At 70.3% G+C, this 57,340-nt stretch carries 47 protein-coding genes and 4 pseudogenes (1 of these 51 cut by a window edge); 19 read left to right on the forward strand and 32 right to left on the reverse strand.

Annotated elements, in window-relative coordinates:
- Positions 1-90: 90 nt before the first annotated feature.
- Positions 91-2,808 (reverse strand): aconitate hydratase AcnA, encoded by a 2,718-nt coding sequence (gene acnA / locus ACWGI6_RS18770; protein WP_453268535.1) that lies wholly within the window; start codon positions 2,806-2,808, stop codon positions 91-93.
- Between the two features lie 520 nt (positions 2,809-3,328).
- Here acnA and ACWGI6_RS18775 point away from each other — a divergent pair.
- Together ACWGI6_RS18775 and ACWGI6_RS18780 are read left to right on the forward strand one after the other, a co-directional pair.
- Positions 3,329-3,997 (forward strand): HEAT repeat domain-containing protein, encoded by a 669-nt coding sequence (locus ACWGI6_RS18775; protein WP_453268536.1) that lies wholly within the window; start codon positions 3,329-3,331, stop codon positions 3,995-3,997.
- A gap of 6 nt (positions 3,998-4,003) precedes the next feature.
- On the forward strand, positions 4,004-5,008 hold the full coding sequence (locus ACWGI6_RS18780; RefSeq protein ID WP_453268537.1) for a HEAT repeat domain-containing protein: 1,005 nt from the start codon (positions 4,004-4,006) through the stop codon (positions 5,006-5,008).
- A gap of 292 nt (positions 5,009-5,300) precedes the next feature.
- Here ACWGI6_RS18780 and ACWGI6_RS18785 read toward each other — a convergent pair whose 3' ends face one another.
- Entirely contained in the window at positions 5,301-5,660 is a 360-nt protein-coding gene (locus ACWGI6_RS18785) for a GntR family transcriptional regulator (RefSeq protein WP_453268538.1), read from the reverse strand.
- Position 5,661: 1 nt separating this feature from the next.
- A complete protein-coding gene (locus tag ACWGI6_RS18790; RefSeq protein WP_453268539.1) occupies positions 5,662-6,651 on the reverse strand; it encodes a DUF1648 domain-containing protein in 990 nt (329 codons plus the stop codon).
- Between the two features lie 88 nt (positions 6,652-6,739).
- Here ACWGI6_RS18790 and ACWGI6_RS18795 point away from each other — a divergent pair, with 88 nt between their 5' ends.
- Positions 6,740-8,269, forward strand: coding sequence for a helix-turn-helix domain-containing protein (locus ACWGI6_RS18795; RefSeq protein WP_393903677.1), 1,530 nt, complete (start codon positions 6,740-6,742; stop codon positions 8,267-8,269).
- Positions 8,270-8,460: 191 nt separating this feature from the next.
- Here ACWGI6_RS18795 and ACWGI6_RS18800 read toward each other — a convergent pair.
- Positions 8,461-8,739 (reverse strand): annotated as a pseudogene (locus ACWGI6_RS18800) (DUF4255 domain-containing protein); the annotation flags it as partial.
- A gap of 88 nt (positions 8,740-8,827) precedes the next feature.
- Positions 8,828-8,998: pseudogene (locus tag ACWGI6_RS18805) on the reverse strand (response regulator transcription factor); the annotation flags it as partial.
- Positions 8,999-9,247: 249 nt separating this feature from the next.
- On the opposite strand from ACWGI6_RS18805, the gene ACWGI6_RS18810 reads away from it, so the two are divergent.
- The gene (locus tag ACWGI6_RS18810) at positions 9,248-9,787 is read left to right on the forward strand and encodes a CbrC family protein (protein ID WP_453268540.1); all 540 of its coding nucleotides are present in this window, start codon (positions 9,248-9,250) and stop codon (positions 9,785-9,787) included.
- Between the two features lie 72 nt (positions 9,788-9,859).
- Here ACWGI6_RS18810 and ACWGI6_RS18815 read toward each other — a convergent pair whose 3' ends face one another.
- A complete protein-coding gene (locus ACWGI6_RS18815; protein WP_453268541.1) occupies positions 9,860-10,660 on the reverse strand; it encodes a VOC family protein in 801 nt (266 codons plus the stop codon).
- Between the two features lie 221 nt (positions 10,661-10,881).
- Between ACWGI6_RS18815 and ACWGI6_RS18820 the strand changes: the two genes are divergently transcribed.
- On the forward strand, positions 10,882-11,409 hold the full coding sequence (locus ACWGI6_RS18820; protein ID WP_453268542.1) for a hypothetical protein: 528 nt from the start codon (positions 10,882-10,884) through the stop codon (positions 11,407-11,409).
- A 31-nt stretch (positions 11,410-11,440) separates the two neighbouring features.
- Here ACWGI6_RS18820 and ACWGI6_RS18825 read toward each other — a convergent pair whose 3' ends face one another.
- Entirely contained in the window at positions 11,441-12,574 is a 1,134-nt protein-coding gene (locus ACWGI6_RS18825) for an acyl-CoA dehydrogenase family protein (RefSeq protein ID WP_453268543.1), read from the reverse strand.
- A gap of 235 nt (positions 12,575-12,809) precedes the next feature.
- Between ACWGI6_RS18825 and ACWGI6_RS18830 the strand changes: the two genes are divergently transcribed.
- Both ACWGI6_RS18830 and ACWGI6_RS18835 read left to right on the forward strand, forming a co-directional pair.
- The gene (locus ACWGI6_RS18830) at positions 12,810-14,417 is read left to right on the forward strand and encodes an AMP-binding protein (RefSeq protein WP_453268544.1); all 1,608 of its coding nucleotides are present in this window, start codon (positions 12,810-12,812) and stop codon (positions 14,415-14,417) included.
- Between the two features lie 4 nt (positions 14,418-14,421).
- Positions 14,422-15,273, forward strand: coding sequence for a PaaX family transcriptional regulator (locus tag ACWGI6_RS18835; protein ID WP_453268545.1), 852 nt, complete (start codon positions 14,422-14,424; stop codon positions 15,271-15,273).
- A 22-nt stretch (positions 15,274-15,295) separates the two neighbouring features.
- Here ACWGI6_RS18835 and ACWGI6_RS18840 read toward each other — a convergent pair whose 3' ends face one another.
- Complete coding sequence (locus ACWGI6_RS18840) at positions 15,296-16,057, reverse strand: HAD family hydrolase (protein ID WP_453268546.1); 762 nt, start codon at positions 16,055-16,057, stop codon at positions 15,296-15,298.
- A 453-nt stretch (positions 16,058-16,510) separates the two neighbouring features.
- Between ACWGI6_RS18840 and ACWGI6_RS18845 the strand changes: the two genes are divergently transcribed.
- Positions 16,511-17,146: a TetR family transcriptional regulator gene (locus ACWGI6_RS18845; RefSeq protein ID WP_393903667.1), complete on the forward strand. Its 636-nt coding sequence runs from the start codon at positions 16,511-16,513 to the stop codon at positions 17,144-17,146.
- Between the two features lie 46 nt (positions 17,147-17,192).
- Here ACWGI6_RS18845 and ACWGI6_RS18850 read toward each other — a convergent pair whose 3' ends face one another.
- On the reverse strand, positions 17,193-18,221 hold the full coding sequence (locus ACWGI6_RS18850) for an MDR family NADP-dependent oxidoreductase (RefSeq protein ID WP_453268547.1): 1,029 nt from the start codon (positions 18,219-18,221) through the stop codon (positions 17,193-17,195).
- A 203-nt stretch (positions 18,222-18,424) separates the two neighbouring features.
- Here ACWGI6_RS18850 and ACWGI6_RS18855 point away from each other — a divergent pair, with 203 nt between their 5' ends.
- Both ACWGI6_RS18855 and ACWGI6_RS18860 read left to right on the forward strand, forming a co-directional pair.
- Positions 18,425-19,042 (forward strand): ScbR family autoregulator-binding transcription factor, encoded by a 618-nt coding sequence (locus ACWGI6_RS18855; protein ID WP_393903665.1) that lies wholly within the window; start codon positions 18,425-18,427, stop codon positions 19,040-19,042.
- A 146-nt stretch (positions 19,043-19,188) separates the two neighbouring features.
- Positions 19,189-20,163 carry a ScbA/BarX family gamma-butyrolactone biosynthesis protein gene (locus ACWGI6_RS18860; protein WP_453268548.1) on the forward strand — a complete coding sequence of 325 codons (975 nt, stop codon included), beginning with the start codon at positions 19,189-19,191 and terminating at the stop codon, positions 20,161-20,163.
- Positions 20,164-20,340: 177 nt separating this feature from the next.
- Here ACWGI6_RS18860 and ACWGI6_RS18865 read toward each other — a convergent pair whose 3' ends face one another.
- Together ACWGI6_RS18865 and ACWGI6_RS18870 are read right to left on the reverse strand one after the other, a co-directional pair.
- Positions 20,341-22,668, reverse strand: a complete 2,328-nt coding sequence (locus ACWGI6_RS18865; protein ID WP_453268638.1) for a bifunctional salicylyl-CoA 5-hydroxylase/oxidoreductase — start codon at positions 22,666-22,668, stop codon at positions 20,341-20,343.
- A gap of 2 nt (positions 22,669-22,670) precedes the next feature.
- Positions 22,671-23,498: an enoyl-CoA hydratase family protein gene (locus ACWGI6_RS18870; RefSeq protein WP_393903663.1), complete on the reverse strand. Its 828-nt coding sequence runs from the start codon at positions 23,496-23,498 to the stop codon at positions 22,671-22,673.
- A 370-nt stretch (positions 23,499-23,868) separates the two neighbouring features.
- On the opposite strand from ACWGI6_RS18870, the pseudogene ACWGI6_RS18875 reads away from it, so the two are divergent.
- Positions 23,869-24,156 (forward strand): annotated as a pseudogene (locus ACWGI6_RS18875) (ATP-binding protein); the annotation flags it as partial.
- Positions 24,157-24,745: 589 nt separating this feature from the next.
- Here ACWGI6_RS18875 and ACWGI6_RS18880 read toward each other — a convergent pair.
- From ACWGI6_RS18880 to ACWGI6_RS18925, 10 genes and pseudogenes are all read right to left on the reverse strand, one after another.
- Positions 24,746-25,227: pseudogene (locus ACWGI6_RS18880) on the reverse strand (amino acid permease); the annotation flags it as partial.
- Between the two features lie 43 nt (positions 25,228-25,270).
- Positions 25,271-26,275 carry an ornithine carbamoyltransferase gene (gene argF / locus ACWGI6_RS18885; RefSeq protein WP_393903662.1) on the reverse strand — a complete coding sequence of 335 codons (1,005 nt, stop codon included), beginning with the start codon at positions 26,273-26,275 and terminating at the stop codon, positions 25,271-25,273.
- Positions 26,276-26,483: 208 nt separating this feature from the next.
- The gene (locus tag ACWGI6_RS18890) at positions 26,484-27,719 is read right to left on the reverse strand and encodes an arginine deiminase (RefSeq protein ID WP_453268549.1); all 1,236 of its coding nucleotides are present in this window, start codon (positions 27,717-27,719) and stop codon (positions 26,484-26,486) included.
- A gap of 360 nt (positions 27,720-28,079) precedes the next feature.
- Positions 28,080-31,007: a polynucleotide kinase-phosphatase gene (locus tag ACWGI6_RS18895; RefSeq protein WP_453268550.1), complete on the reverse strand. Its 2,928-nt coding sequence runs from the start codon at positions 31,005-31,007 to the stop codon at positions 28,080-28,082.
- Positions 31,004-32,521, reverse strand: coding sequence for a 3' terminal RNA ribose 2'-O-methyltransferase Hen1 (locus ACWGI6_RS18900; RefSeq protein ID WP_453268551.1), 1,518 nt, complete (start codon positions 32,519-32,521; stop codon positions 31,004-31,006). Before ACWGI6_RS18900 ends, ACWGI6_RS18895 begins: the two co-directional genes overlap by 4 nt.
- A gap of 77 nt (positions 32,522-32,598) precedes the next feature.
- Positions 32,599-33,522: an LLM class F420-dependent oxidoreductase gene (locus ACWGI6_RS18905; RefSeq protein ID WP_453268552.1), complete on the reverse strand. Its 924-nt coding sequence runs from the start codon at positions 33,520-33,522 to the stop codon at positions 32,599-32,601.
- A gap of 491 nt (positions 33,523-34,013) precedes the next feature.
- Entirely contained in the window at positions 34,014-34,469 is a 456-nt protein-coding gene (locus ACWGI6_RS18910) for a DUF6099 family protein (protein WP_393903657.1), read from the reverse strand.
- Positions 34,470-34,941: 472 nt separating this feature from the next.
- Positions 34,942-35,301: a nucleotide pyrophosphohydrolase gene (locus ACWGI6_RS18915; RefSeq protein ID WP_393903656.1), complete on the reverse strand. Its 360-nt coding sequence runs from the start codon at positions 35,299-35,301 to the stop codon at positions 34,942-34,944.
- Positions 35,298-36,776 carry a biotin transporter BioY gene (locus ACWGI6_RS18920; RefSeq protein ID WP_453268553.1) on the reverse strand — a complete coding sequence of 493 codons (1,479 nt, stop codon included), beginning with the start codon at positions 36,774-36,776 and terminating at the stop codon, positions 35,298-35,300. The genes ACWGI6_RS18915 and ACWGI6_RS18920 overlap by 4 nt, the downstream gene beginning before the upstream one ends.
- A 55-nt stretch (positions 36,777-36,831) precedes the next feature.
- The gene (locus tag ACWGI6_RS18925) at positions 36,832-37,221 is read right to left on the reverse strand and encodes a cell division protein SepF (RefSeq protein WP_453268554.1); all 390 of its coding nucleotides are present in this window, start codon (positions 37,219-37,221) and stop codon (positions 36,832-36,834) included.
- Positions 37,222-37,440: 219 nt separating this feature from the next.
- Here ACWGI6_RS18925 and ACWGI6_RS18930 point away from each other — a divergent pair, with 219 nt between their 5' ends.
- From ACWGI6_RS18930 to ACWGI6_RS18940, 3 genes are all read left to right on the forward strand, one after another.
- Positions 37,441-38,598, forward strand: a complete 1,158-nt coding sequence (locus ACWGI6_RS18930) for a magnesium and cobalt transport protein CorA (protein WP_393903653.1) — start codon at positions 37,441-37,443, stop codon at positions 38,596-38,598.
- Between the two features lie 369 nt (positions 38,599-38,967).
- Positions 38,968-40,155, forward strand: a complete 1,188-nt coding sequence (locus ACWGI6_RS18935; protein ID WP_453268555.1) for a glycosyltransferase — start codon at positions 38,968-38,970, stop codon at positions 40,153-40,155.
- A gap of 189 nt (positions 40,156-40,344) precedes the next feature.
- The gene (locus ACWGI6_RS18940) at positions 40,345-40,989 is read left to right on the forward strand and encodes a TetR/AcrR family transcriptional regulator (RefSeq protein WP_453268556.1); all 645 of its coding nucleotides are present in this window, start codon (positions 40,345-40,347) and stop codon (positions 40,987-40,989) included.
- A 244-nt stretch (positions 40,990-41,233) separates the two neighbouring features.
- Here the strand turns inward: ACWGI6_RS18940 and ACWGI6_RS18945 are convergent, their stop codons facing one another.
- The 6 genes from ACWGI6_RS18945 to ACWGI6_RS18970 all read right to left on the reverse strand — a co-directional run bounded on the left by ACWGI6_RS18945 (position 41,234) and on the right by ACWGI6_RS18970 (position 47,954).
- Positions 41,234-42,778: a DUF2079 domain-containing protein gene (locus ACWGI6_RS18945; protein WP_453268557.1), complete on the reverse strand. Its 1,545-nt coding sequence runs from the start codon at positions 42,776-42,778 to the stop codon at positions 41,234-41,236.
- Between the two features lie 233 nt (positions 42,779-43,011).
- A complete protein-coding gene (locus ACWGI6_RS18950) occupies positions 43,012-43,875 on the reverse strand; it encodes an ABC transporter permease (RefSeq protein ID WP_453268558.1) in 864 nt (287 codons plus the stop codon).
- The gene (locus ACWGI6_RS18955; RefSeq protein ID WP_453268559.1) at positions 43,835-44,932 is read right to left on the reverse strand and encodes an ABC transporter ATP-binding protein; all 1,098 of its coding nucleotides are present in this window, start codon (positions 44,930-44,932) and stop codon (positions 43,835-43,837) included. The genes ACWGI6_RS18950 and ACWGI6_RS18955 overlap by 41 nt, the downstream gene beginning before the upstream one ends.
- On the reverse strand, positions 44,929-45,165 hold the full coding sequence (locus ACWGI6_RS18960; protein ID WP_453268560.1) for a hypothetical protein: 237 nt from the start codon (positions 45,163-45,165) through the stop codon (positions 44,929-44,931). The genes ACWGI6_RS18955 and ACWGI6_RS18960 overlap by 4 nt, the downstream gene beginning before the upstream one ends.
- Before the next feature lie 129 nt (positions 45,166-45,294).
- The gene (locus ACWGI6_RS18965) at positions 45,295-46,857 is read right to left on the reverse strand and encodes a PTS ascorbate transporter subunit IIC (RefSeq protein ID WP_453268561.1); all 1,563 of its coding nucleotides are present in this window, start codon (positions 46,855-46,857) and stop codon (positions 45,295-45,297) included.
- A 266-nt stretch (positions 46,858-47,123) separates the two neighbouring features.
- Complete coding sequence (locus tag ACWGI6_RS18970; RefSeq protein WP_453268562.1) at positions 47,124-47,954, reverse strand: PTS sugar transporter subunit IIA; 831 nt, start codon at positions 47,952-47,954, stop codon at positions 47,124-47,126.
- A 178-nt stretch (positions 47,955-48,132) separates the two neighbouring features.
- Here ACWGI6_RS18970 and ACWGI6_RS18975 point away from each other — a divergent pair, with 178 nt between their 5' ends.
- Together ACWGI6_RS18975 and ACWGI6_RS18980 are read left to right on the forward strand one after the other, a co-directional pair.
- Complete coding sequence (locus ACWGI6_RS18975) at positions 48,133-49,194, forward strand: hypothetical protein (protein WP_453268563.1); 1,062 nt, start codon at positions 48,133-48,135, stop codon at positions 49,192-49,194.
- A gap of 48 nt (positions 49,195-49,242) precedes the next feature.
- Positions 49,243-49,776 carry a hypothetical protein gene (locus ACWGI6_RS18980; protein WP_453268564.1) on the forward strand — a complete coding sequence of 178 codons (534 nt, stop codon included), beginning with the start codon at positions 49,243-49,245 and terminating at the stop codon, positions 49,774-49,776.
- Positions 49,777-49,844: 68 nt separating this feature from the next.
- On the opposite strand, the gene ACWGI6_RS18985 is transcribed toward ACWGI6_RS18980, so the two are convergent.
- The 3 genes from ACWGI6_RS18985 to ACWGI6_RS18995 all read right to left on the reverse strand — a co-directional run bounded on the left by ACWGI6_RS18985 (position 49,845) and on the right by ACWGI6_RS18995 (position 52,916).
- Complete coding sequence (locus ACWGI6_RS18985) at positions 49,845-51,062, reverse strand: PP2C family protein-serine/threonine phosphatase (RefSeq protein ID WP_453268565.1); 1,218 nt, start codon at positions 51,060-51,062, stop codon at positions 49,845-49,847.
- Between the two features lie 212 nt (positions 51,063-51,274).
- On the reverse strand, positions 51,275-51,985 hold the full coding sequence (gene gntA, locus ACWGI6_RS18990) for a guanitoxin biosynthesis heme-dependent pre-guanitoxin N-hydroxylase GntA (RefSeq protein ID WP_453268566.1): 711 nt from the start codon (positions 51,983-51,985) through the stop codon (positions 51,275-51,277).
- A gap of 442 nt (positions 51,986-52,427) precedes the next feature.
- On the reverse strand, positions 52,428-52,916 hold the full coding sequence (locus ACWGI6_RS18995; RefSeq protein ID WP_453268567.1) for a class I SAM-dependent methyltransferase: 489 nt from the start codon (positions 52,914-52,916) through the stop codon (positions 52,428-52,430).
- Positions 52,917-53,837: 921 nt separating this feature from the next.
- On the opposite strand from ACWGI6_RS18995, the gene ACWGI6_RS19000 reads away from it, so the two are divergent.
- The gene (locus ACWGI6_RS19000; RefSeq protein WP_453268568.1) at positions 53,838-55,157 is read left to right on the forward strand and encodes a histidine kinase; all 1,320 of its coding nucleotides are present in this window, start codon (positions 53,838-53,840) and stop codon (positions 55,155-55,157) included.
- Positions 55,158-55,280: 123 nt separating this feature from the next.
- Here ACWGI6_RS19000 and ACWGI6_RS19005 read toward each other — a convergent pair whose 3' ends face one another.
- Entirely contained in the window at positions 55,281-56,141 is an 861-nt protein-coding gene (locus ACWGI6_RS19005; RefSeq protein ID WP_453268569.1) for an RNA polymerase sigma factor SigF, read from the reverse strand.
- Positions 56,142-56,333: 192 nt separating this feature from the next.
- Between ACWGI6_RS19005 and ACWGI6_RS19010 the strand changes: the two genes are divergently transcribed.
- Positions 56,334-56,486, forward strand: coding sequence for a hydrophobic protein (locus ACWGI6_RS19010; protein WP_453268639.1), 153 nt, complete (start codon positions 56,334-56,336; stop codon positions 56,484-56,486).
- A gap of 248 nt (positions 56,487-56,734) precedes the next feature.
- The gene (locus ACWGI6_RS19015) at positions 56,735-56,908 is read left to right on the forward strand and encodes a CsbD family protein (RefSeq protein ID WP_453268570.1); all 174 of its coding nucleotides are present in this window, start codon (positions 56,735-56,737) and stop codon (positions 56,906-56,908) included.
- A 139-nt stretch (positions 56,909-57,047) separates the two neighbouring features.
- Here ACWGI6_RS19015 and ACWGI6_RS19020 read toward each other — a convergent pair whose 3' ends face one another.
- Positions 57,048-57,340: the final stretch of a SigB/SigF/SigG family RNA polymerase sigma factor gene (locus ACWGI6_RS19020; protein WP_453268571.1), read on the reverse strand. Its footprint extends 601 nt past the window's final position; the window shows 293 of its 894 coding nt (coding positions 602-894); its start codon lies beyond the right edge, outside the window — the gene reads right to left on this strand; it ends in the stop codon at positions 57,048-57,050.

Below are 57,340 nucleotides of genomic sequence, written 5' to 3' on the forward strand. Positions count from 1 at the left end.
ACCACCCTAACGCCGAGGGGCCGCCCCCCCCCACGCCCCCGGGGGAGTGCGGCCCGTCCGGTACCGCCGGTCAGCTGCCGGCGGCCCTGCTCACTTACGGATCAGCGAGCGCAGCACGTACTGCATGATGCCGCCGTTGCGGTAGTAGTCCGCCTCGCCGGGGGTGTCGATGCGGACGACCGAGTCGAACTCGACACCGCTGTCGGTGGTGACCTTGACGGTGCGCGGCGTGGTGCCGTCGTTCAGCTCGGTCACACCGGAGAAGGAGAAGGTCTCCTCGCCGGTCAGGCCGAGCGACTCGGCGGACGCACCCTCCGGGAACTGCAGCGGCAGGACGCCCATGCCGATGAGGTTCGAGCGGTGGATGCGCTCGTAGGACTCGGCGATGACGGCCTTGACGCCGAGCAGCGCGGTGCCCTTGGCGGCCCAGTCGCGGGACGAGCCGGAGCCGTACTCCTTGCCGGCCAGGATGACCAGCGGGGTGCCGGCGGCCTGGTAGTTCTGCGAGGCGTCGTAGATGAACGAGACCGGCGCGCCATCCTGGGTGAAGTCGCGGGTGTAGCCGCCCTCCGTACCCGGCGCGATCTGGTTGCGCAGGCGGATGTTGGCGAAGGTGCCGCGGATCATGACCTCGTGGTTACCACGGCGCGAGCCGTAGGAGTTGAAGTCACGACGCTCCACGCCGTGCTCGGTGAGGTACTGGCCGGCCGGGGTGTCGGCCTTGATCGCACCGGCCGGGGAGATGTGGTCGGTGGTGACCGAGTCGCCCAGCTTCGCCAGCACCCGGGCGCCGGAGATGTCCGAGACCGGGGTGGTCTCCATCGTCATGCCCTCGAAGTACGGGGGCTTGCGCACGTAGGTGGACTGCGGGTCCCACTCGAAGGTGTTGCCGGTCGGGATCGGCAGCGCCTGCCACTGGGCGTCACCCGCGAAGACGTCCTGGTAGGACTTGTTGAACATGTCCTCGCCGATGGCGTTGGCCACGACGTCGTTGACCTCGGCCTCGGTCGGCCAGATGTCCTTCAGGTGGACCGGGTTGCCCTCGGTGTCGGTGCCGAGCGCGTCCTTGGTGATGTCCACCTTCATCGAACCGGCGAGGGCGTACGCGACGACCAGCGGCGGGGACGCCAGGTAGTTCATCTTGACGTCGGGGTTGATCCGGCCCTCGAAGTTACGGTTGCCGGAGAGCACCGAGGTGACGGCGAGGTCGTGGTCGTTGACGGCCTTGGAGACCTCCTCCGGCAGCGGGCCGGAGTTGCCGATGCAGGTGGTGCAGCCGTAGCCGACGAGGTTGAAGCCGACCTTGTCGAGGTACGGGGTGAGCCCGGCCTTGTCGAAGTAGTCGGTGACGACCTTCGAACCCGGCGCCAGGGTGGTCTTGACCCACGGCTTGCGGGTCAGGCCCCTCTCGACCGCCTTCTTCGCGACGAGCGCGGCGGCGACCATGACGTACGGGTTGGAGGTGTTGGTGCAGGAGGTGATCGCCGCGACGGTGACCGCGCCGTGGTCGATCTCGTACGTCGAGCCGTCGGGGGCGGTGACGGTGGTCGGGTTCGACGGGCCGCCGTTGGGGTGGAGCGCGGGGGCGTCGGAGGCCGGGAAGGACTCGATGCCGGCCTCGTCCACGTTGTCCACGTAGTTGCGGACGTCCTGGGAGAACTGCTGGGCGGCGTTGGCCAGGACGATGCGGTCCTGCGGGCGCTTCGGGCCGGCGATCGACGGGACGACCGTCGACAGGTCCAGCTCCAGCTTCTCGGAGAAGTCGGGCTCGGCGGCCGGGTCGAGCCAGAGGCCCTGCTCCTTGGCGTACGCCTCGACGAGCGCGACCTGCTGCTCGTCGCGGCCGGTCAGGCGCAGGTACTTCAGGGTCTCGTCGTCGATCGGGAAGATCGCGGCGGTGGAGCCGAACTCCGGCGACATGTTGCCGATGGTGGCGCGGTTGGCGAGCGAGGTGGCGGCGACGCCCTCGCCGTAGAACTCGACGAACTTGCCGACGACACCGTGCTTGCGGAGCATCTCGGTGATGGTCAGCACGAGGTCGGTGGCGGTGGTGCCCGCCTTCAGCTCACCGGTCAGCTTGAAGCCGACGACGCGCGGGATGAGCATGGAGACCGGCTGGCCGAGCATCGCGGCCTCGGCCTCGATGCCGCCGACGCCCCAGCCCAGCACACCGAGGCCGTTGACCATGGTGGTGTGCGAGTCGGTGCCGACCAGGGTGTCGGGGTAGGCCTGGCCGTTGCGGACCATGACCGTGCGCGCCAGGTGCTCGATGTTGACCTGGTGGACGATGCCGGTGCCGGGCGGGACGACCTTGAACTCGTCGAAGGCGGTCTGGCCCCAGCGCAGGAACTGGTAGCGCTCCTTGTTGCGGCCGTACTCCAGCTCGACGTTCTGGCCGAAGGCGTCCTTCGTGCCGAACTTGTCGGCGATGACGGAGTGGTCGATGACCAGCTCGGCCGGCGCCAGCGGGTTGATCTTCGCCGGGTCGCCGCCCAGCTCCTTCACGGCCTCACGCATGGTCGCGAGGTCCACGACACACGGCACACCGGTGAAGTCCTGCATGATCACGCGGGCCGGCGTGAACTGGATCTCCTGGCTGGGCTGGGCCTGCGAGTCCCAGCCGCCGAGCGCCCGGATGTGATCGGCGGTGATGTTCGCGCCGTCCTCGGTGCGGAGCAGGTTCTCCAGCAGAACCTTCAGGCTGTAGGGAAGACGCGCGGCGCCTTCGACCTTGTCCAGCCGGAAGATCTCGTACGACTCGTCGCCCACCTGCAGCGTGCTGTGGGCGTCGAAGCTGTTCGCCGACACGACAGTCTCCTTCATGCATGAATTCGCGCGTACCGCCGCAATGCTGCCGTCACAGCCTCTTGCCCCATCCGCTAAGGTAAGCCTAAGTTAGGCATGCCTTACTGGCGCGGCAGCGGTACGCCTCTCGGCAGATATCTCGATGTCGAGATAACTCTAGTACATCGTCGCGGCCAGGTCATGCCCTGACCGGTGCGGAGCGCACCCGGAGCACGTCACGACGGGCCGCTGACCACTCTCCGGGGCGGGATGCGGCCGGGGACCGGCTGACGACGCTTCCCGTGCTGTTCCGTCTGCTCCGGCTCCGAACCCGACGCGGTACCCCGACACGGCAGCCGACGTGGCAGCCCGACACGTTGCGTGATGTCGGCGTCCCGGTGTGCCTCATCACGTCACGCACGTCTCATCCGACGTGACAAGCACCGAACTCGGTGGACAGAGGTTGCCGGGTGATCTCGCTGCCTGTCCCCGCTTGACCTTGACACGGTGACAAGGCCTTCGCTGTGTCCAGGAGGTGGTCCCGATGACCATGCCGAAACAGGACACGGACACGACCCGAGCTCTCCAGGGGCTGGCGGACAGCCGCTCGTCAGTGCGGCTGCGGGCAGCGCTGGCGGCCGGCACGACCCCTGACCCGCGGTTCATCGACAAGCTCATCGAACGATGCGCGAGCGAGCCAGAATTCTATGTGCGCGAAATGCTGACGTGGGCGCTCACCCGCCACTCGGCATCCATGACGGTCCCAGAGCTTCTCCATGAAGTCAGCTCGGAGCGTGCGCAGGCACGAAGCCAGGCGTTACACACACTGTCCAAGATCGGGGATCGGCAAGCGTGGCCGGCGATCACACGGGAGCTTCTGTCCGACGCCGACGACGAGGTGGTGCGGAGCGCCTGGCGAGCAGCGGTCGTGCTCGTGCCCGAAGGTGAAGAACCCAAGTTGGCCGGAGTGTTGGCGACACAGCTCGGACGCGGCGAACGTGAGACGCAGCTGAGCCTCAGCCGGGCGCTGATCGGGCTCGGTGAGGTGATCATGCCGACCCTGCGCGCCGCGATGACGGATCTCGACCCTCGCGTGCGCAGGCACGCGATCGCCACGGAACGGCTGTTGCGCGGTCCGGATGCCGGATTCGAGTTCGCGATCGAGGAGGCGAAACGCATCATGGCCCTCGGCACGACCAGCCAGGAGGGGTGACAGGCAGTGTTGATCGGTGAGGTGGCACGACGGTCCGGGGTCAGCGCCCGCATGCTCAGGCATTACGACTCGCTCGGCCTGGTGCGGCCAACGGGTCGTACCGAGGCCGGCTACCGAGAGTACGGCGGCGAGGACATCCGGCGAATCTTCCATATCGAGAGCCTGCGGTCATTGGGGCTGTCGCTGCGTGAAGTCGGGTGCGCGCTGGATGACCCCGGCTTCACGCCCTCGGAGCTCGTCGACGACCTCATCCGCCAGACGCGAGAACGCATCGCGGCTGAGACGGCGCTGCTCACGCGACTGCGTCGGATCGGTGCCGCGGAACCCGCAGGCTGGGAGGACGTCCTCCAGATCGTGGCACTCCTCCAGGCCTTGGGATCGGACAGCGCCGGCAAGCGCCAGCGCGCTGCCCTGTCCTCGGTGGAAGAGATTCCGGTACCGGTGGAGGCTCTGGTCGAGGCAGCGTTGAGCGAGACGGACCCGAACGTCGCCGGAGCCCTTCGCTGGGCTTTGGCGCAAGGGGGCGAGGGCGGCTTGGCGCTGCTGGCGGAGGGCCTCGGCTCACCGGTGGCCGAGGTGCGGAAACGTGCCGTCCAGTCCATCGCCGAGATGCCGAACGCTGAGGCGACCGCACTGCTGCAGGACGCCCTCACGAACTCCGACCTCGTGGTCCGCAGGTGTGCCGCTCTGGCGCTCGGGGCACGGGGAGTGGCCGACGCGGTCCCGACGCTCATCGACATGATCGTCGAGGAGACGAATGACGTCGATGCAGCCGATGCACTGAGCGTGCTGGCGAGTGATCCCATGTGGGTGGATCAGATCGCCACCGGGCTCGTTGACTGCCTCGCCCACGGCACCGCTGCCTCGTCTGCCCGTCGACGGCTGACACAGGCGCTCGCGGACATCCCGGGGATCACGGCGTCACGTGCCCTCGCAGATCTGTCACATGACGAAGACCGTGCCGTGGCGCTTACCGCGACCTACATTCTCGGGATACGCCAGACGCGATAGCGGATCTTTCCCGGGGTGCTGTGTGTACCACCGGCCGCTCCCGTCATCATCGCGACGGCCCTTTCGAGGTCGGCCCGCAGCCCCGCCCACCTTGCCGGCCTTCTGCCGTCGCGTCGATCGTTCCCGTACCGGCGATGGTGCGGCCGCCGGTGAGATCGCCGCCGCTGCCGTCGCCGGCCAGCTTGTCGACGATGCCGGTGCTCCGGTGCGGGAGGGGCGCATGATCACGCCGCAAATCCAGGTGAGGGCACATGTCCGACTTCACCCGCCCCGGCCCCGCCACCCGCCCGCCTCACCGCCCCGTCAGCCCCGTACGCACCACCGTCACGATCTCCTCGTCGGAGAGTCCCAGGTTGCGGGCCTCGGCGATCAGCCGCTGGGCCGCCTCGCCGAGGCGGACGCGGGCCGGGGATGCTGCGCCGGTGACCACCGCACCGCGGCCGCGCCGGAGTTCGATCAGGCCCTCCTCCTTGAGGCGTTGATAGCCGCGCAGCACGGTATGGACGTTCACGCCGAGCGAGGCGGCGAGCGCGCGGGCGGCCGGCAGCCGCTCCCCGGCGTCCACCGTGCCGTCGGCGATCGCGCCGCGGACCGAGGCGGCGATCTGGTCGCCGAGCGGGACGGACGAGCCGGGGTCCACCCGGAAGAGCACCTCAGCCTCCTTGCCGCGCCCGTGCGCGGTCCGTGTACGTATTGAGCAGCGCAACGGCGGTCGCGGCATCGTCGACCGTCACCACGAACTCCTTGCCATTGGTCAGCCGTACCACGATGCCCTCACCCGAGCGCAGTACGAGGCCGCTGCCGCCGGCCCGGATGCGGTAGCCCCAGCCGCCGAACTCGGCGAAGCAGGAGATCCGGCGGCTGCCGGCCTCCGCGATGCGGTCCAGGGGGATGTGGCGGAAACGGAAACGACAGGGCAGCAAGGCCGGCGACAGGGCCAGCCCGCGCCGGTCGACGGTCACCCGTACCGAGGCCAGGGGGAGAACCGCGGCACCACCGAGCAGCAGTCCGGCGCCGCTGAGCCAGCCGGCGAAGAGGCCCACGACGAGCCCGGCGCCGAGCATCACGACACCCAGCACGACCAGCGGGGACGAGCTGATGGTGCGTGACCAGCCGGCCGTCGTGCCGTCGGGGAGGTCGAGCCGGGGCGTTGCGCCTCGCACCCGCCGTGGTGGCGGGGGTGCCGCCCCGGCGAGCAGCCGCCCCAGCGCCCCGGCGAGCAGCGCCACACCGAGGTCCACGGCCAGCTGCCACTGCGGTATCCGGACGGCGGCGGCGTCGGCGGCATCGACGTTGGCGAGCAGCGTCCGGCACATGGCGTAGCCGAGCGCGGCGGCGGTGGCGTAGGAACCGGCGATCAGCCACGGCACCTCAGGGGTGTGCGCCCGCAGCTGAACGAACAGGCCGCCTCCGACGCCCAGGACGAGGAGCACGGCGAGGCATCCGGCCAGAAAGCCGGGCACCGAGGAGAAGCCGTCGGCGCGGCCGCCGTCGAAATGGGAGGCGAGCGGGTCCGGCAGCCGCCCGGCCGCCCCCGCATAGAGGGCGCCAAGCGTCATGATCACGACAACGAAGGGGAGGACGGCAATCCAGGTCCGCCGATGACCGGCCGACGACGGCAGGGAACGCGGTGCACTCGTCATGACTACCTCTCAGTTGTTCGGATAGTACTAGAACAACTCCGTGGATCTCAATTGCGCATCCATCTCATATCTGAGATACGGTCACCCCATGGCAGACGACTACCTCGTACGCATCGGCAGGCTCATCCGTGACGCCCGGCAGCACCGTGGCTGGACGCAGACGCAGCTCGCCGAGGCTCTCGGCACCAGCCAGAGTGCGGTCAACCGCATCGAGCGCGGGAATCAGAACATCAGCCTTGAGATGATCGCCCGTATCGGCGAGGCACTCGACAGTGAAATCGTCTCGCTCGGCTACGCCGGGCCGATGCATCTGCGGGTGGTCGGCGGCCGCCGGCTGTCCGGCAGCATCGACGTGAAGACGAGCAAGAACGCCTGTGTGGCGCTGCTGTGCGCCACGCTCCTGAACGCGGGCCGCACAACTCTGCGCCGGGTGGCCCGTATTGAGGAGGTCTACCGCATCCTCGAAGTGCTGGGCAGCATCGGCGTGCGGACCCGGTGGATCAACGACGGCAATGACCTGGAGGTCATCCCGCCCGCGGAGCTCGACCTCGACTCGATGGACACCGAGGCGGCCCGCCGCACCCGAAGCGTCATCATGTTCCTCGGCCCGCTGCTGCACCGGATGGACCACTTCAAGCTGCCGTACGCGGGCGGTTGCGATCTCGGCACCCGGACCGTGACGCCGCACATGACGGCGCTGCGCCACTTCGGGCTGGAGATCACCGCGACCGACGGCACCTACATCGCCGAGGTGGACCGCAGTGTCGCCCCCAAGCGCGCGATCGTTCTGACCGAGCGCGGCGACACCGTCACGGAGAACGCGCTGCTGGCCGCCGCCCGGCACGACGGCGTCACCGTCATCCGCAACGCCTCGTCCAACTACATGGTCCAGGATCTCTGCTTCTTCCTGGAGGAGTTGGGCGTCCGCGTCGACGGCATCGGCACCACCACGCTCACCGTCCACGGCACCGCACACATCGAACGCGATGTGGACTTCGCACCGTCCGAGGACCCGGTCGAGGCAATGAGCCTGCTGGCGGCGGCAGTGGTCACCGAGTCGGAGCTGACCATCCGCCGCGTCCCGGTCGAGTTCCTGGAGATCGAACTGGCGGTCCTGGAGGAGATGGGCCTGGACCACGAGCGCAGCACGGAGTACGCGGCCGACAACGGCCGTACCCGGCTCATCGATCTGACGGTCCGCCCCTCCAAGCTCCAGGCCCCGCTGGACAAGATCCACCCGATGCCCTTCCCGGGCCTCAACATCGACAATGTCCCCTTCTTCGCGGCCATCGCGGCCAGCGCCCAGGGGCAGACCCTCATCCACGACTGGGTCTACGACAACCGCGCCATCTATCTGACGGACCTCAACCGCCTCGGCGCCCAGGTCAAACTGCTTGACCCGCACCGGGTCCTGGTCGACGGCACGACCCGCTGGCGCTCCGCGGAAATGATGTGCCCCCCGGCCCTGCGCCCGGCCGTCGTCATCCTGCTGGCCATGATGGCCGCCGAGGGCACCTCCGTCCTGCGCAACGTCTATGTCATCAACCGCGGTTACGAGGACCTGGCCGAGCGGCTCAACTCGATCGGTGCGCAGATCGAGATCTTCCGGGACATCTGACCCCCACGCGCCCCCGCACCCCGTTTGACCTGCACGAATGCGGATCTGGGCGGGGTGCGGCGGCAGCCGTGGGACTTCTTCGGGACGTCACGCCTGAGCGCGGGAGGCCGACCGATGGCGCGGGCCCGCCGCTATCCCGCCGACGGGCCAAAGAACTCCAGCTCGGCGATGGCCACTTGCTTGGCGTTCGTGGTGCCGTATGCGGTGTGCAGCAGGTAGGACAGCCGGAACCAGCGCGGCGGCTGATGTCTGCGCACCACCACGCCGGTCGCATCCCGCTCCGCGACCGCCCCGCGCTCGCGGCGGGCCGCGTTCTCGCGTATGTCGTAGAGACAGGCGTTGAGCGTGGGGGTGTTGCGCCGCGCCGCCCAGTCGCGGTTCGGTGCCTCGAACGCGACATCCCCCGCACCGTCCGGCAGCGCCCCTTCGCGCAGCACACGCCGCAAGGCCTCGTCGACCTCATGAATCATGCCCGCTCCCCCGTCCCGGGGCGGGGGTCGGCAACGCCTGCTTCCGTTCCTGCTCCCGTTCCTGCTCCCGCATCTGCCTCGGAGCTCATCAGATGTATCCCTCTCGTAGTGCGTAGGCGACGGCGTGCGCCCGATTGCGCAGGTGCAGCCGCGTCATCAGGGCGTGCAGAACGTTCTTGACGGTGCGTTCGGAGTAGGCGAGCTTCTCGGAAATCTGCCTGGAGTCCAGCCCCTCGGCGATGAGCCGCAGCACATCGATTCCGGCCAGGCTGAGCGGGTCAGAAGCGTGCACGGTCACCGTCACATGTTCTTCGAGCACTCGCGTTCCTCGTCTCGCCCCCGTTTTACCGACTGCCGCAGAGTGCCTAAGCCGATCAACAACCACTTACCGGACAATCAACGGACATCGTCGAGGCCGGCATGGGCCTGCGCGCCGTCAAGCCGCCCAAGCGCCTCCGCGGCGGCGGCCGGTGCCGGATCGGCGTCGAAGGAGTTACGGTCGCTGGTGATGACGGAGATGCTTCCTGAGTTCCCCTACCATCCCGACCCGGTGGCCACGGGCGTGGTGGTCCCTTCCGATGCGGTCTGCATCTGCTGTGGGCAGGAACGCGGGTACCTCTACACGGGCCCGGTCTACGCGGTCGAGGACCTCAAGGACCGGCTGTGCCCGTGGTGCATCGCCAACGGCAGTGTCGCCGAACGGTTCGACGCGCACTTCACGACGGGAACGTGTCTGGGCGACGACGTGCCGATCGAGGTCTCCTCGGCGGTCGACAGGCACACTCCGGGCTTCGTCGCATGGCAGGAAACCCAGTGGTTCTTCCACTGCGGTGACGGTGCCGCGTTCCTGGGCCGTGCCGGGGCCGCCGAACTCGCCGCTCACCCCGAGGTGCTGGAGATGCTGCGACAGGAGGCGAGCGCTGGGGGCCGGTCGCCGGAGCAGGTCGAGCACTACCTCGGCTCGCTGGACAAAGACGGCTGCCCGACGGCGTATCTCTTCCGCTGCCGGGTCTGCGCGGCTCACCTCGCGTACTCCGACTTCCCGTAGACCGTGAGACGGTTCGAAGGCCGTCCGGACGATGTCCCTCACCTGGGAGAAGCGCTCACTGTCGCCTCACGCTCACAGCGTCCCCTGTGGGGTGAGCACCACGAACTCCGCGCCGGACGGGTCCGTGCAGACGGCGAGGCGGCCGACGCCCTCGGCGGTTTCCGGGCCCATGGACAGCGTGCCGCCGTTGCCCGTCACCAGGCCGACGGTGGCATCGCAGTCCTTGGATGCGAACACCGGGTGCCAGTACGGCTTCCCGCCGGGGCCGAGCAGATCGGCCGGAACCTCCATGAGGCCGCCGAACATCCGCTCCTCGCCGCGGTCCGCGGGAGTGAGGAGGGTGTAGGTGCCGCCACCGCCGGGGAGCGGCATGTCCTGGGTGCGCCAGCCGAAGACCGTCGTGTAGAACGTCCGGGCGGTGGCCGCATCGGTGGTGTACAACTCCGTCCAGCAGAGGTTTCCCGGGCCGTCCGCGGCTTCGATGCCCGGGTATCGCACCGGCTGCCAGAGGGCGAACTCCGCGCCCTGCGGGTCCGCGAGCCGGGCGAACCGGCCGTCGTCCGCACCGACCAGGGTCGGTGCGGAGCGGACCGAGCCGCCGGCCTGCTCCACCGCCTTGACCGTGGCATCCGCGTCCGGGGTGTGGAAGTAGATCGTCCAGGCGGAGCGGGCGCCCTCCTCCGGGAGCGGGCCGACCGCGCCGACGACCTTCCCGTCGAGCCGGAAGAGCGTATATCCGCCCGCGTCCTGGTCGCCGTACGGTTCTGACCGCCAGCCGAACACGGCCCGGTAGAAGGCCGCTGCGACCTCGACATCGGGCGCACCGAGATCGAGCCAGCACGGGGAGCCGGGGACGAAGTCAGTAGTGATCATGACGATTCCCTTCGCGGATCCTCTGAATTCAGCCTGCCATCCGGCACTGACAACCGCCCGTCGGCCGGGATTCGGCGCCTGTGCCCCGGCTTGCTAGCCTGACGCGCGCTCGTCAAGCAGTGGCGGCGAGCGCATCGCCAATCGGCTGCGCGTATGGGTATGGGTGCGCGTACACAGCGGGCGTCCACGGGGGCGGCCGCCACCACGGGGGAGAAAACGCCATGAAGTTTCGCCATGTTCGCGCTGTTGCCGCCTGCGCACTGGTGGTCGTCGCGCTGACCGGCGCACGGCACTCGCACGGCGGCGGCTGCGGCAGCAGCCACAGCTCCGGCACCAGCGGCGGCGACAGCAGCTCCGGCTACAGCAGCTCCGGCAGCGGCGGCTACAGCAGCTCCGGGAGCACCACCAGCGGGAGCAGCGTCGGTTCGCCGACCGCCGGGTCCACCACGTCGCCCGAGTCGGACATCCGCATCACCGACTGCCAGGTCGACAGCGCGGCCGGCACGCTGAGCGCCAAGCTGAGCGTGACCAACGGCAACTCCCAGAGCGCGGCGACCTACAACGGCACCGTGCAGTTCACCGACGAGACCGGCGCCGCCTTCGGTTCCGCGCAGATTTCCGTCGCCGCGGTGGCGGCCGGCTCCACCCGGCCCGCCTCGGTGTCCGGCACCTTCCTCAAGAGCCCCGACGGGCAGGGTCCGAGGTCGGGCAAGTGCAAGCTGGGCCAGGTCCGGAAGGCCAACAGCTGAGACCGACAGCGGCCCTGCCCCGCAAGGGAGTTCAGGGCCGCTCCCGGTACAGCTCCTTGGCGATGATCGAGCGCTGCACCTCCGTGGCGCCCTCGTAGATACGCGGCGCACGGACCTCTCGGTAGAGGTGTTCCAGAAGGTGGCCGCGGCGCAGTGCGCGGGCGCCGTGGATCTGGACGGCGGCGTCAACGACGTACTGGGCGGTCTCGGTCGCCAGCAGCTTGGCCATGGCCGAGCGGCGGGCGATGTCCGGGGCCCCGGTGTCGTAGGCGGAGGCGGCCGCGTACACCAGGAGGCGGGCGGACTCGACCCGGGTGGCCATCTCGGCGAGCTGGTGGCCGACCGACTGCAGATCCTTGAGGGGGCCGCCGAACGCGGTGCGCGCGCCCGCGTGCGTCAGTGCCGCGTCCAGCGCGGCCTGCGCCATGCCGACCGCGAAGGCGCCGACGCTCGGCCGGAAGAGATTCAGGGTGGCCATCGCGACGGCGAATCCGCCGTCCACCTCGCCCAGCACATCCGCCCTGGTCACGGGCGTGCCGTCGCAGACCAGCGTGCCGATCGGGTGCGGGCTGAGCATGTCCAGGTGCGCGCCGGTCAGGCCCGGCCGGTCAGCGGGCACGAGGAAAGCGGTGACGCCGCGCGCGCCCGCCCCGCCTCCCGTACGGGCGAAGACGGTGGCGAAGTCGGCCTCGGGGGCGTTGGAGATCCAGCACTTCTCACCGGTGAGCCGCCAGCCGTCGGGGCCGTCCGGCTCGGCGGCCAGGGACAGCGCGGCGGCGTCCGAGCCCGCGCCCGGCTCGCTCAGCGCGAACGACGCGACCGCGCGGCCGGCGGCCACCTCCGGCAGCCAGCGGGCGCGCTGGGCCTCGGTCCCGGACTGCAGGATCGGATAGGTCCCCAGGCCCTGGAGCGCCAGCGCGGTCTCCGCCTCCGTGCACTCCTGCGCGAGGGATTCCCGCAGCAGGCACAGGTCAAGGGCGCGCAGGGGCCCGTCGGCGGGGAACAGGCGGCGCAGCAGGCCCAGTTCACCGAGGGCGGCGACAAGCGGGCGGTTGACCCTGCCCTCCTCTCCCTTCTCCGCCAGCGGGCTCAGCCGTTCGGCGGTCAGCGCGCGCAGTTCGGCGCACCATTCCAGCTCATCCGGTCCCAGCGCGAATACGGTCACGAGGCGGCTCCCTGGTAGCGGTCCTCTATCGCGGTCTGTTGACTGCCGTCACGAACACGTTACGCTGACGACGGATCCGAACGGCAGTACTTGACCCGTGGAACGAGCGGCCAACCGCGCCATCCCGACCGGTTACCGCACCGGCCTCCACATGCGCCCCTCCCCCGGCCGCTCGTCGGCCACCCCCTCGCGAGCCCGCCATGATCCGTAAGACACGCCCTAGGGGGCATACGCCATGGAGCTTCGGCCCTCGGCCCACGCCGACACCTTCGCGCGCGACCGGCTGCCGCCCCACGACCAGTGGCCGCACCTCACCGATCTGGGCTACCCCGACCGGCTGAACTGCGGCGCCGAGCTGCTGGACGGCACGATCGCGCGGCTCGGCGCCGACCGGCCCGCGATCCGTGACGCGAGCGGGCCGGTCTGGACGTACGGGCAGCTGCGTGCCCAGGTCGATGCGATCGCCCATGCGCTCACCGGCCCGCTGGGGGTGCTGCCGGGCAACCGCGTTCTGCTGCGCGGGCCCACCACGCCCTGGCTGGCCGCCTGCTGGCTCGCCGTGATGAAGGCGGGGGCGGTCGCGGTGACCGTACTGGCCGCGCAGCGACCCGAGGAGCTGGCCACGATCGCGGAGATCGCGCAGGTGCGGTACGCGCTGTGCGATGTCCGCTCGGTCGACGATCTCGCCAAGGCCGAGGTGCCGGGGCTGCAGATCACCACGTTCGGCGGGGACGGGCCGGGCGATCTGCGGCAGCTCGCCCGGCCCGGCGGTGCGCCGTATCCGGCCGTGGCGACCTCCGCCGACGATGTCGCGCTGATCGCCTTCACCTCCGGCACCACCGGCCGCCCCAAGGGCTGTATGCACTTCCACCGCGATGTGCTCGCCATCGCGGACACCTTCTCGGCGCAGGTGCTGCGTCCGGAACCGGAGGATGTGTTCGCCGGCAGCCCGCCGCTCGGCTTCACCTTCGGTCTCGGCGGGCTGGTGATCTTTCCGCTGCGGGCCGGCGCCTCGGCGTTTCTCGCCGACTGGGGCGGGCCGGAGCGGCTGCTCGGCGATATCGCGGCGCACCGGATCTCGGTGCTGTTCACCGCGCCGACCGCCTACCGCGCGATGCTGCCCAAGCTCGCCGGGCACGACGTCTCCTCGCTGCGCCGGTGCGTGTCGGCCGGTGAGAACCTGCCCGCCGCCACCTGGCAGGCCTGGCACGAGGCGACCGGTCTGCGGATCATCAACGGCATCGGCGCCACGGAGCTGCTGCACATCTTCATCTCGGCCGCCGACGGGGCGGTCCGCCCCGGTACGACGGGACTGCCGGTCCCCGGTTTCCAGGCGCGGGTGGTGGACGCGGACGGCACACCGCTGCCGGACGGCGAGCCGGGGCTGCTCGCCGTCCGCGGGCCGACCGGGTGCCGCTATCTCGCGGACGTCCGGCAGCTGGCGTACGTACGGGACGGCTGGAACATCACCGGCGACACCTATGTCCGCGAGCCGGACGGCTACTTCCGCTATGTGGCCCGCGCGGACGACATGATCATCTCGGCCGGCTACAACATCGCGGGCCCCGAGGTGGAGGACGCGCTGCTCCGGCACCCCGATGTGACCGAGGCGGCGGTGGTCGGGCGGGCCGACGAGGACCGCGGGCAGGTGGTCGTCGCCCATGTCGTGCTGCGGCCCGGCGTCTCCCAGGGGGACGACACCACCGCCGCGCTCCGCGCCTTCACCAAGACCCGGATCGCGCCCTACAAGTGCCCGCGCGAGATCGTCTTCCACACCTCTCTGCCGCGCACCCCGACCGGTAAGCTCCAGCGCTTCCGGCTGCGGGGACCCCATCTAGAGTGACCCGGTGAACGACCAGCAAACGCAGCGCACCCCACGGTCCCTGATCGTCACGTTCTACGGTGCCTACGGGCGCGGCGGGGCCGGGTCCGCGGGCGGCACGGCCGCTCCGGTACCGGTCGCCGCCCTGATCCGGCTGCTCGGTGCGCTCGGGGTGGATCCGCCGTCGGTGCGCTCCGCGGTCTCCCGCCTCAAGCGGCGCGAGCTGCTGGTCCCCGCGCGTACGGCCACCGGGGCGGCCGCGTACGGGCTGTCCGACGCGGCCCGCCAGCTGCTGGAGGACGGCGACCGGCGGATCTTCGGCCGCCCGGCCGCCCGGCTGTCCGACGGCTGGGTGCTGGCGGTCTTCTCCGTCCCCGAGGAGGAGCGGCACAAGCGGCATCTGCTGCGCTCCCGGCTGGCACGGCTCGGTTTCGGTACCGCGGCGCCGGGTGTGTGGATCGCCCCCGCGCAGCTCTACGAGGAGACCCGGCACACCCTGGAGCGGCTGCAACTGGCCCCGTACGTCGATCTGTTCACCGGTGAGCACGCCGGTTTCGCCCCCACTGCGGAGGCGGTGGGGCGCTGGTGGGACCTGGACGCCCTCGCCGCGCGGCACCGCGCCTTCCTCGAAGAGCAGGAGCCCGTCCTCCGCCGGTGGTCGCGGCGCCGCTCGGTACCCCCCGAGGCGGCCTACCGCGACTATCTGCTGGCGCTGGACGCCTGGCGTCAGCTGCCCTACGCGGATCCCGGACTGCCCTCTCCCCTCCTGCCGGAGGGCTGGCCGGGGGGCCGCGCGGCGGAAGTGTTCGGCCGCCTGCACAGCACGCTGCAGGCCGCCGGGGCCCGCTACGCGCACGAGGTGACGACCGGGTCGTAGCAGCCGCACCGGCACCCCCGCCTCAGCGACGACGCCGCTGGACCCCCACCGCGACGCCCTGCCGCGGCCTGGCGGCGGCGATCACGGAGACCACGTCCTTGAACGAGCTGCACATCCGGGTGCCGGCGACCGCGGCGAGCTCGCCGAACGTGCCGACGCCGTAGGTCACCGCGACCGGCTCCATGCGCGCGGTGACCGCCATCCTCATGTCCCCCACGGTGTCCCCCACATACGCGCTCTGCCAGGCCGCGACACCGAGCCGCCCGGCCGCCCGCAGCACCATCTCCGGGTGCGGCTTACCCCGCCGGACCATGTCCTGGCCGATGACCGGGCCGACCAGATCGCGGATGCCCATGACGTCGAGCAGCGCCTCGGCGCTGCGGGTGGTCTTGGACGTGGCGACGGCCAGCTCCACGCCGTGGGCGCGCAGCGCGGACAGTCCCGCCGTCACCCCGGGGAAGAGCAGCTGCGGTCCCTGACACAGGACTTCGTAGGCGAACAGTTCGCGGTAGCGGGAGATGGCCGCCTGCACCCGGCCGTCGTCCTCGGGTTTGCCCAGCAGCCGGCCGAAGGCGGGGCCGGGCGGCTTGCCGATGGCGGAGGCCGCCTGCCGGGCGGTCACCGAGCACCCCTGTTCCGAGGCCACCTTGACCAGCAGCTTGCTGATCGGGGGCAGGGTGTTGGCGAGGGTGCCGTCCAGGTCGAAGACGGCGGCCCTGATCGTCTCGCCGCCGGCGCCCCGCGCACCTCTCACGGGACGTTCGACTTCCGTTGCTACGCGCATGGCTGGAGACCTTTCCGGATTCCGATGGGGGTGCAGGGGCTCGGGTGAACGTTGCCGGCTCGGCTGGTGGGGCGGCCTGCCGTCGAGGACTGGTGAAGCCGGAGGCGATCTCGCCAGAGCGCACCGCTGTCCAACGGCGGCACGCGACCGTCAAGGCAGCTTGCAACGGACGGGATCGTCCCGTTTACCGCCTTCGGAGATTTAAAAACCGTCTGCGCTGTTTGTCAATGGACCCCCACCACCCCTGACGGGTCGACAACACCCTTGTCGGGAGCCAGACTGGGGGCACGGCGCGGCAAAATCCGCCCGGACTCCGAACGAGCGGCCGATCGCCACCTTCGCGTCAGGGCACGCCAGTTCCGGCCAATCCTGGTGAGCATACAGAACCGCATGGTTGGTTTTCTATGTAGACTGCATTGAGCTCGCAGCCGTACTAGAGACGGGACGGACACCGTGCCCACCCAGCATCGCGCCATCCAGAGCCGCCAGGCACTCATCCGCTCGGCCGCAGAGACCTTCCTGGAGAAAGGGGTACCTGCAGCGGGCATGGTCGAGATCAGCCGGCGGGCCCGGCTGAGCAAGGGCGCGCTCTACTTCCACTTCACTTCCAAGGACGACCTCACGCTGGCGGTGCGGGACGCGGCGCTGGAGACCCTGCAGGAGATCGAGGGCGCCTTCACCCGCTCCGAGGAGCCACTGGCCGCCGCTGTGAGGGATTTCACCGTCGAGCTGTTCGGCCGGGTCGAGTCGGACGCCGTGCTGCGCGCCGGGCTGCGACTGCGGCCGGAGACCGCGCCGGGGCTCGGCATCTACGCCCTGGAGCAGCGCTGGTACGCCCTCTTCCTCGACAAGGCGGTGACCTGCGGGACCGGCGGACCGGCCGGACCGCATGCGTCGGACACCGAACCGCGGCGCACCGCCCAGCTGTTGACCTCGGTCGTGGTGGGCCTGCTGCATCTGGGCAGCGAGGAGCGGACTTGGTGGAACCAGGAGGCCATCGTCGGCCTGTGGGCGCTGCTGCCGGCCGCGCCGGGACGGGTCCCCGCCGCCGGCATCCCGGCGCCGACACAGATCCCGGCGGCCGGCTGACCCGGCCCCGGCCCGCACCGCCCGCCCCCGTCTTCACACCCCCGTCTCACAACTCGACCAGCACGGCTCCGATATGACGCCCCTGCGTGAGTTCGCACAGCGCCCGCGGCGCCTGCTCGATCCCCTTCAGAAGGGCGTGCGGGAAGACCAGGGAGCCCTCCCGCAGGCCCTGGCCGAACTCCTTTGTCCACTCCTGCGGCAGATCCGGGTGCGCATGCAGGCCGAAGCCGCGCAGCGCCACCCGTCGCGTGATGATCAGCCCCGCATCCAGCTCCACCGGAGCGACGCTGCCGTCGCCCCCGCCCAACTGACTGGAGAGCGCGCCGACCAGCGCGAACCGCGCATCGGGGCGGGCCAGTGCGAGCGCCGCCGTGAGCTGCTCGCCGCCCACGGTGTCCAGCAGCACATCGATGCCGTCCGGCGCCGCCCGGCGCAACTGCTGCTCCATCGGCCCGGCGCCGCGCACGACCGTGTCGTCGTACCCCAGCTCGGCACGTAGCCGGACGGCCTTGCGCTCCGAGCCGGTGCTGCCGACGACCCGGCCGGCGCCCAGCCGCCGCGCAAGCTGCCCGGCCAGACTGCCCACGCCGCCCGCCGCGCCGGTGACGAAAACGGTGTCTCCGGGCCGCACCTCGGCGGCCCGGCGCAGCGCACCCCAGGCCGTCGCGCCCTGCGACAGATGCGCCGCGGAAGTCGGCAGCTCGTCGGGGTCGAGCCGCTGTACGCGCGACTCCTCGACGGCCGCGAACTCCCGCCAGCCGTACGGATGACGGACCAGCTCGCCGGGCGTGAAGCCGCCGCCGGGGGCCGCCACCACCTCGCCCACCGCGGAGCCCCACAGCGCCTCACCCGGCACAAATGAGGCCATTGGCAGCCGCATTCCGGCCATCTGCGTCCGCATGGCCGCGGTCACCGCCATCACGCGGGTGCGCACCAGCACATGGCCCGGTCCCGGTTCCGGCACCGGGACCTCGACGACGTTGAAGTGACGTACCGTCAATTGACCTTCGGCCCGGTCGGCGAGCCGGACCTCGCGGTGCATGGCAGGTATGGCGGGCACGACGGTGGGGGACATCGGACAGCTCCTCGCGCTCGTAGCACTCGACGACGCCGCACCGGTGCGCGACGCCGGATCGTGCCCGTCGGGCCCCCGCCGGGTCCCCGCAATTCAATACCGCATGGTTGGCTTCTTTATGATGCGGAAATAGACTGCGCGGCCACGGGCAGCGGGTCGCACCCAGGCACAACAACTCCAAGAGAGCATACGGAGGATGATCGGTGGTCAAGCAGGAACGCGCAGTGCGCACCCGACGCGCCGTCCTCGAAGCAGCGGCTCATGTCATCGGCACCCGCGGGTACCAGGCCGCCACGATGGCCGAGATCATCCAGCGCGCCGGAGTCACCAAGGGAGCCGTGTACTTCCACTTCACGTCCAAGGACGCGCTGGCCCGTGCGGTCATAACGGAGCAGACCGATCCGTTCCTGCCGCAAGTCAGCGAATCGCGGCTGCAGGACGCCATCGACTTCACCCACCAGGTGGCGCTGGCCCTGCGCAGCGACCCGTTGCTGCAGGCCGGCACCCGCATCGCGGTCGAGACGACCTTCAGCGAGGACCCGCTCGTGCCGTACCAGGCCTGGACGGACATCATCACCACGATGTTCACCGAGGCCCGGGAGAACGGCGAGTTACTGCCCGGCGTGGCACCGGACCGGGCGGCCGAGTTCTTTGTCGCCGCCTACATGGGAGTGCAGTTGTTCTCCCGGGCCGCGACCAACCGTGCCGATCTGCCGGAGCGCGTCACGGCCCTGTGGAAACACACTCTTCCGGGTCTCGCGTCGCCCGGCGCGCTGGGTCATCTCGACCCGCACGGCCGCTGTGTGAAGATCCCGGTCTGACATCTTTCGCCACCGCCCCGACGGAGTCGCGGCCCCCGCTCAGGCATGAAAAACAAACCACATGGTCCGTATCTTAATTTACAGGGCCGTCACCGGGGCTCAGCCCGTCAGGGCACTGAGAGCCGCACAGCAGAAAGGAAACACCTATGGCCGGCGCCACGCTCACGCCGTACTTGCGCGATCAGCGCCACGACATCGGAGGCCGGTTCGCCGACGGAAACCGACCGCCGGTGCTCACCACGACCGTGCCGCGCGAGTACGTCCACCGCGCCGCCGTGGCCGAGGTCTTCCTGACCAACTGGCGGCGCGACGACGTCGGCTGGGTGGTCAGCGCCCAGTGGCCGCGCGCCCACACCTTCTACGGTCCGGTCCACGGGCTGCACGACCCGCTGCTGCTGATAGAGACCATGCGGCAGGCCGGGATATTACTCAGCCATGTCGCGTATCGCGTGCCGCTCGACCACCCGATCATGTGGCAGCGGGTCCGTTACGACCTCGCACCGCAGGCGCTGCGCGCCGCGGAGGAGCCGGCCGAGGTCGAACTGCACATCACCGCCCATGACATGGTCCACCGCGGCACCCGGCTGGTCAGCGCCCGCCAGGATTTCCGGATCGTGTGCGACGGCCTCGACCTGGCCTCCGCGTCGCTCCTCTACTCCTGCCACAGCCCGGCCGTCTACCGTCGGCTGCGCGGCGAATACAGCGATGTGGCCCTCGCCAACTCCCGGAAACTGCCGCTGCCGGAGGCCGTCGCCCCGCAGCTGGTCGCCAGGGAACACGACCGCGATGTGGTGCTCTCCCCCACCGACCGCCCCGACCGCTGGCAGCTGCGGGTGGACACCTCGCACCCGGTGCTCTTCGACCACCCCGTGGATCACGCGCCCGGCATGCTGATGGTCGAGGCCGCCCGGCAGGCCGCGCAGGCCGCAACGCCCGGCTTCACCGTGCCGGCGTCGATCGACTGTTCCTTCGAGCGCTACGCCGAACTCGATGCGCCTTCCTGGGTGCAGGCGCGGACCACGGGCCGCACCGATGGCGACCGCCGGCAGGTCGAGGTCGCCGTCGAACAGCACGGCAAGCCGGTCGTCTCGGCGCAGATCGCCTGCGTACCGACCTCCTGACCGGCCCCCTCGCGGGCCCGCCGGCTCCCTGACCGGCCGGCCTCACCGGCCCGCCGGCTCTCGGGCCGTCCCGCTCACCGGCCCGCCGGCTCCCTGACCGACCGCTTCGCCGCCCCGCCGCACGCCCCTGCCGGGCCGGCCACGGAACGGCCCCGCCCCGCTGCCCGTGCCTCCCCGTCACCGCAGCGTGAGGCGGGGCTTCGGCGCATCGGTACGTCCGGCGGGCGGGGTGCGGCTGCCCGCCTGGTAGGGCAGCGGCCAGGGGGCGCCCGGCCCCGCGTACCCCTGTTCCGCGGCGGCGTGCAGCGTCCAGTGCGGGTCGTACAGATGCGGTCTGGCCAGTGCGCACAGGTCCGCGCGCCCGGCCAGTACCAGGGAGTTGACGTCGTCCCAGGAGGAGATGGCGCCGACCGCGATGACCGGCACACCGAGGGTGTTGCGGATCCGGTCGGCGAACGGGGTCTGGTACGACCGGCCGTAGTCGGGGCGTTCGTCCGGGACGACCTGTCCGGTGGACACATCGATGCCATCGGCGCCGTGCTCGGCGAAGGCCCGAGCGATCGCCACCGCGTCGTCCGCGGTGGTGCCGCCGTCCGCCCAGTCGGTCGCGGAGATTCGGACCGTCATCGGACGCCCGGCCGGCCAGACGGCGCGGACCGCATCGAAGACCTCCAGCGGGAAGCGCAGCCGGCCGGTGAGATCGCCGCCGTAGGCGTCGGTGCGGTGGTTGGTGAGCGGCGAGAGGAAGCCGGAGAGCAAGTAGCCGTGGGCGCAGTGGAGTTCGAGGAGGTCGAAGCCCGCGCGGGCGGCGGACTCGGCGGAGCGGACGAACTGCTCTCGCACGGTGCCCAGTTCGGCTTCGGACAAGGCATGCGGGATCTGGTTGACGCCGGCGCGGTAGGGCAGCTCGGACGGCGCCACGACCGGCCAGTTGCCGTCCTGGAGGGGCTGGTCGATGCCCTCCCACATCAGCCGGGTCGAGCCCTTGCGGCCCGAGTGGCCGAGCTGCACGCCGATGGCGGTGCCGGGTGCGGAGGTGTGGACGAAGTCGGTGACCCGGCGCCAGGCCGTCTCGTGCTCCGGCGCATACAGCCCCGTACAGCCCGGTGTGATCCGGCCCTCGGGGCTGACACACACCATCTCCGTCATCACCAGCCCGGCGCCGCCCAGCGCGCGGGCCCCGAGGTGGACGAGGTGGAAGTCACCGGGGGTGCCGTCGCCGTCGCCTGCGGAGTACATGTCCATCGGGGAGACCACGACCCGGTTGCGCAGCGTCAGCTCCCCCAGCCGGAACGGCGTGAACATGGGGGGCGTGGCGGACGGGGTGCCCGCCTCGCTCTCGACGGCAGCGACGAATCCGGGGTCGCGCAGCCGCAGATTGTCGTGGGTGACGCGGCGGCTGCGGGTGAGGAGGTTGAAGGCGAACTGGTGGGGCGACTGGTCGAGGTAGGTGGCCAGCTCCTCGAACCAGGCGAGGCTGGCGCGGGCGGCGCGCTGCGTGGAGGCGACGACCGGGCGGCGCTCCTCCTCGTACGCGGCCAGGGCACCGGCGGTGTCGGGCTGCTCCTGGAGGCAGGCGGCCAGCGCGAGGGCATCCTCGACGGCGAGCTTGGTGCCGGAGCCGATGGAGAAGTGCGCGGTGTGCGCGGCATCGCCGAGCAGCACCGTGTTGCCGTACGACCAGCGCTCGTTGACGACCGTACGGAAGGCGATCCAGCTGGAGTTGTTGGAGCGCAGCGACCGGCCGCGCAGGGCGTCGGTGAAGACCTTGGCACACCACTCCGCCGACTCGCGCTCATCGCAGCGGTCGAGACCGGCCGCCCGCCAGACCTCCTCGCGCATCTCGACGATGACCGTGCTGGCGCCGAGGGTGCCCGCCGGCTCGGAGGGCGGCGCCGCGGGACGCGGGTCGGGCGACGGGCCGGCGAAGGGGTAGGCGTGGAGCTGTACGACGCCGTGCTCGGTCTCGGCGATCTCGAAGCGGAAGGCGTCGAAGGCGAAGTCGGCGGCGAGCCAGATGTAGCGGCAGCGGTGGTTGGTCAGCCGTGGGCGGAAGGCGTCGGCATGTGCGGTGCGGGTCGCGCTGTGCACCCCGTCGGCGGCGATCACCAGGTCGTACGAGCGGGCGAGTTCGGCGGCGGGCGGGGCCTCGGTGCGGAAGCGCAGGGCGATGCCGAGGTCGCGGCAGCGCCGGTGGAGTACGGCCAGCAGCCGGCGCCGCCCCAGCGCTGCGAAGCCGTGCCCGCCGGAGGTCAGGGTGCGGCCGCGGTGCACGATGTCGATGTCGTCCCAGCGGACGAACTCGGCCTGGAGGGCGCGGTAGACCTCCGGGTCGGCGTGCTCGATACCCCCGAGGGTCTCGTCGGAGAGCACCACACCGAAGCCGAAGGTGTCGTCGGGCGCGTTGCGCTCCCAGACGGTGATCTCACGGGTGGGGTCGAGGCGTTTGAGGAGGACCGCGGCGTACAGCCCGCCCGGCCCACCGCCGATGACGGCGACCCGCATGGCTATTTCCCCTGCCACTTGGGCGCCCGCTTCTCCGTGAACGCGGCATGGAATTCCGCGTAGTCGGCGCTGTTCATCAGCAGCGCCTGGGTGGCGGCGTCCATCTCGACGGCGGCGGCCAGCGGCATGTCGAGCTCAGCGGTGAGCAGCGCCTTGGTCTGGGCGTGCGCCAGTGCGGGCCCCTCGGCGAGCCGCCGGGCGAGCGCCGCGGCCGCCTCGTCGGCCCGGCCCTCCTCGGCCAACTCGCTGATCAGGCCCAGCCGTTCGGCCTCCGGTGCCCGGACGGCATCACCGAGCATCAGCAGCCGGGTGGCATGACCGAGGCCGATCACACGGGGCAGCAGATAGGCCGCGCCCATGTCACCGCCGGAGAGGCCGACCTTGGTGAAGAGGAAGGCGAAGCGTGCGGACGAGTCGGCGACGCGGAAGTCCGCGGCCAGCGCGAGCACCGCGCCCGCGCCCGCCGCGACCCCGTGGACGGCCGCAATGACCGGGAACGGGCACTCCCGCACCGCCCGTACGACCTGCCCGGTCATCCGGTTGAAGTCCAGCAGTTGTGCGGTGTCCATGCCCAGGGTGGCGCCGATGATCTCCTCGACATCACCGCCGGAGCAGAAGCCGCGCCCCTCCCCCGCGAGCACCAGGGCACGCACGGAACGCTCCCTGGACAGCTCGGCGAGCAGGTCACGGAGGTCGGCGTAGGCCTCGAAGGTGAGCGCATTGAGCTTGTCCGGGCGGGCCAGCGTGACGGTGGCGATCCCGTCCTTCCTGGTCACGCGGATGTGTTGCCAGGTGTCTGTACTGCGGGCTGATCCTGCGAACGGGCTCATCGGGCTGCCTGCCCCCTTTGGCCGAGTGGCCGGGTGGATGCTCTTCCGGATGCCCTGTCGAAGTTATCACTGGTTCATGACTGTCGTCACGAGGACGCGATATCGGCGCGGCGCGTGTGGCGGGGTGCGGGAGGGGTGGGAGAGGGGGCGGACTGTGGGAGCGGCAGATGGGTGGCGGGGCGGGCTCGTGGGGCGGGGGCGCCGGTGCGGGGGCGTGGGGCGGTCGAAGGTCCCGGCCGCCTCATGACTTAGGTCATGCCCTTCCTGGTCGCTCGCCCCTGATCCGAGCGCCCCGCGCTTCCTACCGTGGACGTATCCCATCTGGTCTCAGGTATCCGACCCGGCCTTTTGCGAACGGAACGCACAGCGCATGCTGGAACCGCCCGCCCCCTCGATCTGGCGCATCACGCTGCCGCGCAGCGCAACCGCCGTCCCGATCGCCCGCGCCATAGTCAGAACCGCCATGCAGGACCTCCGGGCCACGGCCGACCGCACCACCGCGCAGCTGCTGACCGCCGAACTCGTCGCCAATGCCCTCAAGCACACCCGCGATACGGACCCCATCGAGCTGGTGGTGGAACTGCGCCCGACGGGCTGCCGGATCGAGGTGCACGACAGCGATCCCCGGCTCGTCCAAGGACTCGGCAGCCCGCTGCCCCTGCCGGATCCGGACGCTCCGGTGCTGGTGGGGGCACCGGCCGGTCCCGCGTCGTTCCACGCGGGGGATGCCCGCGGCACGGGGGACGGTCAGCCGGGGGGCGGGTACGACTCGGGGGACGGTCAGCCCCGGGCGGACGGTCACGACTCGGGGGACGGTGATCGCGCGGGGGACGGTCACCCCCACGGCGACGGTCACCTCCCGGTGCAGCGCACGGAGTGCAGCGGGCGGGCCGGGCAACGCGACGGGACGGACGGAAGTGAGCCTGCGGGGCGCAGCGAGGAGGGCCACGACGGGACCGATGACGCCGGCGGGACGGATGCCGCCGAGCGCGACGGCGCTGTCGATGTCGATGCTGACGTCACCGTCGATGCTGACGCCAATGCCGATGCTGACGCCGACGCCGATGCCGATCTCGATGCTGACGTCGTGGTCGATGCCGACGGCACCCCCGGCACCCACCGCATCGACAACTCCGCCCCGAGCTGCCACGACCAGGGCCGTGACCACCGTCGTGGCCTGCTGCTGATCCGGTCCCTCACCGTCGCCTCCGGCTGCCGCCCCACGCCGCGCGGCAAGGCGGTCTGGTTCACCCTTCCCGAGCTGCAGCGCCCACGCCGGCGCTGACGCTCACACCGGCGGCAGTGGCGGTGGCGGTGGCGGCAGCACCCTCGCCGGACTCGTCCGCGGGCGCCTGCGGCGCCGAACCGAGCCGCGAGCGGCGGCGCCCGTAGCACGCGTAGACCAGCGCGCCGACCACCAGAACCCGGCGAACTGGAGCCAGGTCGCCGGACCCGTCCCGTAGATCGGATAGAGGCAGAAGCCGATCCCGAGGACCGGGCTGACCGGGCTGACCGGGCTGACCGGGAAGAGCGGGACGCGGAAGCGGCGCGGCAGGTCGGGGCGGGTGCGGCGGAGCACCATCACGCTCAGGTTCAACACCGCCATGATCGCCAGCGTCCCGATGGTGGTCAGGTTCATCACCACGTCCAGCGGGACGACCGCGGCCGCCACGGCGAAGACGAGCGCGACGATCCAGGTGTTGGCGACGGGGGTGGACGTACGGGGCGCTTCCTGCGGTGCACACACAGGCGGCGGGGCCTGTGGGCCGCCGCTACCGGGCGAGGGTCGCGACCAGCACCGCCTTGATCGTGTGCATCCGGTTCTCCGCCTCGTCGAAGACGACGGAGTGCGCGGACTCGAAGACCTCGTCGGTGACCTCCAGCGACGACAGCCCGTGCCGGGCGTGGATCTCCCGGCCGACGGCGGTACCGAGGTCGTGATATGCGGGCAGACAGTGCAGGAACTTCACCTCCGGCTTGCCGGTCGCGCGCAGCACCTCCATCGTGACCGCATACGGGGCGAGCAGCGCGATCCGCTCGTCCCACACCTCCTTCGGCTCACCCATGGAGACCCAGACGTCGGTCGTCACGAAGTCCGCACCGCGCACGCCCTCGGCGACGTCCTCGGTGAGGGTGATGCGGGCGCCGCTGGTCTCGGCGAGCGACTTCGCGCGGGCGACCACCGCCCCGTCGGGCCAGAGCTGCCGGGGCGCGACGATCCGTACGTCCATGCCGAGCAGGGCGCCGGTGACGAGGTAGGAGTTGCCCATGTTGTTGCGGGCGTCGCCGAGGTAGGCAAAGGCGGTCTCGGTCAGGGGACGGCCCTGGCCGTGCTCGACCATGGTCAGCACGTCGGCGAGCATCTGGGTCGGGTGCCAGTCGTCGGTCAGTCCGTTGAAGACGGGCACTCCGGCGTGGGCCGCCAGCTCCTCGACGTCGGACTGCCGGCTACCGCGGAACTCGATACCGTCAAACATCCGGCCGAGGACCCGGGCGGTGTCCTTCACCGACTCCTTGTGCCCGATCTGCGAGCCGGACGGGTCCAGGTAGGTGGTCGAGGCTCCCTGGTCCGCGGCGGCGACCTCGAACGAGCAGCGGGTCCGGGTCGAGGTCTTCTCGAAGATCAGGGCGATGTTCCTGCCCCGGAGGCGGGGGACCTCGGTGCCGGCGCGCTTGGCCGCTTTGAGCTCGGCCGCCAGGTCGATCAGTCGGCGGAATTCCTCGGCGCTGAAGTCCAGCTCCTTGAGGAAGTGGCGGCCCGTGAGGTCTATCGCCATGGGTGGGCTCCTGGTTCGCGGCAGTCGGGACGGACTCAGACCCCGGAAGTGTATACGCACTCACGTATCTCTATGCGGAGCTGTCGGTCCTGCACGGCCCGCACCTCCCCTACGGACGGAACAGGATCACGCTCCATGGACCGGATACGGGGTCACGCTCCCCGGACGGATCCGGCGCCGGGCTGTCCGGACGGATCCGGGGTCATGCTCAGGCTTCCCCCGTCACCGCGTCCCTCGCCACCGGGCAGCTCATACAGCGCGGCCCGCCGCGTCCACGCCCCAGCTCACTCCCCGGAATCGTGATCACCTCGATGCCGCGCTTGCGCAGAAAGGTGTTCGTGGTGACATTGCGCTCGTACGCCACCACCACCCCCGGCTCCACCGCCAGCACATTGCACCCGTCGTCCCACTGCTCACGCTCGGCCGAGTGCACATCCTGGGTCGCGGTCAGCACCCGGATGTCGGACAGACCCAGCGCGGCCGCTATGGCGCGGTGCATATGCTCCGGCGGATGATCGGTGACCTTGAGGTCCTGGTCACCCGAGCCCGGCTCGATGGTGTACGAGCGGAGCATCCCCAGCCCCTCGTACTGGGTGAAGGTATCCCCGTCGATCATGGTCATGACGGTGTCGAGATGCATGAACGCCCGGCGCTTGGGCATGTCGAGCGCCACGATCGTGCGCGCGGAACCCGCCGCGAACAGCCCCCGTGCAAGCAGCTCCACGGCCTGCGGAGTGGTCCGTTCGCTCATCCCGATCAGCACCGCACCACTGCCCATCACCAGGACGTCGCCGCCCTCGATGGTCGAGGGGAAATCCGCCTGGCCCTCCGACCAGACGTGGAAGTCCTGGTCACGGAAGAGCGGGTGGTGCCGGTAGATCGCCTCGTAGTGCACGGTCTCGCGCTGCCGGGCCGGCCAGCGCATCGAGTTGATCGAGACCCCGTCGTAGATCCAGGCGGAGGTATCGCGGGTGAAGAGGTGGTTGGGCAACGGGCCCAGCAGGAAGTCGTCGAGATCCATCACATGGAAGCGGACCGAGGTCGGCTCGGCATGACGTTCCAGGAACTCGCGCTTGGTCATGCCGCCGACCAGCGCTTCCACCAGCTCCGGCACCGGCAGCTCGTCGAAGGCGGCCCGCAGATGGCCGGTGGCCAGCGGCCCGTACTCCTTCTCGTCGAAGACCCGGTCGAGAACCAGTCGCCGTGCCTCGGGGATCTGCAGGCTCTCGCCCAGCAGATCCCCGAAGAGGTGCACCTCCACCCCCCGGTCGCGGAGCACATCCGCGAACCCGTCGTGCTCGGCCCGCGCCCGGCGCACCCACAGCACGTCGTCGAAGAGCAAGGCGTCCTTGTTCGAGGGCGTGAGCCGCTTCAGCTCCAGATCGGGGCGGTGCAGGATGACCCGGCGCAGCCGCCCGGCCTCGGAGTCGACTTGGAATCCCATCCACCCATCTTGGCCGCTCGGACGCCTCGGCGGAGGGAGTCGGAGGATGTCGGGTCGCACGGGGTGGGCGCCGGCCGGTCCGGGGCGGCCGGGGTGGGTCCGCATCGGGCGCGGTCGGCCGGGGATCGGGAGGGCTCTGACCCACGCCGGGCGGGGGTGGCCTCCGGGCCCTGCGGAGGGGTGGGGCGGAGCGGGGCGGGCCGGGCGGGCGGGGCGGGCCGGGCGGCGTACGGGCCGAGGGCTCCTACCCCACGGCCCGTACGCCACTTCGGCCTTCACTCCACTCCGGCCCGTACGCAACTCCGGCCGTACGTCACTCCTGCCCGTACGCCACTTCGGCCGTACGCCACTTCGGCCCGTCTACAGCCGCGGGTCCACCGGCTCCGACTCCAGCGCGAGCACCGCAAACACCGCCTCGTGCACCCGCCACAGCGGTTCGCCGTCCGCCAGCCGGTCGAGCGCCTCCAGGCCGAGCGCGTACTCACGCAGCGCCAGCGAACGCTTATGGCCGAGATGACGAATGCGCAGACGCTTGAGGTTCTCCGGGCGGGTGTACTCCGGCCCGTAGATGATCCGCAGGTACTCGCGGCCACGGCACTTGACGCCCGGCTGGACGAGCCGTCCGTCGTCCTGCCGGATCAGCGCCTGAACCGGCTTGACCACCATGCCCTCGCCACCGTCGGCGGTCATCTCCAGCCACCAGGCGGTACCGGCCGCGACCGACGACTCGTCCTCCGTGTCGACGATGATTCGCCGGGTCGTGGCGAGCAGTGACGGCCCGGCCCGGGTGTCGCCGGCCGCCACGCCGTTCCGGGCCGCCACCACCCCCTCCGCCGTGATGAGCCGGTCGATCAGGGCCAGCTGGTCGGTGTGCGCCAGCCCGGCGAGGCTGCGGCCCTGCACCGCGAGAATCTGGAACGGCGCGAGCCGGACACCGTCCAGCTCACCCAGCCCGGCGGACCGGTCCGACGCCTCCGGTGCAGGCCGAGCGTCCGCAGCCTCCGGTGCGTCGCCGGCACGCGAGGAGCCCCCGGCGTGCGGTGCATCCGACACCACTGCGGCACCCGAGACATCAGCGGCACCCGACGCATCGGCGGCATCCGAGGCGACGGCGGCATCCGACGAGTCCGCCCCGACGCGCCAGCAGTAGCGCCGGTATGCCTCCGTGAAAGCGGCGGCGTCCGCGGCGCGGTCCCGCTGCCGGGCGAGCAGCGGCGACACCTCGACCCCTCGCGCGGCCGCCGCCTCCAGCGCACCGAGCACACCTGGGAACGCCGCCCCGGATGCCGCGCCCACGGCCGCGTACTGCTTGCGCAGCAGACCGGTCGCCTTCAGCGACCACGGCATCAACTCGGCGTCCAGCAGCAGCCAGTCGGTCTCCAGCTCCGCCCACAGACCGGCCTCTTCGGCACAGTCCCGGACTCGCCGCAGGATACGCTCGGTCGTCTCCGGGTCGTCGAAGAACGGCCGGCCGGTGCGGGTGTACAGGGCGCCCGAGACCCCCTTCGGCACCCCGAAGCGCTCCTCGGCCACCGCCTCGTCGCGGCACACCAGGACCACCGCACGAGACCCCATGTGCTTCTCCTCGCACACCACTTCCCGCACACCGTCCGCCCGGTACCCGGCGAACGCCTCCGCGGGGTGCTCCAGGTAGCCGTCCTCCGCCGAGGTCGCGCAGGGCGCCATCGTCGGCGGGAGGTACGGCAGCAGCCGCGGGTCGATAGCGAAGCGGCTCATCACCTCCAGTGCGGCCGCGGCGTTCTCCTCCTTGACCGCGAGCCGGCCCATGTACCGGGTTTCCACGATCCGCCGCCCCGCCACGTCGTTCAGATCGAGCGGACGGCCGTCCGCCCCGCCGGGCGCCTCCGTGGCGAGCGGTTTGACGGGCTCGTACCAGACCCGCTCCGCCGGTACGTCCACCAGCTCGCGCTCCGGCCAGCGCAGCGCGGTCATCGCCCCGCCGAAGACACAGCCGGTGTCCAGGCAGAGCGTGTTGTTGAGCCAGTTGGCGCGCGGGGTGGGGGTGTGGCCGTAGACGACGGCCGCGCGGCCGCGGTAGTCCTCGGCCCACGGGTAGCGCACCGGCAGGCCGAACTCGTCGGTCTCGCCGGTCGTGTCGCCGTACAGCGCGAAGGACCGCACCCGGCCGGATGTCCGGCCGTGGTACTTCTCCGGCAGCCCGGCGTGGCACACCACGAGTCCGCCGCCGTCCAGGACGTAGTGGCTGACCAGCCCCTGGATGAACTCCCCGACCTCGGTGCGGAAGGCGGCGTCCTCCTTGTCCAGCTGCTCGATGGTCTCGGCGAGCCCATGGGTGTGCTGAACCTTGCGGCCCTTGAGGTAGCGGCCGAGTTTGTTCTCGTGGTTGCCCGGCACGCACAGCGCATGCCCGGCTCCGACCATGCCCATCACCAGAAGCAGCACTCCGGGGCTGTCCGGCCCACGGTCGACGAGGTCACCGACGAAGACTGCGGTACGGCCCTCGGGGTGTGCGGCGTCCACGGCCCGGCCGAGACCGTCGCGCACCAGCGCATAGCCCAGTCTGCCGAGCAGGGTCTCCAGCTCGGAACGGCAGCCGTGGATGTCGCCGATGATGTCGAACGGACCGGTGACATGCCGCAGATCGTTGAACCGCCGCTCGGTGACGACCTCGGCGGACTCCACCTCCTCCTGCCCCCGCAGGACGTGCACCTTGCGGAAGCCCTCTCGTTCCAAATGCCGCAGGGAACGGCGCAGTTCACGCTGGTGACGCTGGATGACCCGGCGTGGCAGCCCGGCCCGGTCGGCGCGCGCCGCGTTGCGTGCGGCGCAGACCTGCTCGGGAACGTCCAGGACGATCGCCACCGGTAGTACGTCATGCTCCCGGGCCAGCCGCACCAGCTGGGCGCGCGCCTCGGACTGCACATTGGTGGCGTCCACGACCGTCAGCCGCCCGGCGGCCAGCCGCTTGGCCGCGATGAAGTGCAGCACCTCGAACGCATCGCCGCTGGCGCTCTGGTCGTTCTCGTCGTCGCTGACCAGTCCCCGGCAGAAGTCGGAGGAGAGGACCTCGGTCTGCCGGAAGTGCCGGGCCGCAAAGGTGGATTTGCCGGAACCGGTGGCTCCGATCAGCACCACGAGCGAGAGGTCGGGCACGGCGAGCGTGCGCCGGGCCGGCTCGGGCCGAGGCTGCGGCTCGGGCCCGCGCTCCTGCTGAGTCCTGCCTCCCTGCCGGCCCTCGTGCGTGAGCTGGTTCTCGTGCGTGAGCTGGTTCTCGTCTCCATACTCCGTACGGTCGTCATCCGTCATGCCGCGACCTCCTTCCCGGTCGTCGAAGCGCCGCTGCTTTCACGACTACTGCTGCCTTCACGACTACTGCTGTCTTCACCGGTCATACGGAAGTGCGCCAGCTGGGTGGGCGGGCCGACCTCGGGATCGTCCGGGCCCACCGGGGCAAAGCTCACCTCGTAGCCGTGCCGCGCGGCGACCTCCCGCGCCCACTGCCGGAACTCCTCGCGTGTCCACTCGAAGCGATGGTCGGCATGCCGGACGTGACCGGCCGGCAGCGACTCCCAGCGCACGTTGTACTCCACGTTCGGCGTCGTCACCACGACGGTCCGCGGCCTGGCCGACCCGAACACCGCATACTCCAGCGCCGGCAGCCTCGCCGGATCGACATGCTCGACGACCTCGCTGAGCACCGCCGCGTCATAACCCTTCAGCCTGCTGTCGGTGTACGCCAGCGACCCCTGTACGAGGCGTACGCGATCCGACTGCCGCTCGGACATACGGTCCAGCCGCAACCGGCGCCGCGCCTCGTGCAGCGCCCGCATCGACACATCCACGCCGACGACCTCGGTGAACTGCCCTTCCTTGAGCAGCACACCGACCAACTGTCCCTGCCCGCACCCCAGGTCGAGCACGCGTGCCGCCTTGGCCGAGCGCAGCACCGTGAGGATCGCCTCCCGCCGCCGGACGGCGAGCGGCACCGGCTTCTCCTCGGTGTCCGCCTCCTCGTCCACCGCGTTGTCGATGTCCTCGGAGGCCGCGTCGTCCGACTCGGCCAGCCGCTCCAGTTCCAGCCGCTCCATGGCCTGGCGGGTGAGCGACCAGCGCCGCGCGAGATAGCGGCCGACGATCACCCGCTGCTCCGGGTGGTCCTCCAGCCAGCCCTCGCCGGCCCGCAGCAGCTTGTCGACCTCGTCCGGGGCGACCCAGTAGTGCTTGGCGTCGTCCAGCACCGGCAGCAGCACATACAGGTGCCTCAGCGCCTCGGCGAGACGGCACTCCCCTTCCAGAACGAGCCGTACGTAGCGCGAGTCACCCCACTCCGGGAACGTCTCGTCCAACGGCAGCGGCTCGGCCTGCACCGTCCAGCCCAGCGGCTCGAACAGCTTGCGCACCAGCGCCGCGCCGCCCCGGGCGGGCAGCACCGGCACCTCGATACGCAACGGCATCGGCTGTGCCACCAGTCCGGGCCGCGCCGCGCACTGCCCCTTCATCGCGCTCGCGAAGACGCTCCGCAGCGCCACCGCCAGCAGCGAGGAGGCCGCGTACGGCCGGTCGTTCACATACTGCCCCAGCGCCGAATCCGGAGCGCCGCCACGGCCCTTCCCGCGGCTCCGGCGCACCAAGGCAATGGGATCGACCTCCAACAGCAGGGCGGCCGTGCACCGCTGCGCGTCAGCCTCGGGATACAGGACGTGCGCGGTGCCGTGCGACGTCGAGAACTGCTGCGCCTTGTCAGGATGCTTGTGCAGCAGGAATCCGAGGTCGGTCGCGGGACGGTCGGCGCTGCCGGTGGTGGTTATCGTCAGGAACACGCGTCCGAGTATTGCCGTAGTACGCCTCGATCCGCACCGGTTTTCCGGCAGCGCCGCCCGACGTCAGGTCTCGGACGTCAGCTCAGCTGCGACTGCACCTGCGTGGAGATCAGCTCGAGGTGGTCGAGATCATCCAGGTCCAGCATCTGCAGGTAGACGCGGGACGCACCGATGGCGGCGTGGCGCCCGATCTTGTCGACGACCTCGGCGGGTGAACCCGCGAGGCCGTTGGCCTTCAGTTCGTCCACGTTCCGCCCGATGGCCGCGGCCCGTCGCGCCACCTCGGCATCGTCCCTGCCGACGCACGCCACGAGGGCGTTGGAGTAGACCAGGTCATCGCCCTTGCGCCCGGCGGCTTCAGCGGCCGCCCGCACCCGTCCGAACTGGCGCTCACTGTCTTCGAGCGAGGCGAAGGGGATGTTGAACTCATCGGCGTACTGCGCCGCCAGCCGCGGTGTACGCGTCGCACCGTGGCCGCCGACCAGCACCGGTACCTTGCCCTGGGCGGGCTTGGGCAGCGCCGGCGAATGCTCCAGCTGGTAGTAGGTCCCGTCGTAGCTGAACTCCTCTCCTGCTTCGGTGGCCCACAGGCCGGTAACGATCGCCAGCTGCTCTTCCAGCCGCGCGAACTTCTCCTTGGGGAACGGAATGCCGTACGCCGTGTGCTCCTCCTCGAACCAGCCCGCCCCGAGACCGAGTTCGACGCGTCCGCCGGACATCTGGTCGACCTGGGCCACCTGGATGGCCAGCACACCCGGAAGCCGGAAAGTACCCGCCGTCATGAGCGTCCCGAGACGGATGCGCTGGGTCTCACGCGCCAGGCCCGCCAGCGTGATCCAGGCGTCCGTCGGTCCGGGCAGACCGTCGACATTGCCCATCCGGAGATAGTGGTCCGAGCGGAAGAACGCGTCGAACCCAAGATCCTCGGTGGCTCTGGCGACCTTCAGAAGGGTGTCGTAGGAAGCCCCTTGCTGGGGCTCGGTGAAGATGCGTAGCTCCATACCTCCATCCTGCACTCCGAACGACGAACCAATCGTCAGAGGCGTCTTGATGCACTGGTTGATGCACTGGGTCGGGTCAGGGCAAGTCGAGCCAGGTCAGTTCAGGTCAGCCATCCCTTGCCTGCGCGCGGACGATGAGGCAAGAGCGACGGAACGGGCGACGGGGACGGTGCGGGCGACCGGGGTCGGCAGGGGGCGGCGGGGGCGCGCCGGCGGGGCAAGGGGCAGCGGCGGTGGCAGTAGCAGCGGCAGAAGATGCGACGGGCCGCCGACAGCTCGGGGCGCGACCACGCCAGTGCGCACGTCAAGGTGCCGAGCCTGGGATGCCGGGATATCCGGAGGTGGGTGCCGGGCGTCGATGCGGGTGTCGGGGCATCGGGACATGGGTGCCGGGGCGTTCGGGCGTGAGCACTCCCCGGCCCTCGGTCGGTGAGTTACCGCTCGGGGCATATGTGCCGCGCGGACGCGGCCGGTTCGGTGCTGTTCTTACTTCAGGCGGGGTTCCGGTCGCGCACCTCCAGCCTCTCCAATATTCCGGCCACGCGATCCCTCGATTCGTCGACCGTGTCCATCGCCTCGACGCAGGTCCAGTACATCCCCTCCTCGTCGGCGAGCAGCACAACGCCCACCAGCGCTTCGCACACTTCCCGCAGCAGTCGGCACAGGCTGGTTAAAGCCTCCTTGACGTCCCGCACTTCGGACAGCTGAGCCGCCCGCAGCCCGCCGGTGACCGATGCCGGGCACAGCAGTCCCCCGCTGAACCGCCCGCCCGCGTCGCCCAGCCCTCGGGCTCTGGACCGCACTTCGTACGGCCCGAATATCGCGAGATGGCTGCCGATCGCCTCCGCCAAGGCCTGCGCCTGCCATGCCTCGACGACCACTCCCTGCACCGTGTTCGCCTCGGCCAGACCGCGCCGGCTTGCCGCGATGATCCGCACCGCGTCCATCCGCTCCCTCCTCTCCTCATCATTCGCATGCACCTTGCACTCTTTCCACTACCCAGAGTGAGGGCGAACACCCAAAAAAGCCAGGGGAATTCGCAAATCTGTGGACAAGCAAGGCGATGTGGAGAGATTCATGACTCCATAGAGTGACGAAGAGCGACCTCGGTCCCGCTCCTTCCCCTCACGCCACAACACCCCCACCTTCCCCACGCCCTGCACAAGTCACGTGAAACGCCCGAAGGGGGCACCCCATGCAGCATCAGCGGCTGAAGGACGTAGAGAGGAACGCCCGCAAAGAACGCCGGAATGACGCGCCCGAGGGCTATGCAAGCCGTCAGCCGAAGGCGACAGGCGACAGGCTCGGCGGGCCGAAGGCGACAGCCGGCCCCGGAAGAAGCCGAAACAACGGTGGGGCGGAAGCCGACGCCCCCGCCCCACCGAGCCTCCCGGCCCAGCCCCCTACGCCCTCGGCCCGCTACTCCTCACCCTCCCGCGGACGGTCGGGCCGCGCCGAGCGGACCGCCGGGAACCGTGACTCATTACGCTCGATCTTCGCGGCGAGCGCCGCCAGCGCGTCGATCCCCAGCGCCTCGCAGAACTGCAGCAGATACGCCAGTACGTCCGCGACCTCGTCCTCGACCCGGCCGGCCTTCCGCGGATTCGACATCACCTTCGCCGACTCCTCCGGCGTCAACCACTGGAAGATCTCGACGAGTTCAGCGGCCTCGACGCTCAGCGCAGCGGCCAGGTTCTTGGGCGTGTGGTACTGCTGCCAGTCCCGCGCGGCCGCGAACTCGGCCAGGCGTCGCTGCAGCGCATGAAGATCCTCACTCATGCCTCTAGATGTAGCACCTGTACGCCGGGCAGCCCCTCGGCGACCGAGGGATCCCGCACCGTCCCCAGCAGCCGCACATGCCCGCGCTCGGTCATCCGCACGGCCAGCGACACCAGCTCACGCGCCTGCCTGCGGTCCATGCAGCGATCCATCCCGTCCGCCATCACCGTCATCTGCTGATGGGCCGACGGCACCTCCCCGACCGGGTCCATGGCCAGCACGTCCGGCCCGGTGAGCAGCACCAGCGCCAGCGCGAGAAACCGCAGCTCACCATCGCCGAGCTGCTCGACGGGCAGCTCCCCCAGTTCGCCCCGGTCGAGGACGGCCCGCACGCCCGTCGCGCCCCCGGCCCCCTGCGCGCTCTGCGGACCTGTCGAGCCACTGCGCCCCACCGCCCCAGGAACGACAGCGGGCCCTTCTCCCGTCCCGTCCGACTGGCGCGGCACCGCACGCAGCCCCTCGACGGGACCGGCACACGCCTCCCGTACCGCCGCGACCAGCACGGCATGCCGCCGCGCGCACTCCCGGCTCGTGCGCTGCAACACCGTGGGCAGGTTGTCGCAGGACGACCGCAGCCGGCCCTCGTCCCGCGGCTCCCCCGCGTCGCGACCCCAGCCGCCCGCCTCGCCACCGCCCGTCTTACGCCCCCGCGCACCCCAGGCCCCCGCAGCTCCCGTCCCGCCGGGCCCTCCGGCTTTCCCCGGCCCGCTCACCGATGTCCCGCGCCCGGCCCCGGAGCCGCCCCCTCTGCCGCCCCCTCGCGCCCCGGCAGCACGCCCCGCACCTCCGCCACCGTCCACGCCGCGTCCGCCGCCACCACCGAAGGCACCCGTGCCACCCGCCCCCGCCCGCCGCATGACCTCCGGCCGCGGGTCACACACGAACGCCGACCGCAGCGCGACCACGACCTGCTCCGCCGCGGCCAGCACCAGCCGCTGCCCCGCCGTTTTGCCCGCGACACGCAACGGCAGCAAGGAGGTGCCGAGTCGGTCGTCGGGCAGCGGCGCGCGGGTCACGGGAGTCGCACCCGCCGTGTGCCAGGCAGCCTGGACCGCGGGGCGGGTGGGGTCGGTGAGTGCGGTGGTCAGCAACGTCTCGCCGCCGCCGGTCAACCGCTCGCCGACAATACGCAGCTCGGGCTCGGCCTGTACGGCGAGATCGAGGTTGACGGGGCCGGCCGGGCCGTCGACCGTGCAGCCGATACGGAACCCGCGCCTCCCCTGTTCGTCGGGACGCGCCCCGGCCGGCACACAGGCCGCCGGGCTGCCCGCCACCTCCCCCACCGCCCGTGCGAGCGACTCCCCGCTGCCGAGCCGCGCGAGGATCTCGTACGCCTGCAGCGCACTGGACTTGCCGCTTCCGCTCTCGCCGCTCAGCAGGGTCAGTGGGGTGAGCGGCAGGATGACGCCGCGATGGGACTTGAAGGCGGACAGCCGTAACTCGGTGACCGCCGGCCGCACACTGTCGGAATTCATGCCCGGACGCTATGCAGCGTCCCGGCCGGAGAACCGTTACGCCGCACAGCTCTTCCTACGAACGGGGGACAGTTCCCGCCGCCTCCTCCGCCACCTCGGTGCCGATCGGCGCCAGCAGGAAGACATTGGTGTCGACGCGGTGCATCCCGCTGCTGAGCCCGAAGACGACTCCGCTGGAGAAGTCCAGGATGCGCTTGGCGACCTCACCGTCGGCGCTGCTGAGGTCCAGCAGGACCGGGATCTGCGCCATCAGATACTCGGCGACCTCGCGAGCGTCCGCGAAGGTCTGGACGCGGATGACGATGAACCGCCGCGCCTCCTCCGCCGGTTCCTCGTCGGGTAGGGCACGGTGGTCGGGCCAGGAGGGCCATTCACTGCTGCCGCGGAGCGGGACGACCTCGGCAAGCCCTTCCCACTGCTCGTCGGTGGCATCGGGGCCGTTCACCGAATCACCTCACCCGGGAGAGCGCTGGCTGTCTGCGGTATCTGCATCGCACAATTCTAGGGATAAACATACAAAGCTCGGCGGACGCGACACACGCCGCGCCACGCCCCGCTCCATCCTGCACCATGGCCGTTGACCCGTTCCGACATCCGCGGCAGATATCCTCCGTCGAGATTATGTGTGCCTGTTCATCCCCTTGTGACGGAGGTTGGTGCTGTCGTGGGCTCTGAGCCTCCCGGTCGTCGGCCGCGTGGCCTGCGCGGCCTGCGCAAGCCCGCCAAGAAGCGGCCCGCCGGGCCCCCGCCCGCCGAGGCCACGGACGACTCCGACGCGGCGGAGCCACCGGCCGAAACCACCAGCAGCGTCATCAATGCCGTCCTCTACCGCGACGGACGCCGGGTCAGCACCCATGACACGCTCGCCGAGGCCTTCCGGCAGCAGCGCACCACCTCCGGCACCCTCGCCTGGATCGGCCTGCACCGCCCCAGCCGCGAGGAACTGCTCACCCTGGCCTCGGAGTTCGACCTCCACCCGCTCGCCGTCGAGGACGCTCTGGAGGCCCATCAGCGGCCCAAGCTGGAGCGCTACGGCGGCACCCTCTTCGTCGTCCTGCGCGCCGCGCGCTACCTCGACGACCCCGAGGAGGTCGACTTCGGGGAGCTGCACATCTTCGTCGGCCGCGACTTCGTGATCACCGTCCGGCACGGCGGCGCGCCCGACCTCTCGGCCGTTCGCGCACGCATGGAGGACGCCCCCGAACTCCTCAAACGCGGCCCCGAAGCCGTCCTCTACGCCATCCTCGACGCCGTCGTCGACGGCTATGAGCCCGTCGTCGCCGGCGTCCAGAACGACATCGACGAGATCGAGACCGAGGTCTTCGGCGGCGACCCCCGGGTCTCCCGCCGCATCTACGAACTCTCCCGTGAGGTCGTGGAGTTCCAGCGCGCCACCCGTCCGCTGAACGGCATGCTGGAGAGCCTGACCGCGGGCTTCGAGAAGTACGCCATCGACGAGGAACTCCGCCGCTATCTGCGCGATGTGGCCGACCACGTACTGCACACCACCGACCGCGTGGACGGCTTCCGGCAGGCCCTGCAGGACATCCTCGCCGTCAACGCGACCCTGGTGAACCAGCAGCAGAACGCCGAAATGCGAGCCCTGGCCGAGGCCGGCTTCGAACAGAACGAGGAGATCAAGAAGATTTCGTCCTGGGCGGCCATCCTCTTCGCGCCGACCCTCGTCGGCACCATCTACGGCATGAACTTCGATCACATGCCGGAGCTGCACTGGTCGTTCGGGTACCCCTTCGCGATCGTACTGATGGCCGTCGTCTGCACCAGTCTGTACGTCATCTTCAAGCGGCGGGACTGGCTCTGAGTGACCGGCGGCCTTTCCCGCTGCGCCGCGGCCTTTCCCGCTGCGCCGCGGCCTTTCCCGCTGCGCCGCGGGCTTTCCCGCTGCGCCCAGCCGGCGTGAGATCCAGGTACTGAATCACCGGCCGCCACCCTGAGCGGTCACCACGACCAGGTGCGGTGGGCCGAAGGCCGTTGGGACGTGGGGAAGGCCCATGCCGACCGTGCGCGCGGGCGCGTAAGCACCCGGACTCGAGCGGTGTGGGGCCCTGACGCGGGTGCGAAGGGCGGGTGATAGCTTCTCAACAAGCGTTTATTTTTGAGAAGTCGGCCGTGAAGCCCGGGGCGAGGCCCACACCGTGGCGCCCGCACCGCATCGTGGAGAGCGAGCACCATGCGCATCCTCATCACCGCACAGGCAATCTATTCGCACCTCGCCCCCCTGGTGCTGCCAGTGGCGGAGAGAGCCCAAGAGGCAGGTCATGAGGTGGCCGTCGCCACGGGAGCCGGCGTTGTCCCACACATCGAGAAGCGCGGACTGACCGCGTTGACGCTGCCCCACATGCAGTCGATGGGGGAATCACTTCAGGGCGGTACGCTCCGGCCCCCGCCCGGCATGGAGAAGGTGGGCTCCGTAACCGTCGAGCTGGCGCCGGAATTCTTCGCCGCGGCCTTCGTCGGGCATCTCGCCGCGGCCAGCACCCCCGACCTCCTCGAAGTGGCGAGGAGCTGGCAACCGGACCTGATCCTCCACGAGTCGACCGAGTACGGCGGCTATCTGGCGGCGGAAAGCCTCGGCATCCCACACGGCGCTTTGGACATCGCGCCGATGGCACCCTATGCCCACCCCGTCGTGACGGAGGAGCTCAACCGGCAGCGGGGGAACCTCGGCCTGGCGCCGGTCAGCGACCCCTGGCACCCGTTCCGCGCCTTCCGCGCCGGCGTCGTTCCGGAGGACTTCTACCCCACGGACAGCCGCCTGCCCAACGCCCGCTACTACCAGGTCCCCGCCCAGACGGCACAGGGTGGCCTCGACCCGGACATCGCCCAACTCTCCACGGACCGGCCGCTCGTCCTCGCCACCCTCGGCTCGAACGCTACCCGGCTTCCCGGCGGCGCCCACGCTCTGCTGGGGACCATCATCGAGACGCTCGGAGAGCTGCCCGTCACCGGTGTCGTGGCTCTGGGGGCGGACCGCGACCCGCGGCAGTGGGACGGACCGCGCCCCGGCAACGTCCATCTGACGTCGTTCGTCCAGCAGGAACTGCTGCTCCGGTCCAGCGACCTGTTCATCACGCATGCCGGTTTCAACGGGACCCGGGAGGCGCTGGCAGCCGGAGTTCCCATGGTGGCTGTGCCGTTGTTCGCCGAGCAGTCCCACAACGCCGGCCGGCTCCAGCAGTTGGGCGTCGGCACTCGGATAGACGTCCAGGACGCCACCCGCGATGCGCTGGCCACGGCGGTGCGCAACGTACTGGAGGACCGCTCCTACCGGTCGCGCGCCCAAGGACTCCAGCGCCGGGCCCACGCTCTGCCGGATCTCGACCGGCTGGTGGAGGATGCGGCGGCGCTGGCCGCCTGAGCCGGACGGCTCCGGTCCGCACACCACCGCGGTGACGGTTTCGCCGAACCGTTCCGTCCCGCTCCGGCCGTTGGGACTTCACCGGCCGGAGCGCAGTGGCGGCGCGGGCCGGTCCTTCCCGTGCCACGGTGCCGGCGCCGCCCGGAGGTGCTTGTAGCATCAGGGCCGGCACCGGAAAGGGGACCGACTTTGACCTGCGCCGATGCAGCGACGAATGCGCCCGGACAGGCCGCGCGGCGGAAGTCCGGTTCAGGTGGCCCGGCCGCGGAAGCAGCCCTTCCGGAGCGCAAAGGCGAGCGCACCCGTCGGCGCATCCTGACGGCCGCCCGGCGGAAGTTCGCGGAAGTCGGCTATGAGCGCGCCACCATCCGCGCCATTGCGACCGAAGCCGATGTGGACAAGTCCTCCGTGATCCAGTATTTCGGCAGCAAGCAGGACCTGTTCCGCGAGGCCGTCCACTGGCAGATCCCCCACGACGAACTCACCACCAGCGACCCCGGCCACACGGTGGAGAACCGTCTGCGCGGCATGCTGGACACCTGGGCGGCGGATCCGGACAGCCCCATGGCAGTGCTCCTGCGGACCAGCATGACGAGCGACGAAGCGGCAGAGCTGCTGCGCCGGCATGTCACCGTGGAGGTCACCGACCACATCGCCGCCACCATCGATGCCCCCGACGCGCGACTGCGGGCCGCATTGTTCAGCGCGATCATGATGGGTCTCGCCGCCCAGCGCTATCTGCTGCACATGCCCGACCTGGCCGAGGCGGACGTGGAGGACATCGTGCGGATCGCCACCCCCCTGCTGCGTAGTCTCGTCGCTCCGGACGCGTGAACCCCCCTCCACCGCCCGACCCACCGCCCGGCCCGCGGTGAGGCCCTCGACTCCGCACGTCGACGACGCGCCGCACCCGTCGCCGTCGTCATCGCTCGCACCGAGGCGTACGTGTCATGGCCCCGGAAGGACACAACCGGCTACGGCGCGAGCTGTGCCGCAGTCCGCCCAGCAGGTGGCCCGCCCAGCCCGGTGGTGAACCCACGTTCCGGTCTTGTGGAGGGCGTGGAAGCCGGCTCGGCCGTTACCGCCTGCGCAGCAGGGTGATGCCGTCCTCCTCGGCGACCTGGACGTAGCCGTGGGCGCGGTAGAGGCGCAGCATGCGGTGGGTCTGTGCGACCGGGCAGGGGGTTTTGACGGTCGGGTCGTGACGGTCCGAGACCACCCAGCGTGGCGGGTCGGCCGGGAGGGCGGTCGGTGCGGCGGGGTCGGGGCCGGTGCCGAAGCAGACCAGGCTGACGGTGGCGCGTCCGGTCAGCATCGGTGCCAGCCGGTTCGAGGAGGCGACGGTGTCCCCGTCGGGTATGCGCGTCAACAGTCGTTCCGCCGTGCGGACATGGGCCGGGGTCTGCCAGGCCGAGGGGAGAACCAGGTCGTGGAGCGGATAGACCGCGGCCGTGACGGCGGTGAAGGCGGCGGAGAAGGCAAGGACCTTACGGCGTCTGTGGGGCGGCACGATATCCGGTCGTCGATGGAGCACATCGATGAGACCGGCGAATACGAGTGGCATCAGGATCGCGTTGTAATGGAAATTCGGCTGCCAGTAGTGCTCGTTGCCGGCCAGCAGCCGCCACGCGAGGGTGGGTATGCACAGCAGCGTCAGAGGGGAACGCAGGCCGAAGAATGCGGTGGGTGCGGCGAGCATGAACAGCAGCAGCCATTTCATCGGCGGCCAGAGCAGATGCAATCCGACGGACGCGAGGCCGGCGAGGCTGCCGGACGAGGATGTCTCACCGGGCATCTGATGCCAGTAGTCGAAGCCGCCGCGGGGATTCATGGCGGGCAGCAGAACGAGAATCTCCACGGCCGTGCCCACCACGCCGAGGCATGCGACGGCCACGCCCAGCAGGAAGGGGAAGCGTCGCCGCGCCATGGGGTGGTGACGCCGCTCGCGCAGTCCCTGCCATGCGATATAGCCGCCTATCGCGGCGAGCGTGAGCCCGAGGTCCTCTTTCACCAAGAGCAGCGGGAGGGCCCAGGCTGCGGCCGCCCACCAGCGCCGCTGTCCGAGCGCGGTGACGCTGAAGGCGAGAAGCGGGACCGCACAGCAGATTTCGTGGAAGTCCTTGGTGACCCCCGCCACGAGGCCCCACGAGGCGCCCAGCCCGCAGCCCACCACCAGACCGGTGACCGGTCCGACAGCACGGTGTGCCCAGCGGGTGAGCGGAAAACAGGCCAGTGCCATCAGGGCGGACTGCACCACGAGCAGCGTGACGGCACCGGGGAAGAGCCGGTAGAGGGGGGCGAAGAGCGCCAGGATGGGGTGGAAGTGGTCTCCGAGGAGATTGAAACCCGGGCCCTTGAGTTCCACGACCGGAGCCTGCCCGTGCGCATAGGCACGTATCGCCTGCTCGAATATCCCCAGGTCGTAACCGGCATTGAGCATGCGGTCGTTCCGGAGAAGCGATACCAGGGTGTACAGCACAAAAAATACCGCGGTGACGGTCCAGCCCATGGCCCGTGGGCCGGGCAGGCGTTTTCCGAACGCGGCACCGAAATCGGCGACTTGGCGGTCCGAGGGTATTCGGGTGAACCACGTTCCCCTGATCCGCTCCGCCGTTTCCACCATCGCACCCACCGTCATCGACTCTGCACAAGGAACACGATGTACTGCCCCGGTCAGGAGACGGAAAGCGAGATCGGGCCGGCAGGCCTGCCGGCGGCAGGGAATTCGCTCCCGTCCCTGTCTGTCCGGGTGGCGGTACGACCGCAGGAACGCATCCCGCGTGAGTGTAACGCCGGCTCTGCAGGGCGAGTTCGAGGAGAAGCGGGGAGCGCGACGGCGGGCGAGGTGACGTGGTGTCAGCGGGCCAGGCGGCCCAGGAGTGAGGAGGCCGCGGCGATGCCCAGTACGGCGGCCCCCACCAGGACGGCGTAGTCCAGGAGCAGATGGGCGTGGGTGCCCAGGAGGAGTCCGCGGAGGGCATCGACCTGGTAGCTCAGGGGGTTGATCCGGCTGACCGTCTGGAGCCAGCCGGGCATGATCTCCACCGGGTAGAGGGCGTTGGAGGCGAAGAAGAGCGGCATGGTGATGGCCTGGCCGATACCCATCAGGCGGTCGCGGGTGAGCACGATCCCGGCGATCGTCATGGACAGACAGGAGAAGAAGGCCGAGCCGAGGATCACGGCGACGCCGACCGCGAGGAGCCGCAGGGGGTTCCAGGTCATGGCCACGCCGAGCAGTGCGGCGATGACGATCACCACGACGGCCTGGATCAGCGCCTTCACCCCGGCGGCGAAGGCCTTTCCGGCGATCAGGGCGGAGCGCGGGGTCGGCGTGACCAGCAGCTTGGTCAGGATGCCGGCATCCCGCTCCCAGATGATCATGATGCCGTAGAAGATCGCGATGAACATGGCCGACTGGGCGATGATGCCGGGCGCCAGATAGTCGATGTACGGGGTGCCGCCGGTCGGGATGGCCTTGATGCGGGTGAAGGTCTCGCCGAAGATCAGCAGCCACAGGGCGGGCTGGACGGCCCGGGTGTACAGCTCGGTCCGGTCGTGGCGCAGCTTTTGCAGTTCGACCACGCACATCGCGACGACTCTGGCGGGCAGCACCCGCCAGCCGGTACGGGCGCGGGGCGGGACCAGCAGCAGGTCCAGTCGGCCGGGGCCGGCGGCCGGGTCAGCCGACTCGGTTTGCGGTGCGGCGGGTGCTTCGGACATCGCGGAAGTCTCCTGACTGCTCGTCGAGGCCGCTGCCGGCGACGTCCCGGAAGACGTCCTCCAGCGTCGGCACGGCATCGGACGAGTGCGATGGGGCCGACGAGGTGGAGGAGAGGGACGTGGCCGACGAGGAGGCGGTGGCCGGTGCGGCGGTGGGGGTGGCAGAGGGGTTCGGTGGCGTCTGGGTGGGCGAGGCCGCGGCCGCGCGGCGGCGGGCGCGCAGGGCGGACCGGAGCTCGTCGGGCGTACCGAGGGCGCGGATCCGGCCTCGGTGCATCAGGGCGACGCGGTCGCAGTACTGGTCGGCCTCGTCCATGTAGTGCGTGGTCACCAGGACGGTCATGCCGGTGGCGGCCCGTACGGCGTTGATGTGCTGCCAGACGCTGGTGCGGGCGATCGGGTCGAGGCCGATCGTCGGCTCGTCGAGCATCAGCAGACGGGGCGCGCTGACCAGTGCCTGGGCGAGTTCGAGGCGGCGGATCATGCCGCCGGAGTACGTCTTGGCAAGCCGGCCGGCCGCATCGGTGAGGCCGACCGCCTCCAGTGCCTGGGAGACGCGTGCGGCGCGCTCACGGCGGGGGACGTCGAAGACCCTGGCGAACAGCGCGACGTTCTCGCGGCCGGTCAGCCCGGCGTCCGCGGACAGCTGCTGCGGTACGTACCCCAGCAGCCGGCGCACCGCCATCCGCTCCTTCGCCGCGTCGTGCCCGAATACCCGCACCATGCCGGCCGGGACGGGGAGGAGGGTGGTGATACAGCGGATCGCGGTGGTCTTGCCCGCGCCGTTGGGGCCGAGCAGGCCGAAGACCTCGCCGGGGCGGACGGAGAGGTCGACGCCGTCCACGGCCTTGGTCTCACCGAAGGCGTAGTGCAGGGCGCGGCAGGTCACGGCGTCGGGGGCGGGCACGTCCGGGCCGGTGACGGTCGCGTCCGCGCCAGGAGCAGTCACGTCCAGGCCAGGAACGTCCGGTTTCGGGGCCTCCGGGGTGAGCGGCGCGCCGGCCGGCCCGACGGGGCCGGACATCTGCCCCTGCCTTCCCTCGTCGTCGCAGGTCATGTGCGCTCCGCCTCCTCGTTGGCCGGGGTGGAGACCGATTCGCCCACGAGACGGAGCTCCCGCGCCGCGGCCGGGGCCCGTGTCCCGGGCCGGGCCGTGACCCACCGGAGGGGTTCCGCCTCGGCACCGCGCAGCCCGGGGGCGGTCGGACCGGCCCGCAGCCGGCGGCGGATCAGCCGCTGGACATCTGCCGGCACCTCGGCCGGCGAGTCGGGGATCTCCCCTGCAGCCATGCTCCGGATTTTAGCTCTGTGGGAGAGGCAGCGGCCGGGACGCGCGCGGGACAGGCTTCGAACGGCCCAGCCGTGAGCTGGGCCGTTCCGTGCCGTACGAACGGGGAGCTTGCGCCGTGACGGACCGGCTCAGCTCGCTTCCGGCGGCGGTGGCGGGGTCGGCGCCCCGGCCGGCGGCGCGATCCTCGCATGGACCCGGACCGGCGCCGCGGCCGTGCCGGAGGCCGCGGGTGCGGTCCGCGGCAGGAAGGCATCGCGGCGGGCGCCCGGGTCCCAGCCGGTCTCCACGACACGCTTCTGGAAGAGGATCGCCGCGCCCAGGAGTACGGCGCCGAGGGCCAGCATCACGAGGATGCCGCCGGTGGCACCCGCCTTGGCGGCATTGCCGAGCAGGGTGCCGAACCAGCCGAAGTCGGCATCTCCGAACGTGGTGTTCTCCTTGCCGAACGCACCGAGCACCTTGAGCAGCAGTGCGGGCAGGAACGTGATCAGCACACCGTTGAGGAAGGCGCCGACGACCGCACCGCGCCGGCCGCCGGTGGCATTGCCGTAGACACCGGCGGCACCCCCCGTGAAGAAGTGCGGTACGAGCCCGGGAAGGACCAGCGCGAGGCCGAGCGCCGGATGGCCCACCCAGGTGAGCAGGGCGAGGCTGACCAGACCGCCGCCGAAACTGGCGAGAAAGCCGATGAGCACCGCGTTCTGCGCGTACGGGAAGACGATCGGGGCGTCGAGGGACGGCACCGCGCCGGGTACGAGCTTGCCGGCGATGCCCTGGAACGCCGGGACCAGTTCGCCCAGGATCGTCCGGACGCCGAAGAGGATCACCGCGACCGCGATCCCGAACTGCAGGCCCTGCATGACGGACTGCATGACGTAGTTGCCGAGATCGCCGGCCGCGCTGCCACCGCCGGCCGCGAACGCCTTGAACGCCGTTGCCCGGCCGGCCCGGGCCAGATAGACCAGCGACATGATGACGTAGATCAGCACCATGGACAGCGCCGTGGCGACCATCGAGTCCCGCAGAAAGCGCAGGCCCTCGGGCAGTTTCATGTCCTCCGTGCTGCGGCTGCGCTTGCCGACGAGCTGTCCGGTGGCGCCCGCGACGATATAGCCGGCGGTGCCGAAGTGGCCGATGGCAATGCTGTTGTTACCGGTGATGCGCTTGGTCCAGGGGTGGGCAAAGGCCGGCATCGCGACCAGAAGAATGCCCAGCAGCAGTCCGCCGACGACCACCACGCTCACCGAGGACCGGCCGGAGGTCGCCAGGACCATGGTCAGCAAAGTGGCCATGAACAGCATGTGATGGCCGGTCAGAAACACGTACCGCAGGGGTGTGAAGCGGGCCAGCATCAGGGCGACCGCAAAGCCGAGGATCATCAGCCAGGCGACGCGGGCGCCGAACTGTGCCTGGGCGATGCCGACGATCGCCTCGTTGGTGGGGATCACGCCATGTGCCCCGGTCGCGCCCTGGATCATGCCGCCCAGCGGGCCGAGTGAGCTGACCACCAGCCCTGCCCCGGCGCCGATCAGCAGAAAGCCGAGCGTCGCCTTGATGGCACCGCCGACCACTTGACCTGCGGTCTTCTTCAGTGCGATCAGGCCGGCCGCGGTGATCAGGCCGATCAGATACGCGGGTTGGCTGAGGATCTCGTTCACGAGAAACGTGGCGAGGGATATGAGCCAGTCCATGGTGGCTGTCCGTCCTCCCGGCTTCTGTCGATGGGGCGTCGTGTGTCAGGCGAGTTGGGTGAGGCGTTGCATGTCAGGCGTGGCTCATCAGGCGTGGCGAGTCGTGCGCCGTGGTTCCGGCGTCGTAGCTCAGGTGCGGTATCGCGCGCGGTGCGTCCCGGGTGTCGCGCCCCGGGCTTCGTGTCCAGGACGGCATGGGCCGGACGTCGTATCTCCGGCGCCGTCGGTCGGCCGCCGCGCTCGGACGCCGCACTCAGCCGCCGTACTCACACGTCATAGGTGTCGCGCAGGGTGCGGTCGACCTCGGGGCCGCTGGTGAAGTCCTCGATGACCTGTACCGGTACGCCGACATCTCCCAGCGTCCTGGCGATCTCCCGGGAGGTGAGGATCGCGACGGCCTCGGACGCCTTCCCCTTGGCCGAGATGGTGTCGGTCGCCTCCACCGTCACATGGCGGGACCAGCCCCAGCGGTCGAGCACCTGCTCCAGCGTGTTCTTCAGGAACAGACTGGTGCCCACGCCATTGCCGCACACGGTAAGGATCTTGTGTACCGCCTGGGCGCCGCCGGCCCGCTCGCCGCCGGCCCGCTCGTCTCCGGCCTGCTCATCTACGGCCTCCTCGCTCTGCGCCCGTTCCTCGCCCGCCCCCTCCGGCCCGGCGAGCACCGCAAGCAGCGCGTCCGGATCGGCCGCGTCCTGCAGGGCCTGTGCCGTCTCCGGGTCGGCCAGCAGCTGGGCGAGCGCGGCCATCGCCGCCGTATGCGCCTCGGAGTCCTCGGCGGCAAGTCCCACGACCAGCTGCACCGGGTCATTCGACTCGTGGCCGAACTCCACCGGTTGTGCCAGGCGGACCCACGACATCCCGGTCCGGAGCACGGCGGGCGAGGGCCGGGCATGGGCGAAGGCGAAGCCGGGCGCGATGACGAGGTACGGCCCGTTCTCCTCGACATTGCGGATCATCTCCGCGGTGTAGGTGTCCGTGGTGGCACCCGTCTCCACCAGCAGTCCGCCCGTCGTACGTATCGCGTCCTGCCAGTCCGCCACCCGGACGTCGAGGCGTACGGCCGCCTTGGGGAGAAGATCATTCAGCGCTGCCATGGCAGGGGACTCTACATACGCGCAGGTGACCGCGCACCTATGCGGAAGCAGGAATTCCGATGGATTTCCGCGGAACTGCCACCCCGGCCAACGGCCTTGACAGTCCCTTGTGGGCGGAGAAGCCTGGTTCTTTCGGCAGTTGCCGGATGTGGGGGATACCGGGGGAATCGGGGGACTCATGGTGAGGTACACCTCTGCGCACAGGACGTACGAGAGAGCGGCGGACGCGGACGGAACACCGCCGGACGACAGCATCCACACCGCCACCCACCCGGCGCGGCCGGCTCGACGGCCGCGGGGCAGGAGCCGGGCCGCCGCCCTCGGTGCAGTTCTCGCCCTCTCGCTGCCGCTGGCGGCCTGTTCCTCGGACGGGGAGCACAGCGACCCGGTGGGCGGCTCCGGCAGTTCGGCGGCCGCTTCGGCGTCGTCCCCCAGCCCGACACCGACCGTCGACCCGGCCGCCTACCGCCACGCGCTGACCGACGCCCTCGGACCGCTCAACGGCGCACTGCGCGCGGTCGACAGCGCACACGACGGCGGACCGCTGAACAGGGCACTGGACACGGCAGCGGCCAAGGCCGATACGGCCGCCAATGCCCTGCAATCGGCCGCCACACCGGACGACGCCCTCGCCGGGAACAGTCAACTCGCCGCCGCACTCCGTGCGTTGGGGCAGGACCTGAAGAGCGCCCGTGGCAGCGGCGGCCGCTGCGCCACCTCCCCCCGCGTCGAACTCGGTACGGCCCGGAGCCCGCAGAGCATCAAGGAGGCCGGCCGGGCACTCACCGCCCTCGGCTACGACGCCACGCTGCGCCTGCCGCGTACGGAGCAGGCCAAGCACCGACGGCTCGCGAACGGTGCCTTCGTCCGCGACGGCAGCCGGGGCGGTCTGGGGCGGCTGACCGTCCGGAACGGCACCGGCACCGATGCGGTGGTGACGCTGACGCGCGGGTCGCGGACGGCGTTCTCCGTCTATGTGCGCAAGGGCTCCGATGCGACCGTCCGTAGCGTCAACAGCGGCTCGTACACGGTGTACTTCACCACCGGCGAGGACTGGAACGGCTCGAAGAGCTCCTTCACCCGCGAATGCAGCTTCGAGAAGTTCGACGACCGGGCGAGCTTCCGGACCGTGCGGGTGGCGGGCGGAACGCAGTACACGGTGCTGACGTTCACCCTGAACAAGGTGATCGGCGGAAATGCGAGCACGAGCACGGTGCCGCCGGGCGAGTTCCCGTCGTAGCGGCGGCCGGGGAGGGGTGCGCCGAAGCGGCTCGGTAGGGTGCGCCGTGTGGGCGACAGCACGTGGTGGACCCTGGCGATCGCGGCGGTGACCGGCGGCACGGCGGTGCTCGCCAGTTGGGTCACCAGCCGTGGCAACACCCAGGCCGCCAGGATTCAGTCCGAGATCGCCGCACGCTCACAGCGCGCCGAGCGGCTGCGGGAGAGCCGGCGCACCGCCTACCTGGATCTGATCGAACAGACCCATCGGATGGGCGAGTTGCTCTGGGAGATCTCCGCGACGCTCCGCGAGCCCGCCTCCGAGGCCCGTACCGCCGCGCTGGGCGCGCAACAGGACCGTGAGGTCGCCGAGTACGCGAAGATCCGCCGCTGTGCGCGCGTCGTCGAACTGGAGGGCCCGCCCTCGGCCGCCGCCGCGGCGCTCGCCCTCCAGAAGGCGACCGGACCCTTCTACGCGGCCCTCACGGCCGGCCCGTCCGGCGACACCGATCGCCGTGACGCCTTCGATGCCGCCTACCGCCCCTTCTGGGCGGCGCTGGAGAACTTCGTGGACGCGGCGCGCGAGGCCCACCAGACCGACTGAACCGAACGAGCGGGTCTCCAGGACGACGCTGTGCGGCAAGGGCCTCGCACACCGGTCACCGTCACCGCCTACGGCTCGCCGTCGTCGTACGGCGCGAGCGCGAGGAGAGCGACGTCGTCATGGAAGACACGGGTGTGGCGGGGCAGGTCGGTGTTGAGGAAGTTGATGACGTCGTCGGGGCCCGGGGCAGGACCGACGGTGAAGCGGTGGCGGAGGCGGTCGAGGAGGGGGTAGAAGGCGCCGGTGTGGTCGCGGGCCTCGATGAGGCCGTCGGTACAGAGGAGCAGGACGTCGCCCGGGTGGAAGCCGTGGGTGTAGGCGACGGGGTCGTCGTCGGCCAGGGCGTCGGCCAGAGCGCCCAGGCCGAGCGGGAGGGCGGGCGGACCGGTGAGAGCTGTCACCTCGCCGCGGGAGATCAGGACCGGCTCGATATGCCCCTGGTTGACGATCGTGATGCGGTGGGCCGCGGCGTCGTATTCGACCAGGACGGCGGTGACGAACAGCTCATCGTCGGGGAGCGCTTCGGCCTCGCGGACCAGGCGCCGTTCCATACGGGCGGCGACGGCCGGCAGGCCCCCGGGGCCGTAGACGGCCTCGCGGAAGCTGCCGAGGATATCGGCGACCGTACGGACGGCCTGGAGCCCCTTGCCACGGACGTCGCCGATGATGGCGCGCTCACCGGCCCCGGTGGCGCGGATGTCGTAGAGGTCGCCGCCGACCATGGTGCCGACCTCGCCGGACCGGTAGAGACCGGCCGCGAGTACCTGTCCGACCCGGTGCGGCACCGGTCGCAGCAGGGTCCGCATCAGGGCCTCGGCCACCGAGTTGGCCCGCACCAGATGCTGTTCCTGGCGTCGGCGGTGGGCCGCCAGCGCCACGCCGAGGATGCCGACGAGGCCGGTGGCGATATAGGCGGCGACGTGGTGGTTCTCCCACAGCTGATGGAGGTTGTGGCCGGTGCAGCAGGGGGTGCCGGCCACCACCCCTTCCAGCGCGATCGCCACGACCGTGAACGCCGCGACGCTGACCGGGCCGAGGGCGTACGCGGCGATCACCGGCAGGGCGATGAGCAGGAAGCTCACCGCCCAGGGCGTGGGGGTGACGGTCTCCAGCAGCATGACGAACGCGACATAGGCGGCCGGCAGCCAGCGCATCCACACGGGAGGACGGGGCACCGCGAGGCCACTGTTGTCGACGATCTCCGTGAACCCTCCGGCCCCGCGGTCGCGGCCCGGCCGGCGGCCCCGACCGATCCGCTGAAAGATCCGCTCACCCCACCTGTCCACACGGGCTCCTGACGCGACCGTGATCAAGAAAGCACAGCCTGACGCGGCCAGACAGACCGACCCGGCCATTAGGCCGTCGGCGGCATGTCACCTCCGTGTCAGGCCGGTGGCGGGCCTTGCGGTTCCCGGGGCTTGCCGGTCACCGGGCTTGCGGGGTAGCCGGGGGCTTCCGGCCTCGGGTGGCTCACCTGCGTCGGCCGGACAGGGGCCGCTCACCGCTTGTGCTGGAGGAGTCCCTCGGTGAAGTCCTCGGCAGCCGGTTCGTGCCGCGATGTGTAAGGGCACTTCCAGTTCTCTTCGGTGAACCGGCCCGAGAAGTGCCGGGCGGGCTGCTCGTACTCGTACTCGGTGAAACTCGGATTGACGGAGCCGTTGTTCTTGGCTTCCCGCCTGCGGATTGCGCCCTGCATCGAGTAGAAATGCTCGCCGAGGAGCATGAACTGTGCGAGGGAGTTGAAGGCGATTGCCGACGCCGTGAAGCGACGGCTCGCCCGGGACGCGCCGGGATGCATGCCCACGATGAAGAAGGCGTGCCCGCCCGCGTGGAATCCGAAATTGGGCCGGTCGGGGTCGGAGGACGCACCCGTGTCCAGACCGAAGGTCCGGCTGTCGAGGTCGTGCATGAGCTGCAGATGCCGCCAGAGGATTTCCTCGTAGGCGCTTTCGTCCACCGTTCCGGGCTCGTCGAACGTCGCGACAAAGGTACGGAAGCTCTGGTCGGACAGCAGCGGACGGACTGCGTCGACATAGTCCACGAGGTCGCGGTGGTTTTCCTCCGCCGACGCCTCGTCGCCCATTCTTCGATAGTGCCGATGCGTGATGGTGTGGCGTTTCAGGGCGGCGCGTGCGCCCAGGCAGCTGAACTCCCGGGTCTGGATGAATCGTTCCAGTTCGGTGCGCAGGGCGGTGCCGTGTTCATTCATCGGGAAACCTTGGCTTGATGCGGAGGCTGGCCCCACGACAGTGCGGGGTGCCGGACCGGTCGGCAAGCCATAAACAGGACGAAGAGGGAAAACGTATGGTCTCAGGTGAAGTGTCACCCCGCGTCTGGGCCGAAGCGGTGGCGGCCGAAGCCGCCACCGCAAACACCACAGCCACCGCGTGAGGAGTGGTACGCCGGGACGGGGGCGTGGACCGGCCCTGTGCCGAGCGGGCTAGGGAAGCGTGAAGAAGATCATCGGGTTGTGGTCGCCGTCCCGTACCGGCTCGCCCAGCCCCAAGTCCCGCTTGACCAGGGCAAGTTGCTCGGTCACCTGCGGAGCCTTCGCCGTGGATGGCGTGAAGAACTCAATGTTCTGCTCGGCCAGCCACTTCACGATGACCGACCCTTCGCTGAACGGCTTGGGTCGCCGGCCGTGGAAGATGTCATGGACGCTCGTGGGCGTCCGCGGGGGGGGCGGCGGGGAAGAGGTTCTCGATGTACCAGTGGGCAAAGCGCGCCCCGTGGTCCGCGTCGATGAAGAGATAGTCCGTCTCGGCGGGGATCTTCTCCGGGTGCTGCTGGATGTCCCCCTTGGTGAACGTCCAGCGCTCCGCGGAGAGTTCGCGCGGGACATTGCGTACCACGTTGTCGACGATGTCGAACGAGTGGAGATGACCGATCCCGTTGTCACGGAGGGCGTTCAGGATCCACATCGTGGACCAGCCGTAGAAGGTCCCGACCTCCACCACGACTTCGGGGCGCAGATCACGGAGGAGCAGATATGTCATCTCCGCCTCGTAGTCGTCGAGCTGCGCCTTCATCGACTTGCCCCGGTCCTGGAGGAACTTCCGCTGGGCGTCACGTACCACCCGCAGGTCATCCTGGTACTTCCCGTACAGACTGCTGATGTACTCGACGGTTATGGATTCCACTTTTCCTCCACCGCGATATTGCGCATTGATGAGAACGGACACTGGTTCAGGGGGATGACACGGACGAGGGGACGCGAATCGTCATGCCGCCTTTCGCCAGAGGAACCGGGACATGCGCTCCGGACGCCGAAAGACCGCGGACCGCACTCTCGGCGGATGGAGACCGAGGAACTATGGCTGGGGGCACGGAGACCCACTGCCGTGATCAGCCGGTGGCCGATGCCGGCCCCGGGTCTTGGGAGACATACGGCTGAGGACGTGGCCACAGACGACGGAGCCGTAGCCGTAGCCGTAGGAATGACACAGCAAGGTCTTCCGCGGGGGTTCCGGCCTGCGCGGTGAGGGGCCGTGGGGGGCCAGGCGCGCCGGCGGCCGACCGGGTCCCCGCGGCGATCATCCGCACGAGGGCCGCAGAGTCGGCCACCGTCAGGCCGCCCCTCCACCGCCTCGCAGCGCGCATAGCCGCCGTTCCCCCGCTCCTTGCCCGATCTAGATCGACCCTAGATTTCGCAGCCGGAAACGACATCACGCTCAAGGGCCATTCCGCGCGTAGCACTCAGGTATGACGGGGCCCCCGTGGACAGCTCCGGAGTACCAGCCCCGGACGGCCTGACGTCGTACGGCCGGTGCGCCGAGCTGACCTCGGCCAACACCCCTGCCCGTGCGGTGAGTTCGCCCTATGCACCGAGCGCGTCGCCGATGCGGCACGGAATCAGTGCCGCCCTGTCGTCGGGTAGCACGTGCGGCACGCCCCTTGGCGGACCGATGCCGTCACCCCGGGGGAATGCGCATCTGCATATCGTCGGCCGAAGCGGAAGCGCGGTCGCCACGAAGCACGGGAGCCGGAGGAGGCGGCCGGTGCAGCCGCCTCCCGCCTTCGACAGGCGCCTGCGCCCCGCTGCGCCTCCGTACGATGGCCGCGTGACTCCGGATTACCTCACCGCCTCGAAGCGACCGGGGCGGCGCCCCTTCAGCGCGCGAAATCTCGTGGCCGCGTCAAGGGCCCTGGGCCGCGACCTCTCCGTTCTCCATGGCGATGCGACGGCCCCTTTGCCACGCCCCAAGAACCGCGTACTGCGCTGTCTGCCGCCTGTCCTCGCCACACTCGTCGCGGCGGATCTGGCCGTCGCGGGCACTCTTATCACCGACGGGCAACCCGGGCTGCTGCGGGCGCTCGCGGCGCTCACCGCCTGGGCGCAGGCTCCGGCTCTGGTGTTGGCCCTCTACCGGCCGGTGGCCGCCTGGTGGCTGTCGCTGGCGGCGTCCCTGCCGTACGCGATCGGCGGGGCCCTCATGAGCGGGGCGCTGGAGATCGACGAGCCGTGGCCCTGGACGGCGCCAGGGCTGATGGGGCACCTCATCCTCACCCTGACCGTCGCGTGCCGGCTCAAGCCACGGGTGTACTTCGCGCAGTGGGCGATCACGATGCTCGTGGGCGCGACGCTGACCGTCCTCCTGTCGCCCGCGGCCGAGATCAACGGCCTCTTGCCCTGGGGGCTGCTCTCGGCGTTCGGGCTGGCGGTCATCGCGGCCGTCCGCGGACGGCTGGAAGGCCGACGGGAGTTGCGTAAGCAGGAGGCGCTGACCGAGTTCGAACGCTCCCGACGGGCACTGCTGGAGGAGCGCACCCGCATCGCCCGGGAGTTGCATGACGTCGTGGCCCATCACATGTCCGTCGTCGCCGTGCAGGCGGAAGCCGCGCCTTACCGGGTGGCCGAACCTCCGCAAGAACTCAGTGACAGTTTCACCAGCATCCGGGAGAACGCGCTGGCGGCCCTGACCGAACTGCGGCACATCCTGGGCATGCTGCGGTCGGAGGAAGACGTTCCGGACAACCGCTACACGCCCCAGCCCACCCTCGAAAACATCGATGAGCTGGTGGCCAATATCCGTTCGGCGGGCCTGCGGATCGAATGGTCGGTCACCGGTACCCCCCGGCCCGTGCCCCAGCGCGTCGAACTGTCGGCCTTCCGGATCGTGCAGGAGGCCCTGAGCAATGCCTTGCGGCATTCTCCCGGCTGCCGGGTCGAATTGGAGATATCCCACGGTCGGTCCACTGTCGGCATACGCGTCGCCAACAGCCCGGCGGCCACTGAGGTGAAGCGTCAGCCGAGCACCGGCCACGGGGTGCTGGGCATGCGGGAACGGGCGTCCTCACTCGGCGGCAGTGTGCAGATCGGGCCGCGAGAAGACGGCTGGTACGAGGTGATGGCCTCGCTCCCCACAGACACACGGGACTGACCGGCTTCCAGGCGTGCGCCGGTAAGCAGTTCCGCCTGGGCAGGCGGTCAGCCCGCGAGGAGAGAGTCGCCTTTCAGGCCCGCGCCCGGCGGCGGCACTACCCCCATGCTGCAGGCGACGGTTTCACCGTTCGGTGAACATGCCGGCGCGGAGCTTGGAGAGCGTACGGGTGAGCAGCCGGGAGACATGCATCTGGGAGACACCGAGCTCGTCGCCGATTTGCGACTGGGTCATCTCCTGGCCGAAGCGCAGCTCGATCAGGCGCCGTTCGCGTGCATCGAGCGTGTCGAGCAGCGGAGCCAGCACATGCAGGTCTTCGACGGCCTCCAGCGCCGGGTCGTTCTCCCCCAGGACGTCGACGAGGGTGCGGCGCTGCTCCGACGGGTCCGGATCGGCGGGGGTGTCGAGCGAGCCGGCGGTGTAGCCGTTGGCGGCGACGATGCCCTCGATGACCTCGTCCTCCGACAGGTCGAGGTGGGCGGCCAGCTCACGGACGGTGGGGTCGCGGTCGAGGGTCGCAGCGAGGTGCTCCTTGGCCTTGGCCAGGTCGCTGCGGAGTTCCTGGAGGCGACGGGGCACATGGACGGCCCAGCCGGTGTCCCGGAAGAACCGCTTGATCTCCCCGAGGATGTAGGGAACGGCGAAGGTGGAGAACTCCACCTCACGCGAGAGCTCGAACCGGTCGATGGCCTTGATCAGACCGATCGTGCCCACCTGGATGACATCTTCCATGTCATCGCCACGGTTGCGGTAACGGCGGGCGACGTAGCGCACCATCGACATGTTCATCTCGATGAGGGTGTTGCGCACGTACTGGTACTCGTGCGTGCCCTCCTCGAGGACCTGGAGCCGCTCGAAGAACTGCTTCGACAACGCCTTCGCATCGCGCGGGGCCACCTTCTGCGGTTGCGTCACCTCCGGCAGTACGGAGCTCGTGTCGGCGTGCCGTTGCTCGGTCGTGGTCTCGCTCACGATGGTGGTCATCTCGCCTTCCCGCGCGCCCGGCACCCGCGGACGCTGCAGCGGCCGCCTACCCCGATCCCACACCACCATGCCTCCGCACCGGACGCAGATGCGATCAACGTCCCGGCGGGAGGGTGCGTGCTGCCGCACAGGGCACACGATGGCCCGGAGGTTGATAACCCGGTTCCCTCGCTTCTCCTACCCTTTCTCGCTCTGCTTTTTCTCGCTCTCCTTCTTTTCGGTGCCGGATTCGCCCTCAGGGCGCTGTGGTTTGTCACGGTCGTCGTACTCGCCTTGCGGGAGCGGGGTTTTGTGATGCGTTCCGCGGGAGCCGGCGGCAAGCGCAGCCGACGGAATCGCTGGTAGCCCGCAGGAATAGGTTGGGCCGGACAACATCGCATCGTCCCCACTTTCCGCGTTGACTGATGCATCATCACCACACTCAGGGGCACACGACGCACCATGGCCCGGGGCGTGCACTGTTCCGCAAGGGACTCACCTCCTCCGCAGTGTGCGCTCCGGGTCGCTTTCGCTCCCCCGCCGCATCCCGCTCCGTCGTTTGACGGCGCAAAGCGGGGGCACGCGACGAGTGCCGCCAACGGAAGGACCGCACAATGAGTGCCAGCGAAAAGGTCAAGGCCATCGCCGAGCAGACCATCGGAAAGTTCAAGAAGGAGGCGGGACGCGCTGTCGGAAACGAGAGCGCCACAGCCGAAGGCTCCGCAAAGGAATCCAAGGGAGATCTCCGCGGAGCGAAGGAGAAGGCCAAAGACGCGTTCAAGGAATGACCTGGGCGCACACTCTGCGGGAGGGGCCACAGCTTTCACGCTGTGGCCCCTCCCGTATGTCCGAACGGCGAGGCGAACAGTGCCCGTACGGCGCGACGCCCGCTTCCGGTGCCGGTACCGGAAGCGGGCCGGCCCGGGGTCACTTCTGGCTGAGCATTCCCCTGCGAAGCTGGTTGATGATGCCGGCCAGCAGGCGCGAGACATGCATCTGGGACACGCCGAGTACGGCACCGATCTGTGCCTGAGTCAGCTCCTGGCCGAAGCGCAGCTGGATGATGAGGCGGTCGCGGTCGCTGAGCAGCTTCAGGAGTGAGGCCAGGGTGTACCGGTCCTCGACTCTCTCCGTGGCGGGATCGGTCGCGCTGAGCACATCGGCGAAGGACGGTGCGTCGCCCTGCGCCGCATCACCGTCGCAGGGCACGTCCAAGGAGA

The organism is Streptomyces sp. NPDC054786 (genome assembly GCF_053611685.1).

Bases quoted from the DNA above. Each gene is read 5' to 3' on its own strand.
- ACWGI6_RS18895 (WP_453268550.1), bottom strand. From the start codon at position 31,007: ATGACGGATGACGACCGTACGGAGTATGGAGACGAGAACCAGCTCACG.
- ACWGI6_RS18890 (WP_453268549.1), bottom strand. From the start codon at position 27,719: ATGGGATTCCAAGTCGACTCCGAGGCCGGGCGGCTGCGCCGGGTCATC.
- ACWGI6_RS18815 (WP_453268541.1), bottom strand. From the start codon at position 10,660: ATGATCACTACTGACTTCGTCCCCGGCTCCCCGTGCTGGCTCGATCTC.
- ACWGI6_RS18905 (WP_453268552.1), bottom strand. From the start codon at position 33,522: ATGGAGCTACGCATCTTCACCGAGCCCCAGCAAGGGGCTTCCTACGAC.
- ACWGI6_RS19015 (WP_453268570.1), top strand. From the start codon at position 56,735: ATGAGTGCCAGCGAAAAGGTCAAGGCCATCGCCGAGCAGACCATCGGA.
- ACWGI6_RS18975 (WP_453268563.1), top strand. From the start codon at position 48,133: ATGGTGAGGTACACCTCTGCGCACAGGACGTACGAGAGAGCGGCGGAC.
- ACWGI6_RS18950 (WP_453268558.1), bottom strand. From the start codon at position 43,875: ATGTCCGAAGCACCCGCCGCACCGCAAACCGAGTCGGCTGACCCGGCC.
- ACWGI6_RS18920 (WP_453268553.1), bottom strand. From the start codon at position 36,776: ATGAATTCCGACAGTGTGCGGCCGGCGGTCACCGAGTTACGGCTGTCC.
- ACWGI6_RS18865 (WP_453268638.1), bottom strand. From the start codon at position 22,668: ATGCGGGTCGCCGTCATCGGCGGTGGGCCGGGCGGGCTGTACGCCGCG.
- ACWGI6_RS18810 (WP_453268540.1), top strand. From the start codon at position 9,248: ATGACGGAGATGCTTCCTGAGTTCCCCTACCATCCCGACCCGGTGGCC.
- gntA (WP_453268566.1), bottom strand. From the start codon at position 51,985: ATGAATGAACACGGCACCGCCCTGCGCACCGAACTGGAACGATTCATC.
- argF (WP_393903662.1), bottom strand. From the start codon at position 26,275: ATGGCGATAGACCTCACGGGCCGCCACTTCCTCAAGGAGCTGGACTTC.
- ACWGI6_RS18960 (WP_453268560.1), bottom strand. From the start codon at position 45,165: ATGGCTGCAGGGGAGATCCCCGACTCGCCGGCCGAGGTGCCGGCAGAT.
- ACWGI6_RS18955 (WP_453268559.1), bottom strand. From the start codon at position 44,932: ATGACCTGCGACGACGAGGGAAGGCAGGGGCAGATGTCCGGCCCCGTC.
- ACWGI6_RS18945 (WP_453268557.1), bottom strand. From the start codon at position 42,778: ATGGTGGAAACGGCGGAGCGGATCAGGGGAACGTGGTTCACCCGAATA.
- ACWGI6_RS18965 (WP_453268561.1), bottom strand. From the start codon at position 46,857: ATGGACTGGCTCATATCCCTCGCCACGTTTCTCGTGAACGAGATCCTC.
- ACWGI6_RS18775 (WP_453268536.1), top strand. From the start codon at position 3,329: ATGACCATGCCGAAACAGGACACGGACACGACCCGAGCTCTCCAGGGG.
- ACWGI6_RS18935 (WP_453268555.1), top strand. From the start codon at position 38,968: ATGCGCATCCTCATCACCGCACAGGCAATCTATTCGCACCTCGCCCCC.
- ACWGI6_RS18840 (WP_453268546.1), bottom strand. From the start codon at position 16,057: ATGCGCGTAGCAACGGAAGTCGAACGTCCCGTGAGAGGTGCGCGGGGC.
- ACWGI6_RS18860 (WP_453268548.1), top strand. From the start codon at position 19,189: ATGGCCGGCGCCACGCTCACGCCGTACTTGCGCGATCAGCGCCACGAC.
- ACWGI6_RS18910 (WP_393903657.1), bottom strand. From the start codon at position 34,469: ATGGACGCGGTGCGGATCATCGCGGCAAGCCGGCGCGGTCTGGCCGAG.
- ACWGI6_RS18790 (WP_453268539.1), bottom strand. From the start codon at position 6,651: ATGACGAGTGCACCGCGTTCCCTGCCGTCGTCGGCCGGTCATCGGCGG.
- ACWGI6_RS18970 (WP_453268562.1), bottom strand. From the start codon at position 47,954: ATGGCAGCGCTGAATGATCTTCTCCCCAAGGCGGCCGTACGCCTCGAC.
- ACWGI6_RS18870 (WP_393903663.1), bottom strand. From the start codon at position 23,498: ATGAGCCCGTTCGCAGGATCAGCCCGCAGTACAGACACCTGGCAACAC.
- ACWGI6_RS18820 (WP_453268542.1), top strand. From the start codon at position 10,882: ATGAAGTTTCGCCATGTTCGCGCTGTTGCCGCCTGCGCACTGGTGGTC.
- ACWGI6_RS18830 (WP_453268544.1), top strand. From the start codon at position 12,810: ATGGAGCTTCGGCCCTCGGCCCACGCCGACACCTTCGCGCGCGACCGG.
- ACWGI6_RS19005 (WP_453268569.1), bottom strand. From the start codon at position 56,141: ATGACCACCATCGTGAGCGAGACCACGACCGAGCAACGGCACGCCGAC.
- ACWGI6_RS18850 (WP_453268547.1), bottom strand. From the start codon at position 18,221: ATGTCCCCCACCGTCGTGCCCGCCATACCTGCCATGCACCGCGAGGTC.
- ACWGI6_RS18915 (WP_393903656.1), bottom strand. From the start codon at position 35,301: ATGAGTGAGGATCTTCATGCGCTGCAGCGACGCCTGGCCGAGTTCGCG.
- ACWGI6_RS18795 (WP_393903677.1), top strand. From the start codon at position 6,740: ATGGCAGACGACTACCTCGTACGCATCGGCAGGCTCATCCGTGACGCC.